The sequence below is a fragment of the Pirellulales bacterium genome, from assembly GCA_036499395.1.
Lineage (GTDB): Bacteria > Planctomycetota > Planctomycetia > Pirellulales > JACPPG01 > JACPPG01.
In genome coordinates this window covers 1-50,534 of the sequence record DASYDW010000051.1, presented here as the reverse complement: position 1 = coordinate 50,534, position 50,534 = coordinate 1, and the positions used below count along the sequence as shown (strand labels likewise).

Below are 50,534 nucleotides of genomic sequence, written 5' to 3'. Positions count from 1 at the left end.
TTATGACTAGGGCTGCACACGTCCTACAATGGCACGCACAAAGGGAAGCAAACTCGCGAGAGCAAGCAAATCCCAAAAAACGTGCCCCAGTTCGGATTGCAGGCTGCAACTCGCCTGCATGAAGCCGGAATCGCTAGTAATCGCAGGTCAGCATACTGCGGTGAATGTGTTCCTGAGCCTTGTACACACCGCCCGTCAAGCCACGAAAGTGGGGGGTATCCGAAGTCGCCGTGCTAACCGCAAGGGAGCAAGCGCCGAAGATAAACTCCGCGATTGGGACTAAGTCGTAACAAGGTAGCCGTAGGGGAACCTGCGGCTGGATCACCTCCTTTCTAAAGGATTCTATCTTCATGACGATCACGTCGTCGCGAAGATCATGAATTGTGGAGACAGTTCTTGTGTTTGGGCTTGAGATCAGTCGGACGTCGTAAGACGAGCCGACAACTACCAAATTGAATGAGTAAGACCCGTCGTAAGCGAGCCAGCTTACGACGGGTTTTTTTTGCGCGCTGACGGAAGTTTCTGCACGCCCCAGTTTATTTTCTTGGTCGCGCTGTCCGGCGGAACCACGCCGATTCCTGCGCTGCATCAGATTGGCCGCCGCCACTGTGCGCCGGTTTAACGAGGCCGGCGACTTTCGTCTCGGCGACCGGTCTGCGGGTGGCAATGGCAAGGGAATCGTCGATTGAGCTGTATCGGGCGAAAACTTTGAATGTCAAGAAAAATATGAATCTCGGGAAAAGCCGAAAAGTGCCACAAATGCGATAGTGAATCGATGAAAAGCTAAAGCACTAAGGTGGTGTTTACAATCGATACTCCTTGCGGGGGGCAAAAGGCCACCAATATGCCAAATGGAATAGTCTATTTTATTGGAATTTCTGTTGAACGATTCCGTTCGCCCGCTAACCTTGTATCTGAGTGCGATTTTCGGAGTGGTACGGATTGTTAGGGCCGTTCGGGGGCTGGGCTCAGAAATCGCCTGCGAGTGCGTGTGGCGTTTGTGCGCCATGCAGGTTGTTTCGCCGAGTTGCGTTCTAACAAGAGGAGCCGCTAATGATCCGGAAAATCAATTTGTTCACCCACCCTGCTGCGCTAGGCGTGGCAGTTGCCGTCGTGCTGGCGGCAGGCCCCGCGTGGGCGACAAGTGTTACCAGCACAATTCTGCTTGGCCCCAGCAATGGCGCCGGGAATCTTGGCACTTTCTCAAGCAGTGTCACAATTGCTACGGGGTCAGATCTGGCCCTGGGCAGCAATGCCATCTCCGGCAACTACAAACAGCACGTTGTCTTCTTCAACACCAACATCGGTTTCTCGGCGCAGAATCAGACCTCTAGTCTGACTCTCTCGCCCAGCCCGGTGACCGTCAACGCGACGGACGGCAGCGGTACGGCCAATCTGACGTACGATGATCTCACCCCGGGCACGCCGCAGATGCTGAACTCCTTCAGCACCAACCTCAGCGGTAGCACAAACACCGGGTTGACGATCAATGCCGGCGGAATTTCGATGAGCACCAGCGTCGGTACCTTGACGCTGACGCCCACCTTCTCGGGTTCGATCAAGAACATCTCGTTCACGTCGTCCGGCTCGGCTGACGCGAGTAATGGTGCAGCGATTGACGGCACGTACTCCGTGACCCTCAACGGTAGCGTCACCGGTTCGCTAAGCGTACTAGGCGTTCCACTGAACATCGGCACGCTGTACACCTTGCCGACGGACACCGTCGTGACGTTCGACGGTACGTTGCCGATTGCGGATCTAACGACAGCAGATACGGGCGTTCCGTTCGGCCCATTCGTCAACACGGCGCAGAAGGATAACATGTTGGCGACGTTTGCTTCGAATCTGGGTGGGCTGCAGATTCCGTTCTCGTTCGTGGCTCCGCTGAGCACCAACGAGAATTTCAGTGTCGGCGGCAGCTCGAGCGGTGTGACGTCGATCAACATCCAGAACACGACGCTGACGGCCAACATCGTGCTCAGCAATTTGCAATTCGACCAGACCGGTCAGGTTAACGGCGTCCTCGTTCCTGAGCCCAATTCGCTGGCCTTGGGCGGCATGGCGCTAGTCGGCCTTGCCGGCATGGTTTATCGTCGCAAGCGTTCTGCTTAGTACGGGTAATCTGGCAACGTCAAACGAGAGCCGATTCGTTCTGGCCCGGTCCGCATCATTGCGGACCGGGCCTCTTTTTCGCGCTTGTCGTGAACTTGTTCGCGCCGTCCGCTTGGCCACGAAGTAGGCGGATAGTACTGTCGATGATGGCTCGACCGCTGAGAATCCTTCCGTAAGTAAAACCATGGTTGCCCGTTCCTCTGCGAGAAGAACTAAGTCGCGACGCCGCGATCGCAACCATCAGGCATCCCGCAAACCTGCATTATGGAACTCTTTCCTGCCGGCCGTGGCGCTTGCCGCGATCGTGGCCGTGACTTATCTGCCGACCTTAAACGCGGGCTTTATTTGGGACGACGGTGAGAACGTTCTCACCAATGAGACGTTACGCACCTGGGACGGCTTGCGGCAGATGTGGTTTGTCCCGCAATCGATCCAGCAATATTACCCGCTCATGTACTCGACCTACTGGGTCGAGTTTCACCTATGGGGGATCAATCCGCTTGGTTATCACATCATTAATGTGATCCTGCACGCCACGGCCTCGATCCTCTTATGGCGGCTCTTGCTTCGACTGTGTGTTCCTGGCGGCTGGCTGGCCGCCGCGATCTTCGCCGTGCATCCGGTGTGTGTCGAATCCGTGGCCTGGGTCACCGAGCGAAAAAATGTGCTCAGCCTGTCGCTGGCACTTGGCTCACTGCTTTGCTACCTGCGCTTCGCTCCGTCTGAGACCGAAGAAAGTGTCGCTGGTCAGATGCCGGAGCCATCAGTCGGGCATTGGCGTTGGTACGTCGCCGCATTTATCCTGTATGCGATGGCCCTCTTCGCGAAGACCGTCGTCGTTTCGCTGCCGGCCGTGATCCTGGTGATCTATTGGTGGAAACGCGGTCGAATTGAGTCGCGCGAAATCATCCGGCTGCTCCCTTTTTTCGTGCTCGGCATTGCGCTCTGCCTGGTAACGATGTGGATGGAAACGCATCATGTCGGTGCCCAGGGCGAGGATTGGTCGCGCACTCCCGTCGAACGCTTATTGCTCGCCGGCCGGGCGCTGTGGTTCTATGCCGGCAAACTCGTCTGGCCACATCCGCTGATCTTCTTGTATCCGCGCTGGCAAATTGACGCGCACGTGTGGTGGCAATATTTGTTTCCCGTCACTGCCGTGGCGCTGCCCATTGCCTTGTGGTGCGCTCGCCATCGCATCGGTCGCGGACCGCTTGCTGCCGTGCTCGTCTTCGGTGGCGTGCTAACGCCGGCGTTGGGATTCTTCAACATTTTCTTCACACGCTATGCGGACGTGGCAGACCATTTTCAATATCATGCCGCCGTGGCGCTCATCGCGCTTGCTGCGGCGGGATGTGCCGTTGTCTCGCATACGATTCGTGCGGATATGCGCGGACTGATGAACGTTGTCGTGGCCGCGGTTCTCATCGCACTGGCCGTGCTTTCGTTTCGGCAGATCTGTATCTATCACGATCTTCCTACGCTGCTGACGGACATCATCGAGCGGAATCCGCAGAATTGGATGCCTTACGCCAATCTGGCGGATTATCGTGACGAGCAAGGGCACTACGACGAGGCGGCCGATTTGCTCGCGACCAGCATCCGAATTTGCGAGGAGGAGGGGGGCGATGGGACTCGCCTGTTCGAGATACGCCGCAAGCGCGGATTCGTTTTTCTCGAGGCAGGCAAGCCCGTTGAGGCCGAGCAGGCATTCGAGGTGGTGCTGGCCGTGCGCCCTGCCGATCCGCGCGCACTGTACGGGCAGGGGATGGCCCTCGCAACGCAGGGGCGTTGGTCCGATGCGCAGGCAAGATTCGCAAAGGCCGTCGATGTCGATGCGAACTACGCGGAAGGCTATTACGGCCTGGCCCTGGCACAGGCCCGGCGAGGACGCCCGGCCGAGGCGCTGACAAACTTCCAGGCGTCGTTGCGTCTCGACTCACAACGACCTGAAGTACACTGCGAGTTCGCGAATTTGCTCGGTACGAGCGGCAACCTGACGGCGGCGGCTGACGAATATCGCGCCGCTTTACGCCTGCAGCCCGAGCATCAAGACTCGCTGCGCAATCTTGGCATCGTGCTGTTGGAAATGGGACAGCCGGATGATGCTCTGGGATTTTTGCGTCGTGCCGTGCAACTTAATCCAGGAGATTCTGAAGCGCAAAGTGCTTTCGAGAAAGCGGAACAGAAGCGCCAGCATCGCTAACATCGACTGTCATCCGTGCGACGGAGCCTACAATCACGAACTTGCACCGTTATCGCACTCGACGCGCCTGTGCGGCCAGGACCTCTTCGGCGTCGCGCATGATTCGGTCAACGATCGAACGGCAGCTTTCGATCTGCGCAATGCCGCCGCACCCCTGGCCGGCGGGAAAGCATGACAATCGCGGGTCGCGATCGGCATCATCGGGATTTAGAAAGCCCATCAGGCCTGCTTGTTGCATCGTGGCCGCCTGCTGCGGGAAGAGTTGGATTTCTTGCGGGTTTTGTTCCCACTGTTCGATCGTCGGGTTCTTCAAAGCTCGCAACGTTTTGCCGGTCCAGCACCGCGAAACGACCGTATCGCTTTCGTTGGCCTGCAAAATCGCTTGCTTGTACGCAACGGAGCCGCGTGCTTCGGTGCAAGCGACGAATCTTGTGCCGATCCAAACTCCCTCGCACCCCAGCGCGAGCGCCGCGGCCAGCCCGCGGCCGTCATAGATACCGCCGGCCGCGATCACCGGCACCTTCAGGCGGTCAACCACCTGAGGCAGCAGCGCCATCGTGCCGACGGCACCGGTATGTCCGCCGGCCTCGGTCCCTTGCGCGATCACGGCATCACAGCCAGCTTCTTCCGCCATCATCGCGTGATGCACGGTACTGCAGACGTTGAACACGAGTATTTTCGCCTCATGACACATTCGGATGACCTTCGATGACATCCCCAATCCGGCGATAAAGCAACTGGCGCCGCCGTCGATGATCCGCCGCGCCTCGTCCTCGGGCTTGTCGGTGATCGGCGTCAGCAAGTCGAGTCCGAAGGGCTGTGAGGTGAGCTTGCGGACCCTGGCCATCTCGGCCGACATTTCGTCGAGCGACATATTGCCGGCCCCGAGCACGCCGTATCCGCCGGACGCGTTCATGGCTGCCACCAACTCGGCGTGCGAAACGCCCGCCATGCCAGCCAGCATGATCGGATGTTTGACGTTCAACATTTCTGTGAGGCGCGTGACAATCACCGGGAATCTCTGGAGTGGGATCTGCTGTTAGAAACGCTGCTCAGCGACTTCGACGATTATAGAAAGCGATTTGACCCTGAACGACTCGCGAGCCAAGGTGGTATGTTCGGGACAATTCCTCTGCGCGACGACGTCTTTTCAGCCTGGAAAATCGGGGCTTCGTTGACGCACGTCGGCCAAGCAGGAATATAACAGACAGGCATCCTCGCCCGATGTCAGGTTCGCCACCAATTACTCGCTGATGTCCGAAACACCGTTCCCCACCAAGCCCACTGTCGATCGCGAGCCCGTTGCCGCAGCGGGGCCGTTGCTGGACCGTTCATCGACCAACCTGTCAGGTGCGGGTTTACCTTCGCCGGTCGCTTTTTTTGTGGCGGCGTTCTTGCTCGGCGCGGCGGTGATTTCGGTTTATGCCGCCGGCCTTCGTGCCCCGTTCATTTTCGATGATATTCCGTGCATCGTGAACAACCCGTCGATCAGGCATGTTTTCCCGCTGTGGGAGGAACGGCCCGGTTCCGGCCCTCTGTGGCCGCCGCAAGATTTTACCACGGCCGGTCGACCGCTTGTAAACCTGTCGCTGGCACTGAATGTTGCCACCGGCGGCTTGAACCCGATCGGGTTTCACATTTTCAACCTTGTAGTTCACTGTCTATCGGCGCTGCTGCTGTGGGCGATCGTACGTCGTACACTGCGATTGGAATACTTCGACGGACGATTCTCGCTGTCTGCTGATTGGTTGGCGCTGTCCACGGCCTTGGTATGGGCCGTCCATCCCTTACACACGGAGGCCGTGGAATACGTATCGCAGCGCACTGAGTTGTTGATGACGCTGTTTTATCTCAGCACGATCTATGGCGCTTTGCGCTACTGGACAGCCACCGCGGGCGGTCATCGCTTCGGCTGGCTTTTGCTGACGACGGCTGTGTGCCTATGCGGAATGGCGTGCAAGGAGGTCATGGTCACGGTCCCCGTGGTCGTACTGCTATTCGAGCGCACATTCGTGACCCGCTCATTCGCGCAGGCACTGCGCCGTTCATGGCCACTGTACATCGGCCTGACAGTCGGTTGGGCGCTATTGGCGACGTTGAATATTCATGGGCCGCGCGCAGCATCGGCCGGTTTTCATCTTGGGGTTTCGCCGATCACCTGGTGGTGTACCGAGGCCAAGGTTCTGTTGCTGTATCTAAGGCTCGCCATCTGGCCTTGGCCGCTCGTGATTCATTACGACGTCCCCTATGTGGACACCGTTTGCGCCGCTTGGCCGTCGGTGATGGTGGCAGGTGCATTCGGAATTCTGACGCTTACGCTGGTTTGGAAAAACCGACCGGCCGGTTTCTTGCTGTCAACCGTTTGGCTTATCCTCTCACCAACATTGGTCGTCCCTGTAATCACCGAGGTCGCGGCCGAGCGAAGGATGTATCTGCCGCTGGCCGCGCTATGCACGCTGGCGATCGTGGGTGGCTTTTCGGTTCTTGGTCAAATTGCTCGTCGATTCACTACCGCCACGCGCGCCAATTCGCAGGCGCCTGCCGTAATTACCGCGATCGCGACGATGGGCGTTGTGATCGCTTTTGTCGTCGTCGGTGCTCGCCGTGTCATGACGTATCAAGACGCGCTTGCGCTCTGGCAGGATGCATTACCACATCAGCCCCACAATTACGTTGTGCACACGAATCTGGGAGTCGAGTTTATCAATGCAGGTCGCTTCGAGGAGGCAATCGACGAACTTCGCGAGGCCGCCCGTCTGGCTACCATAAATCAGCCGAAGATACATACCGAGCTGGCTACGGCGCTGGCCAAGTCCGGCCGCCACGCAGAAGCCGCGGAGGAATTCCGCGAAGTCATGCGATTGGATGCCAACTACTACGAACGAGAGCGCGTTCATCAGAGTCTGGCGATCTCGCTGATCAATGCCGGGCAACTCGAAGAGGGAATCGCCGAGTTCGAACGGATCGTGCTCGAATATCCTGAATGGGCCGATGCACAGAACAATCTGGGCCTTGCCCTGTTGAAGATAGGTGACGCCAGGCAGGCGGTGCCACACTTCCAGCAAACGGTGCGATTGCGGCCGGATTCGGCGCAGGCGCACTACAACCTGGGGTTGGCGCTCGCCAAGAATCATCTATCACGCGAAGCGATCAAGTCATTCGAGCAGGCGCTGCGTTTGCAGCCCCATTATCCGCAGGTCCATGCCGAATTGGGACAAGCGTTACTCGACGCGCATCAACCTAATGCCGCTCTCGATGAACTGCAGAGGGCGCTTGCGGTCGATCCGAAAAACGGAGCGCTACACGCACATATAGGTCGCGCCTTGGCCGGCGCTGGACGGTGGCGTGAAGCGGCTGTTGAGTACCAGCAGGCGCTCGAGCTGGGAGACAAAAGCCCCGGAATTCACCGGCTGTTTGGCGTTGCGCTTATGAACAGCTCGAGGTTGCAGTATGCGTTGGCCCAGTTCGAGCTGGCGCTGTCAGTCGAACCGAACGACGCCGAGTCGCTTTTTGACACGGCCAAAATTTATGCGCAATTGCACCAGGACGAACAGGCGATCGCCGCGGCCGAGCGCGCCCTGGAACGGAGCCGAAAGAATGGCCCAGAGTCACTCACGGAGGAAATCCATGCGTGGTTGGTCGAAATACGCGGTCGCCAAAAGAAATGAAGCGTTACGAAGTTCGCCGTCTATTTCTTCGCATCAGGGGCCAGGATGCTTTGCAGTCGGTTGAGCGCGCGCGTCAGCATGACGCGGATCGCACCGTCGCTTTTGCCGAGTTGCTCGGCAATCTGCTTTGAGGGAAGTCCATCGACGTAACGCAGGCGAAGCGCTTCGCGCTGATCCTCGGGAAGACTCGAGAGGGCCTCGGTTAGCTGTTGGTAACGCACATTGCGGGAAAAAACCTCGCTGGCTGTTGTCATGCTGGCGATCAGCATGTCAATCACAGCCGCGCGGCTGGCGTCGGGCGAGGCTTTGTCGATCGATACCTCGCGCCCTGCATCTCGCTTGGCGGCGCCGAAAAATCGCCGGTGCGCGTCGATGATGCGACGTTCCGCAAGTTGGCAAAGCCAGGCGAAGGGGTCACGATCCCCCAGCTCGATCGTGGGCAGCGAGCGAACCGCCTCGGCGGCAACCTCCTGAAACATGTCGTCAGGCTCGACCTTACGGCGCAGCCCTCCCCCTAACCGTCGCTCGATAAAGGCGAGCAAGGCCCCGCGTCGCAAATCGATGAATTGAGCCAATGCCTGCGCATCGGCCTGGCGGATGCGCCCCACGAGCGCATCGAATTCCTCAGGCATGACAGCACTCCCAACCCCCGCTAAGTTCCACGCCGAGATGTGCCGTTCCCGGCATCCTACTTCGTTTGGGGTGTAAGTAACAGCGCTTTTTCCCGTCGATCTGTTACGCGCGGCAATCAGAGCGCGTCGTTTGAGGCACTTGGCACTTTGATTCGCGCAGCAAGCGGGAATGTGTTACAACACTCTTAGTCGCTAACGGCGAGACCCTGCCGGGTTTCTAGGGGTCGACGGCCGCTGTTTTCGTCGACCCACCTGATCATTGCGTTCGTCTGGCGATTCGGGACCGGGTAACGGGCACGGAAGTTGTCTTATCCGAGAAAGAGCAGTTTTCGTCCCGACGGCCGAGAAATTCCAAGGAGCGCAAAGACGGTCGTGTCTCCGCAGCCCGAAGAGCTATTGGATTCGCATAATCCCACCCTGGCGTGGAACTTGCTTTCCGAGCGCGTCGAGGCATTGGTGACGGCCTGGGAAACGGCCAACGAGCCGCCGCGGCTGGCCGATTTCCTGCCGGCGAATCCACCAAATTTACGCCGACTGGCCCTGGTCGAGTTGATCAAGGTCGATCTCGAGTATCGCTGTCAGCGGCCCGAGCATTCCCGCAGGATTGAGCAGTATTTGGCCGATTTTCCCGAGCTGGCTGACCGAGGCGAGATTCCCTGCGATCTGATTTACGAGGAATACCACCTCCGTAAGCAGTCGGGCCAATCAGTCGCCGCGCAGGAATATTTTGAACGCTTTCCGCGCCAGGCGACCGAACTGGGACGTTTGCTCGGGCTTGAGTCACCGCACCTTAGTACGTCGATCGCCGGGGCCGCGCGGTTTGAAGAAATCGAGGTTGGCGACAGCATTGATGATTTCGACCTGCTTACGCGCCTAGGCCGCGGAGCGTTCGCAACGGTGTTTCTTGCTCGTCAGCAGTCGATGCAAAGGATCGTTGCGTTAAAGGTCTCGGCCGATCGCGGTAACGAGCCGCAAACCATGGCCCTGCTGGACCATCCGCACATCGTACGCGTCTTCGATCAGCGCCAATTGCGCGATCGAAAGCTGCGGCTCTTGTACATGCAGTACATCCCAGGCGGGACGCTGCAGACCGTGATCGACGCCATTCGCCGTTTGCCGCCAGGCATGCGTTCTGGAATTCGCTTGCTGGAGATCATCGACCAGGCGCTGGCTGAAAGGGCCGAGTCGCCGCCGACCGATTCACCGCTTCGGCATCGGCTGGCGTCCGCCACCTGGCCGCAGACGATTTGCTGGCTTGGGTCGCGATTGGCCGCGGCCTTGGCCTATGCGCACCAGCGTGGCGTGTTACATCGCGATATCAAGCCGGCCAATGTGTTGGTCGCTGCCGATGGCACCCCCAAGCTCGCCGACTTCAACATCAGTTATTCATCGAAGGTTGAGGGCGCTTCGGCCGCGGCGTATTTCGGCGGCAGTCTGGCGTACATGTCTCCGGAGCAGATCGAGGCGTGCAACCCCGCCAGCGGTCGCACGGCCGAAGATCTAGATAGTCGCAGCGATATCTATTCGTTGGGCGTAATGCTCTGGGAGCTATTAACGGGTAATCGGCCCTTCGAGGATACGCAGCCAGGCAGCGATTGGACGACGACGCTAGCCACGATGCTCAATACACGGCATCAGGGAGTAAGTGCTGCGATGGTTGCGCAACTGCCGCGCGACTGTCCGCCGGGTCTGAAGCAAATCCTGCTGAGCTGTCTCGCCGTTGAACCCGCGGGCCGGCCCTCCGCGGCACAACTTTCTCGACAATTGGAGTTAGCACTCGAGCCGCAGGTGATGCGGTTGCTACGTCCCCGCCCGGGGGCGTGGCGCAACTGGGTGCGGCGATATCCGCTGACGGCGATGTTCATGGCAGGATTGCTCCCGAATGTGATCTTTACGGCGCTGAATCTGGCGTACAACATCCCGGCGATTTTCGACAGGATGGGTAAGGACGTCATCGACGTTCTTAAGGACCCTGTTGTAACGACGGTCAACGGACTGGCGTTTGCCGTCGGCATTGGCATCCTGTTGCCGCTGACCTGGCCGGTAGCCGGTGCCGTGGCACGCATTTATCGCGATGATGCGCGCCCTACGGACCACGATTCCCGTTGGCGGCGCCGCACCCTGGTGTTAGCCGACTACACGGCCTGCATTAGCGCCTTGGAATGGTTCGTTACAGGCCTGATCTTTCCCACCTGGCTGAAACGCGAAATTCCGCCCGAGAAATTTGATACTGTGCTTGTCTACGCGCACTTCATGTTGTCCCAGACGCTGTGCGGAATGATGGCCGCTACGCTGGCATTTTTCCTGGTCAGTTTTCTGGCAGTACGCGCCTTTTATCCGACGCTATTTCAGGCCGAACATACCGACCTGGCAGCGCTGGGTCTGGTACGCAGCCTGCAAAAGCGCACCTGGTTCTACTTCGGCGTGGCGATGGTCGTACCGCCACTGTCGATCGTGGTAATGGCCATCCTGTCGGTGGCCGCCGAAGACATGCCGCAGGCCACTTTCGGCGTACTGGGCATGGTGGGCCTTATCAATTCGGCCCTGATTTTCGCCCTTTCGCGATCCGTGCAAGGCGCGCTCGTCTCGCTGGCGATCGCGGTCAGCCCGCCGGGTACGGTAACCCTGGGCGGGGGTGACAGTGTTTCGGACTCTATGTGGCGATAAGGGGCCGCGCGGCCCCTTATCGGCCAACTTTGTTCAATGCCAAATCGGCGCTGGCGCTCGGAGATGAAATCGATGCGCCCGGCTCTGCTCTTCGGCATGCAACGCGTCGACGATTTGCGTCGTGCAATCGTCGATTGCCAATCGCGACATGTTCAACACCAAGTCGTAGCTGGACGGATCGTTGGGATCGCGATGGAAATGTTCGGTCACGAATCGTGCTCGTTCGCGGTCGATACGCTCGACCTGTTTCAGCGCGTCGTGGCGATTGGTTTCTTCGGTGGTCCGCATGTGGGCCGTTACGCGATCTTCAAGTGGCGCAACCAACCGAACGCGGAGTGTGGATTCCGCCGGCAGTATATGCGCGGCCCCGCGGCCCACAACGATACACGAACCTTGCGCGGCCAGGGTTTCGAGCGTCTTGACCAGTTGCCGCACGTAAGCAATCTGGCTTACCGCGTGCATGTCCAAAAGCGACTCGATCGATTCCTGGAGCCAACTGACGTGCGTCTCGTCGACGGCGGCCAACTCGCTGGGGCGCGCGTGCATACAGGCTGCGACGGCGACAAGCAATTCATAGTCCCAGACTTTCCAACCCAGACTTTTGCCGACAGCGGTTGCCACGGCCGCGGCGTCGACCCCCGCCTCGCGAGAAATCGCGATGGTGAAGGCCGAGGCAGTCAACTGATGAGCCTCGCTGGATGCTTTGTCATCTAAGCGCGGATAGGAAAGCGCGCGCAGATAGTTCCAGGCGCCCTGCGGCGAGTCATTGTGAGTCCGATACGCCATGCCAAGTCCTCCTTCTGCGTAGGCGAGCGGCAAGCGATTGCAGAACGCAACCCGTTCTTGTCCGCGCCAACTGCGGCGAGCGACTCAAGCTGAACTCGGCAAAGCAACCGACCGGTTGCCGTCCTGATTCGCTTACCGCGCCATGTACAACTCAAGAGCACTGCGAACGATCGAACACTGTTCAGCTAAATGCACTCTATGCGCTACTTGGCCGGATGCCAATTGCAGAGTCACTGACACTTTTGTCATCCAGGCTCGAAGCTGACGTTTCTGTCAGCGTGCGTTTATCCGATGCATCACTGCTCGCATTTTGTGCTGTGCTGTTTACCGGCCGCAAAATGTCGTATCTCGCTCAAAAGTGCAACGATCGCGCGAGGCGTGCGAAGTGGTCCTGCGGATTGTACGGTGATCGCCTGCCGATTTCGTAAGCTACCCTTCCAGCAGGCGGATTGTGCTTCGACGAACGATAGTTGGTTCCTAAACCTTGCGACGGCTGCGGACGCTTTGGCGTCCAGCACATCGCAGTAGGAAGCCCGATGCCATCCGCCTTTCTGATTCTAGCGATCGGTCCCTGGCTGTATCTCGCCGCCGGCGTGTTGTTTCTGGGGGTGCTCGCCGCACTTGTTGCAGGACCACGGAAACAGGCTCGCCATAGGCCTTTTCATTCTCTACTGCAGAGCCGCGATCCCAGTGCGCCGCTGCCGGTTGGTGAAACACCGTCCTTGCTGACTCGCGACGAAGCCGTCGAAGCATTGCGCCGCGCGGAAGCCAAATACCGCGGCATTTTCGAGAACGCGATCGAGGGTATTTACCAGACCTCGCCCGATGGTCGTTATCTCAGCGCGAATCCGGCGCTGGCGCGGATCTACGATTACGATTCGCCTGCGCAATTGATGTCCTCGATCGGAGATATCGAACGACAGCTATACGTCGATCCACATCGACGCGACGATTTTGTTCGTGTTATGGACGAACAGGGGGCCGTCACGAATTTCGAATCGCAAATCTATCGCCGCAATGGCACTGTCATTTGGATTTCGGAAAGCGGACGCGCGGTGCGCGACGCGAACGGCAACATCGAATTCTATGAGGGAACCGTCGAAGACATTACCGAACGCAAACAAGCCGAGGCGCTGCTGTGTGAAAAGGAAGCGGCCGAGGCCGCCAGCCGCGCAAAGAGCGAATTCCTCGCGAACATGAGCCACGAGCTGCGGACGCCGCTCAACGGCGTCATCGGTATGCTTGACTTGCTCTTGGAAGCTGCCGAGTCGCCGCAACAGAAGCGCTACGGCACGATCGCCCGTACCTCGGCCGATCTCCTGCTGGCGGTGATCAACCAGATTCTTGATTTTTCGAAGATCGAAGCAGGCAAGCTGGAAATCGAGCACGTCGATTTCCGGCTGCGGCAAATCATGGAGGAAACGCTCGATATGCTGGCCGCTAAGGCAGCGCATAAGGGGCTGGAGTTAGCGCTCGACATGCCGCCGGACCTGGTCGGCCCGGCACGTGGCGATCCGCACCGTTTGCAGCAAGTCATCGTGAACCTGCTGAGCAATGCCATCAAGTTCACCGAACGCGGGCAAGTGAAAGTCCACGTCGCCATCGAGCGCGAAGATGATCGCCAAATGCTCGCCCGCGTCGCCGTCGAGGATACCGGTATCGGCGTCCCCAAAGAGCGGCTAGACCGGCTGTTTCAGGCTTTCTCGCAGGTTGATGCTTCGACCACGCGCCAATTCGGTGGGACCGGCCTGGGATTGGCCATTTCCAAGCAACTCATCGAGCTAATGGGCGGCGATATCGGCGTCACCAGCCGCGTGGGAAAAGGTAGCACGTTCTGGTTCCGGGTCCCGTTGGCCAAGGCCGCGACGCCAGAAGGCGGACGTCATTTGAGTCCCCAAGAATTGCGTCGGCTACGCGTATTGGTCGTGGACGATAACGCGACGAATCGAGAGATTCTGTTCCGCCAACTTTCGGCGTGGCAGATGCGCGTCCAAACGGCGTCTGATGGCCCCACGGCACTGTGCATTATGCAACGTGCCGCGTCGCAAGGCGAAGCGTTCGATCTGGGAATCATCGATTATCACATGCCCGGCATGGATGGTTGCGAACTAGCCGAGCGTATCGCCTGCGAGGAGGCGCTGCGCACGACGCCGCTGGTGATGTTGACCTCGCTCAGTGCTCCGGACGGGGGCGAATCCCCGTGGGCGACTTCGATCGTCGGCCGGCTCACCAAACCGGTACGCCAATCGCAATTACTCGAGACGATCCTGTCGGTCGCAGCTACTCGCGGTTGTTCAGAACATTTGGCTCATGTCGAAGAAGCGCCGCCCCGGTTGGCGCCTGACGACTTGGAAAGCGGGCCCCGTTCGCGCTGCCGGTTACTGTTGGCGGAGGACAACGAGGTGAATCGTGTTGTTGCGATCGAGATCCTCACGGTAGCAGGCTTTCATTGCGACGTTGCTCGCAATGGTCGCGAGGCCATCGAGCAGTTACTCCTCGCGCCCTACGACGCGGTGTTGATGGATTGCCAGATGCCCGAGTTGGACGGGCTGGCCGCTACCCGCGAGATTCGCCGGCTCGAGGCCGAGGGTGCGCTGCGTGTGCGCGGATATCGCTTACCAATTATTGCGCTAACGGCGAACGCTACCCGTGGCGATCGAGAACTATGCCTGGCCGCGGGGATGGACGACTATCTCACCAAGCCGCTCGACGCCGTGAAGCTGATCGAGATTCTCGACGCCATGGTCGAAACATTGGACGGTATCTACGCCAACGAGGGACCAGTAACTGAACCGTTTCGGATTGCCGCCGCCGAATCGGATCAATTCGAGGCAATCGCGGTTATGTCCGATTCTGTCGGCGAGGCCTTCACACGCGAAGAGCCTAGGAGTTCTGTTGCGGACCGGGATCCACCACTCGATTTGGCGTCGCTTTTGCGTCGCTGTCTGGGGAATCAGGAACTCGTGAACCGCATCATCGGTAATTTCGCGGATCAGTTGCCGCTATCGGCTCAGGAACTGGAAAGCGCGGTGCGTCAGAATCGATTGTCGGACGCCGCGGCGCAGGCCCATGCCCTTAAAGGAATGGCGGCCAACCTGTCCGCCGATCGCTTGCAAAAAGTCGTCGGAGACTTGGAAATGACGTGCGCTGCGGGGGATCGGCTACTCGCTGTCAGCGACATTGCCCGTGTCCGTCGCGAGACGCAGCGCTGTTTGGAGTTTCTGGCCAGCGGCGCTCTGGTCACGGTCGAAGCGACTTGAGCCAACCAGGGCGTTTTGGCCGTCAACGTCGGGGGGATTCGAGACGATGCGTCGACGGCACCGCCCAAAGCGCCTTTAAGAGGTTGAAAAGTCCGGAGACGACGCCGACCAAGAGTCGCTAGGCGGGATTGGGTGACAAGAAAGGAGATGTGAAACGAGCGGAGCAATCGGTCACGGCCGCGGGAGCCGCATTCAACCGATCGCCATTCTTCTACCTTTCCCTTGCGTCTAACGTCGTCTCCGGGATTGAGTCAGGGCCCGACTTCCGCGGCGATACCACGATCGTGATCCGCGGTCCGTCGATGGTTTGTGATCAAATCTGCCACCGGGCGCTGGCGATCGGCTCCGTTTCGCGACTCGGAACCTGCCTCGGGCCGTAGCTGACCTCGCTGTCGATTGGGCCCCCACCGAGGCGGCGGTCCGCCGGCGACCGAGCTTGCTTGCCGTGCGATGCGTCGCGCGGGTTGCCTGTCTCGATGGTGCCGTGGCCGGCGCGATCATGCGGCCTCCTCGCGCGATTCGGGAATTGTGCCGTCGTTCACCGCCACGATCGAAAGCTTATGGCGATCGGCAAAGCGAATCACGTCTGGCTCGTCGATGATGATCGTCCGGCCCGCTTCCACCGCCAGGCAAGAAGCACCGGCCTCGATCATCGTCTGTAAAGTTCCGACGCCGATCGTGGGAACGTCAAAGCGCATATCCTGCTTGGGCTTGGCAACCTTTATCACGGTAAAACCGGGAGCGCAGAGCTTCCCGGCGCGACGAATGCATTCGTCGGTTCCCTCGATCGCTTCAACGGCCAGCGTCGCGCGTCCCTTCACGGTGACGCTCTGCCCGATATCGAGCCGCCCCATTTCTTTGGCCATCGTCCAACCGAATTCGATGTCTTTGGCCTCTAAGCGCGAGGGGCCGCGCTTCGTGAGTTGTCCCAAGTTCACGAGTAGCTCCGGTAAAAAGTCGGTCGCCGGCGCGAAAGTGATTCCGTCGCGGGCGAATTCTTCGATGACCGTGGTTAGCAAAGTGTCGTCGCGACGATCTTTTTTGGTTGTCGCAAAGTGGGGATAGAACGCCCGGACGGCGCGCCAATCCGGCAGGTGCTTGAACCACACCCAGGGCTGGAACAGCAGGAACTTGTGAATCTTGCCGGCCATTGTCACGTGAGTGACGCCGCGCACGCGAAAGAAGCGAACGGCTTGCCCGATCTTGGCCAGCCCGACCCAGCCAAATTCGTGACTCAATTTCGCGAGCGCCGGATCGGCATGTCCCTTCACGCCCAGACAGCAAACTTCATAGCCTTGTTCGACCAGCGCCTCGGCAATGACGACAGGATATCGACCCCATCCGGCCAGGATGCCAACTTTGCGCGTGCCTTGAGGTAAGAGTGAGGCCGTCATGTGATTCCGCGTTCGTGTGATCTTGGTAGTTGTCGTTCGGCGCTTAGTGTTATCGTTATGCCGCCTTCTTGCCCGGCTCTTTGCCACCTTGTATCGCGTCAACAGCGGCTTGCAAGGCTTTGATTTGGCGACGCAACTCGGGCAGTTTGGCGATTGTGCCTTGAATCAATTTCTGATCACGCTCGGGTGTTGCCGGGGCGCCGAGCATCTTGGCCCCCTCGGGCACGTCGGCCGTGATTCCGGCCATGGCGCCCAAGATGGCGCCGCGACCGATATGCACGTGGTCACGCACGCCGACCTGTCCGGCCATCACAACGTAATCACCCGTGGTCGTGCTGCCGGCGATTCCGACTTGCGAGCAAAGCAGGTTATGTTTGCCGATACGGCAGTTGTGAGCCACCTGCACCAGGTTATCGATCTTGGTTCCCTCGCCGATCACGGTCGGACCGTAGGTGCCGCGGTCGATTGTCGATCCTGCGCCGACTTCGACGTCGGGGCCCAATTCGACCCAACCGAATTGACTTGCCAACTGATGCCGCCCTGCGACGAGCTTGTATCCAAACCCATGGGCGCCGATCACGACCCCGGAGTGAATGATCGAGCGTGCGCCGACGATTGTGTCGTCGTACAGCACGACGTTCGGGTAAATCGTCACCGCCGCGCCGATCTTGCAGCCGGCCATGATGTGGACGCCAGGATAGATGGTCGTGTCGTCACCGATCTCGACGTCCTCGCCGATCGTCGCGCCGCTGTGAATGGCAACGTTCTTACCGATGCGAGCTCGCTCGCTAATATAGGCTGTCGCGCTGATGCCACGCGCGGCCGTAGCCCGCGTCGGGCGAAATAGTACGATGAGCCGGGCAAAGGCGGAATGAATGTCGTCGACTTCGATCGTTGGCAGTTTGGTACACGCGACGCCGCGCGGGACGATCGCCGCGGCGGCTTGCACGGTGCCCAGCCTTGCCGCGCGTTCAGCCGTGTCGACGAGAGTGATATCTCCGGCTTGTGCGTCGGCCAGCACTGCGATGCCCGAGACCGGGATCGCGGCGTCACCGACGATCGTGCCGTCCACAAGCCGAGCGATGTCCGCCAAGGTGTAAGCCATGCGTCGGAGTCCTTTCACGCAATAGCGCAGGGCTGGTTGGTCCCTGCTAGCACCATCATGGTGCCTGATTGTGGGGCGCGGGGGGGAATGCTAACTCTTTCGCGCAAACCGAGCAAGAGCGGTGAAATGGCCGATTTCGGCAGTACGTTTCACGGGGTTATTGTGAGGAACCGAAAGGCTTGATTTCCCTCTATTGCCCATTGCCTGCACCGCTAGAATGCCACGGCATCCTTATCGTTTTTCTGGTGTACGGAAGGTCTCTGGAACCGCATGGCTGAACGCATCGTCTATTTCAACGGTTCCTACGTCCCCGAGTCACAGGCCCGCGTTTCGATCTATGACTCGGCCTTGGCGATGGGCGACATGGCGTTCGAGGTCACACGGACGGTTCATGGCCGCCCGTTTCGGCTGGACGATCATCTGGCCCGATTGTTCCACACGCTCGATGCGCTTCGCGTCGACCCTGGTTTGTCGAAGGTCGAGTTGCGGACGATCACCGAAGAAACCTTGGCGCGAAACGTGCCGCTCGAATCGGCCGAGGTTGATTGGAATATCATCCACAATCTGTCGCGCGGACCGGTGACAGCGAACCTCTCGGCCTTTGCCCCGCACGAAATACGTCCGACCGTCATCGTCAGTTGTTTTCCGCTGGTCGAAAAGCTTGGTTCGCTTGCCTATGCGTATGACGAGGGCATCGACGCAGTGGTACCTTCGCAACGCTCAATTCCGGGCGATTTGCTGGATGACTCCCTGAAGACCCGCAGCCGACTCCATTACCAAATTGCCAACCTGCAGGCCGAAGAAATGCGGCGTGGCGCTTGGGCCGTGCTGACCGACCCAGCAGGCAACCTCACCGAAGGCACCAGCGGCAACGTATTCATCGTGCGCCACGATACGCTGATTACACCGCGAGCTGAGAACCTGCTGCCGGGCATAACGCGTCAAATGGTCTTTGAGCTGGCGGTCAAAGCGAAAATCCGCGTTCTGGAAACTGATATAACGCCGTTGCAGGCGGCCGATTCGGACGAGATGTTCATGACGTCGACCAGCATCGGCATCTTGCACGTTCGCAACTTTCAACAGAAGTTGATTGGCGCCGGCGGAATTGGGCCGGTTACAGCCCGGTTGCGTGCCGCTTTGGAGGACGCAGTGGGGTTGGACTTTGCAGCGCAAGCCGCACGTTACGCGGAATTGCGTGCCATCCGCCGCCACGCGTGATCAAGGTCGCGGATTCTGTGTGGCCAAGCCCAGCAGGGCTAATCGCCATTTCCCTTCGACCTCCCAATGTTGGCGGGCGAGTGTCGAATACCGTTGGGAGGGGAGGCCTCGAACCGCTCTGATCTGGCACGGTATGGGCCGAAGACTACAATAACCCGGTTCTGAGAGGCGAAACCTTGGTCCATCCAGCGCCGCCGGCGCCCGAGGAGCACAAAAGCACGTGGCAAAACCCCAACTGACCCGAGATGCCAACGCGCCGAGCGGGACTTTCACGCCCGAGGGGGTGCCGCTGCGCGATCCGTTCGTGGCGGCGGGCCTGGCCTGGCTGATTCCCGGCGCGGGGCATTGGTATCAGGGACGCCGCTCGAAATCGGTGCTGTTCTTTGTTTGCATCCTTGGGACGTTCCTTTACGGGCTGTATTTGGGAGAGGGACGCGTCGTGTACGCGTCGATGCGGCCTGAAGATCGGCGCTTCCCGTACTTTTGCCAGGTAGCCACCGGGGCCGTTGCGCTGCCAGCACTCGTGCAGGCCTATCGGGTCAATCACGGCAACAACCCAATTCCGTTCCCCGGCTGGGACGATTTCATGGTCCCGCCGAGCCTGGTAAAGAATCGTGACGACCTGCCGAACGAACTTGATTTGCTGCACAAACGATTGAATCGCTTTTTCGAACTCGGCACTGTTTACACAATGGTGGCCGGATTACTCAATGTGCTCGTGATCTATGATGCTTGGGCAGGCCCGGCCGAACCCGACATGCCGGCCAAGAAAGAAGAAGAGGAGGAGGCGAAACCGGTAGCGACCGGCCCTCCGCCAGGCTCGTAAGTGGAAGCTCGCGCTTCGAATTGGTGTGCGACAGGAATCGGTCCAGACGACAAAGTAAAACATGACTACCGACACTTTCTCGCTAATGGCCGTTGGCAATGACCTGTGGTACGCTTTGCCGCTGGTGATTGTCATCAGCCTGGTTTACGCGGCCACGCGTCACGAGCAAAACGACAACATCATGGTCGCGGCTGGCCGCATTGGCACCTGGATCTGCGGATTCATGTTCGCCATTTTCGTCGTGTTGGCGCTGATGTCGTGGCACGTCTCTTCGTGACCGCTTCGTTCTTCGCGTGCCTGGCAGGGCATTTTGCGGATGCCGTTACCAGGCCCGGATAAAGCCTCGTTGACTCTTCATTTGGCGGCTATTAGTCTCTAACGCGTGGCCACCTCTCACTTTCCCCGCTTCATATTCGCTGTTCTGGTTTGCTGCGCGCTCATGAGCGCCACGTGTCTGGCCCTGCGCGCGGATGACGAGAAGCCCTCGACCAACTCGGATTCCAAACGCCCTGCCCCGCGCAAACTGGTGGCACCAAACACCTGGCCTGCTGGCCATCCGCTGCCGACTGTGGCGTCGAATTGTGCCGCCTGTCATTTGACCGCCGGCCGTGAGTTGACCGACGCCGTGGTGCATTTCGTGCGCAGCGTTCACGACCTGAACGATCTCACCTGCTACGACTGTCACGGCGGCAACCGTGAAGAGGACGGGCGGGCCCACGAAGAGGCGTTCGGCTTCATCGGCACGAAGCTGAGTGCGCATCTCAAGGTGTGCAGTGAGTGTCACGACGACGAGGCCGAGCAATTGGCCGCCGGTCCGCACCATTGGGACTTTTCGAAGCGGATCAATACGAAGTACCCGACCTGCGTGGACTGCCACGGCAATCACGACATTGGCAATCCGCCGGCGGATTTCAAACTGACGGATATGTGCCTGGATTGCCATCACAAGCTGCAGAAGGATTACCCGAACATCGCCTCGGTCGTGGCCGGTGGCGACCAGTTGGCAGCGGTACTTCGCGACGTTCGCAAAAAGACAATTAGCGAACCGGATCCTGTGCCAGAACCATTTCGCAAAGAGCTGGCCAGCCTGCGGACCGAGACGATGCAACTAGTCCACTCTTCGAAGGAAATCACGGCCGATCAGGCAAAACAGTTGAACGACCGGAACGAGAAAATTCGCCAAGGACTACAGGAGTGGTTAAAATCGGCGAAGTGAATCAACGGCTTGGCGGTCTATGATTCTCTGGCGTCATCACAATCGCACATCTTTTCGATTTTCGAGAAATCGCGAGGCCCACGATGCTCGACCGCAAGCATTTCCCGAACCGTCGTCACTTCTTGCAATCCGCCGGCGGCGCCGCCTTGGCTGCTAGTACCGCTGGTCGACTACTTACTCCTTGCGTGGTGCGAGCTGCGGAAAAGGCCGCTGCCGGCCCGGCAGACGTGGGCATCGCCCGCGGTTCGAACATGGAAGAGGCGGTGAAGAATGCCGTCGAGCTCGCAGGCGGATTGGGATTCATCAAGCCCGACCAGACCGTGCTGATAAAGCCGAACGTCACGGGCGCGGTGCCGAATCCGACGACGACCAGTCCGGAAGTTCTGTATGCCGTGATTAAGTTGGTCGCTGCCCAGGGCCCTAAGCGGATCATCGTGGCCGACCGTAGCTTTTCGCCATTGTTCAATACGACCACGCCGAAAACGATCGACGTGATGAAAAGCGTCGGCCAACTCGACGCCGTGAACGAAGCGATTACCGACGTGAAAGCACCTGTCGTGGCCGTGGGGCTTGAGGACGCAGCGTCGGAATTCGAGAAGCTTGGTCTACCGGCCAACACCGAACATTGGCGCAAGATCAATCACCCGCTGGCCACGAACTGGCCCAACGGATTCGAACTGGCCGAGTTGTTGTTCGCGGTCGATCATGTCATCAATGTCCCGGTGATCAAGACACACTTCCAGGCTTGGTTTACGATGTCGATGAAGGCATTCGTCGGTATGAGCCACCATCGCAGCCGCCGCGAGTTTCACACGGCGTTCAAAGGGGGCAGCAACCTGGCCGATCAGAAGAGTTCAGGCAGCCGTCGCCGCGTCGGGCCCGAGGGACGTAAGCTGGATATCGACGAAGTCGAGCCGCTGGTGAATCGCGTGGCGGAATTGAACCTGGGCATCAAGCCGGCCCTGAACATCATGGACGGCACAAAGAGCTTCGTCTTCGGCGGTCCTTCGCATGGTGACGTTGAAGAGCCAAAGTTGATCGTCGCCAGCCGCGACCGCATCGCGGCTGACGCCACTGGCATCGCCGTGCTCAAGCGTTACGGCACCGAACGCAGGTTGCAGAATTACTCGGTGTGGGAAAACCCCTTCATCAAGCACGGCATCGAAATCGGTCTAGGGATCGATGGTCTCGACAAGCTCAACCTCAAACACTCAGGTATTGACGAGGAAGAGCTGGCCACGATCAAAGAGATGCTGGTGTAGGGCTGTGAGCGGGCGGCTGGGCTTGAAGAGCTTTTTTCGCCCTGCGTCTGACGGGAAATGGCCTGTTTGACCGCGCGCCGGTTTCTTGCTGCGTTTCCCAGCGCGAATTAGACTAGCGAGACGTGTTGACGTTTGGGTCAATTGAGACCACGACGCGAATTCTCGTATTCTTGGATCTGCTACTGCAACTCTTCTGAGCCGACGTCGCCCGCATTCTAAATGGAATGCCGGCGCATTCTTCTTGCTCGGCTTACCCAGTGTCTTTTCTCAGCAAAGCGGCACGCGCATTGCCGTGTGTAGCACTTCGAGCGCTGATCGCGAGAAGAAGTCTTTTACGTCAACGATGGGGGTAATATGAGATCACCAATCACAAGCATTTCTGCCGCCTGCCTCGCGAGCGCGCTGCTCGCATGCGGCATTTTATTATCGTCGGCTTCTCTCGCTCGCGCGGTCCCAATCGTCCTGACATTCGAGGGAATTCCCGCCACATCAGCATTTGCCGCAGGAACAAGTATCCCGCTCGCGGCGCAGCTGTCCACGCTCTATCAGTCGAGTTACGGAGTTACCTTTAGCTCGATGCAGCCCTACGTGCCCGTAGTGCCGCTTAATGACACGGCGCCGAGCGGCGTGAACGGCATTGGTATGAGCGACGCGAACGGCCTGGTGAGCTACAGCACGTTCATCAACGCCATCTTCACGGTGCCGGGCAATCCGTTCGCGCCGGCGACAACCAATTTCGTGTCCGTGCAGGCGGATTTGTTTTCGACGAACCCCGACGGCATTCTGACACTGACCGCCTACGACCAGTTCGGAAGCGTCATCGGGACGGATCAGCAGCATGAGGCTCCGGGCGTCGTTTTGTCTCTTTCGATCCCCGGCATTCATGGTGTCCAAATTACCGGGGACGGCTCGACGGCCTTCGATAACTTCACCTTCAACTCGACGCAACTGATCCCGGAGCCGGCGGGCCTGGTCCTCATGACGCTGGGGGGAATCGCCGCAATGATCCGCCGCCTGACCCGATAGTGCGAGGCTTCTCGGGCCGCGAACCCTAAAGTCCCCGCCCATGTCCCATCGGTTTAACGGCTTGCGCCCCATTCCTGGGTCATTTGGCGGTTGAAACAGGCCCTAATCCGGCGTATTTTACAGTATTCGCGCGGCCGTGGACCTTCGGGACCAGTGGCCGTGCCGTCCACACGCACTAGGGAGGCCCCGCGTGGCTACTATCGCTCGACCTAACACCGCTGCCGCTGGCATCACCAACGGGGCGGATATTCTTGTACAGTCGCTCGTGAATCACGGTGTCGAGGTAATTTTCGCCTACCCCGGCGGCGCCAGCATGCCGCTGCACCAGTCGCTGACCAAGTTCAAGGATCAAATCCGCACGATCCTGCCCCGCCACGAACAGGGCGGAGGCTTCGCCGCGCAAGGCTACGCCCGCAGCACCGGCAAGCCCGGCGTCTGTATGGCCACCAGCGGCCCAGGCGCCACGAACCTGGTGACCTGTATCGCCGACGCCAAGCTCGACAGCATTCCGCTGATTGCCATCACCGGGCAAGTCGGCACGTCCGTGATCGGCACCGATGCGTTCCAAGAGACACCGATCGTTGAGGTATGCCGCGGCATCACGAAACATCACTATCTGGTGACCGACGTCGCGGACCTGGCACGCGTCGTCCGCGAGGCGTTCCACCTGGCCACGACCGGCCGCCCTGGCCCCGTTTTGATCGACCTGCCAAAGGACGTCCAGCAGGCGCAGACGGTTCCCGACTACGACGCCCCGCTAAACCTGCCCGGCTACCATGTTGCCGATCGCCGCTCGCACCCCGAGCAGATTGCGCAAGTTGCCGCAGCCATTAAGCGTTCGCGCCGCCCGGTGATTTACGCCGGTGGTGGCATCATCGCCAGTGGCGCGAGTGCCGAATTACGCGAACTGGCACGCAAGACCAGGATTCCGGTCACCATGACCCTGATGGGTTTGGGTTCATATCCCTCGGGCGATACTCAATCGTTGGATATGCTGGGCATGCACGGCAGCGTGTACGCCAACTATGCGGTAAACGAAGCAGATTTGCTGTTGGCATTTGGCGTGCGTTTCGACGACCGCGTTACGGGCAAGGTTTCGGAATTCGCCAAGCACGGCAAGATCGTGCATATCGATATCGATCCCTCGGAAATCAACAAGAACAAAGAAGCCCACATTCCGATTATCAGCGACATCAAGTACGCGCTTGCCGAACTGAACAAGATCGTCGAGCCGCCGGAATCCGGCCTCGACGAGTGGAATGCCAAGATCGCAGCCTGGAAAAAATCCGATCCGTTCTCGTACGACAAGTCGTTTCCGGGCATTCAGGCGCAGTATGCGATCGCCGAGCTGTCGAAATTGATTTCGGACAAGAATCCGATCATCGCCGTCGGGGTCGGTCAGCATCAGATGTGGACGGCTCAGTACTTCAAGTTCAGCGAGCCGCGCTCCTGGTTGTCGAGTTCCGGACTGGGGACGATGGGCTTTGGCCTGCCCGCGGCGATGGGGGCGAAAGCCGCCCACCCGGACCGGATCGTCATCGATATCGACGGTGACGGCAGTTTCCTGATGAACGTTCAGGAACTGGCCACGTGCGTTTGCGAGAAGCTCCCGGTCAAGGTGCTGCTGTTGAACAATCAGCACTTGGGCATGGTGATGCAGTGGGAAGACCGTTTCCACGCCAGCAACCGCGCCCACACGTATCTCGGTCCGATCGACAATCCCGAGGCCATCGGCAAGGGGGACGGTTTAGGCCCCAAGGTGCGCTATCCCGATTTTGTCACGATCGCACGCGGCTTCGGCTGCGGCGCCGCGACGGTAAAAGATCGGGCCAAGCTCGGGGACGCGCTGCGCGAAATGATCGAATACGATGGCCCGTACGTTTTGGACGTCGAGGTTCCGTATCAAGAGCACGTGCTGCCGATGATTCCGTCAGGCAAGACGGTCAAGGATTTGATCAAGGCCTAAGCACGGACATAATCGCGCGTGCGTCGGATTTAAAGTCGACGAACCGCCTGTGCGACCTTGTGAGCCGGAAGCAACAAAGGCTTAAACCGATGGGACTCATGATCTACTATCGCTCGGCGCGTCCCGTTTCGCCTATCGAACCTGCTGCCATATGCGATGCAGCCCGAACGGCCAGTGAAGGACGGACGTGGTTGAGTTGCGAGCGCATAAGCTTTTTTGCCGCCGAAGGCGATTGCCATCTAGTTGGCGGCAGCAAGCCAAACTTTAATCCTCACGAGTCCGATGTCGCGGCGGCATCCCGTGAGTCGTTGCCTGATGGCACCGCACGCGACATGCTGGATTTGTTATGTAGACTCAGCAGCGAATTCGCCGTCGACTGGGAACTAAGCCACGATTTTGAACCATCCCTCGGCTCTATTCGTGCAGGGCGTTGTGACGAAGCTGCGCTTAGTCAAATCGAGGCTTTAGGAAGTCTCAAAGACATATTGGGCGAGTTGGGTCTCGAATGACGAGGCGCATTGCTGACGCCAACCTCCCACGATTGGTCCACTATCGGACGTCCCCGCCTGATTCTGTTGCCGCGACGGTCACTGCTTCGTCGCGCAGCGTGTAGACAAATCCATCTAGCTCGTTCTTGCCCGGCTCGGCGGTCACCTCGAAAACCGGCAGCTTGAGTGGTGTCTTGTCGTCCGGGCTGGCGAACGCCGCGACGACTAGTTCGTACCGGCAATTGGCTTCCGCGACGAAAGGGGCAAATCGTAGCGGCGCGAACATCGGGTCTGGCATGTCCGCCAGCGAGCAGTCGCCGGCCGCCCGAACGACGATGTTGTCGGCGGCGCTATGCTCAACGATCTTCCAGGCCAACGCCGCTGGCAATGGTGCACGGTGCAATTTGTTGCGCACCCGCAGGTCGACGCGAAAGACTTGCTGGCCGGGTGCAAGACCCAGGAATTGGGTCCACGGTTCGCCTGGCGTAATCACCGCGCTCGCACGTCGCGCCACGGCTGGATCTTGCCGCGAAAGCCGCGCTACCGTGGCGTCGACTTCGGATAAATCCTTGGGCACGTCACGATAGGGCCCAATTCCTGCCGCCTGCATTTGCGTTAAGTGCCGTGCGAGCGAGGACTCCTCGTCCTGCATGTCCCAGCTCGTCCGCGTCGCGATCGCCGCGGGCGAAATGCCATCGGCCACGAGCAATTCCATGCGCGCCACGCGGGCGCGAATTTCTTGCGACTGGTGCAAACCGCTCGAGACGTAGGCCACGCCAATTACAACGGACACGACAGCCATCGTCGCATCTGCAAACCGCCAGCGCGGCGGCCGACCGTACAGCAAGAACACGCCGTACAGGGCGACTACCAATGGGCAGGAGAGGGTCGTGTAACGCGCGGTTAGGCAATACGTCGGATCGAGCGTTCCCCGTGACCAGCCGACCCCCGAGGCGACCGTCGCCACGGCCGCGATCGAACAGGCAAGCCCCACGACTCGTAGCCGCTCGTCGGGCCGACGCCGCCACACGATGGCCAGCCGGCCCAGTGCAATAAATCCTACGAGGGCAACGATGGCACCGGAAACGGGCCATAAGTCGCGTCCCAGACGACCGGCCGAAATACTCAGCACTTGCAGGGTGCCCCGTGCTGTGGCAAAGAGGCGCAAAGCAGTGCCATCCGCAATCGGGGCATCCGGCAAGCCTTCGGTCGGCCGATTGCCGGAAAAATAGAAGAACACGGCCAATAAACCACTGCCGGCCAAGGCCACGAGCGTCCCGCCCGTCAAATACCGCCGGGGTTGATCGCTTCGCATTAACGCGAGACCGGCATACGCCAGCCACAACGCGATGGCCGGTAAAAAGCAAACGCCCGGCCCACCGCAGCCGATCAAGACCGCGCCGGCCAGGGCGACCAGCAGTCCATTGCGAAATGCCGTTTTCGGTCCCTGAATATTGAGCATGATGCCAATCACAGCGCACATCGCGGCGACCGCGATGGCAAAGAAAAGCTGATGTCCCCAAATCAAGTTGTACCAATGCCCGAGATGCAAAAGAGTCACGGGAAGAATGGCATCGCTCAGCCGCGTCACGCCGCGTGCTCGCCGCACAGTCCACAGTAGTTCCAGGCTGGCCACCGAGAGGATCACGACATTCGCCACGGCCCCGGCGCGAAAATCGTAGTTCGTAATCCGCCCGAAACCGATGTAGAGCAGCTTAGCGAGTGGAACCCGGTGATGATTCTCCGGTTCCATCAACCATGCCGCGTCAAACGCCCGATCGCCGACCACGACGTCCAGCCACGGCCATTCGTCAGCGTATGGAGAATTCGACGAGTAGTTGCACACAAGCGCAAGTGCCGCCGCCGTGGCCAAGAACCAAACACCGACGACGAAAATCCGTCGGGTGTTTTCCGTGGCATAACGTTCCATGACTGAACCCAGTTCTAATAAAAGCGACCGAACGTGATTTCAGGCCTTAGATGCACGACCGCGACGCCGGACGAGTAAACGGCCGCTAGCAGCGCGGCCAAAATCTAGACCCGACGCGAGATTGGGTCAATGTCAACGGGCGATCAGCACGCGCATTTACCGTACAAACGCCGCGGATTTCTTGGTTCGTCACGATGCTATTGGCGAAACGGTTCGCTGACGCGCCGGCAGACTTTCCCTACGTCGCGCGCTCGTCACGACCCGCGTGCGTGACGATCGTGGCTATCGACTAAGGAATTCGCGCGGGCTGTGCCGATGCTAGATCCTGCCGGTCACGGATGCTGGGCGAACTGCGAAAGCCGTTCGTGTTCGCACGACTGAGCCAGTCCGAGCAACTTGCGTGTCTCACGGCCCGCCCCGCCGTGGCGTCAAGTTGCTCCTGCGACGAGCTCGGAGGGCGAAGACCCCACAAGACACCTGTACACCGTGCGAGCCACCGAGTTCAGCTTTCGAGAAGACACCAACCGCCTTGCGGACCCGCCCCCACACCGCCGCGGATTGTTTGTCGTTCGGCCGAGCTGCTCGCCCGCCGCGCGTGCTTCGCTACAGCACTTGTGGAACTGCGAGGAATCGCAAGACCGGTCCGTTCCCTTCTGATGGGTCGCGGAACATAACGGCGCAGAAGAGCCAAGGCAAAATTGCCATGCATCTGCGACCGTAGGCGACGACTGACGAAGAACTGACGGACCGGCTGGCGATGCGCAGCAAGAATTCCTCTTCCCAGCAAAGCAGGCGCGCCGTGTCACGGTCTACACCGAAGCATCTCAATCTGTTCAATGAGCGGTCGGAAACGGTCGATCAGTCCGGTTTCAACAAAACCGGTGCGATCTATGACCTGTGCAAGGCCTTCCAACATGCGACCGGATGGTCGCTCAGTTTTGTGCCGGGACACCCTCCGCGCAACGATCATGACCTGATGTGGTCCGCCCCGGTCAGCCCGGGCGTTGGAACCTCTCCCGGACATCTCAGGATTGATCTCGGGGGCGCCGAACATCGAGGTGCTGGCACGACCGTTGATCTGGAACGAGCCGGCGAGTTGGCCGGCGCCATCGGTCGACTGCTGGGCGAACTGCACGTGGCTCGCGAGGAACTGCGCAAGCGCGAGGCCGAATTGGCCGCGGCTGTGCCCGTGATCGAGCGCTCACCCGATCCCGTACATCTTGCCGAGCGCTTGGAAGGGGTGTTGCGCGGCGGAGCGCAGGCTCTGAATTGCCACGCCGCGGCAGTGTATCTGCTCGACTCGGCGACAACGGAACTCAAGCTACGCGCAGCGTACGGCCTGCCCCGCGAACGGCTGACTCTGGCGCCACGCGCTCTGCGATCGGCCGCGGCCGATCTCGAAGCGCTATCGGGCCACGCCGTGGTGATGAAAAACCGCGCCGTGCGTGCCGAATGGCAGGCCCCCGAAGCGGCCGCCGCCGCCGTGTGCGTTCCGATCTCGACCGCGGCCATCCCGCTGGGCACGCTTTGGATTTACTCGGCTCGCGAGCGCGACTTCACCGACGAAGAAGTGAATCTGGTGGAAATTGTTGCTGGTCGGCTGGCCAGTGACCTGGAACGCGAAGTTCTCATGCAGGAAGGTCTGCACGCCGCCGCGCTCAAACGCCAAATGGGCGAGGCCGAGCGATTGCAGGAACTGCAACTCCCGCGCTATTTGCCCAGTTCGCCAAGCTGGGATGTCGATGCCTGGACTCTACGCGGGGATACCCTCGGTGGCGATTTCTACGACTGGTTTGCACGCGGCGACGAAAGTTTGGGCGTTGCCGTCGGGTCGGCCACGGGATCAGGAATTGCTTCCGCGATGTTGGCAGGCATGTTGCGCACCGCCGTGCGTGCTCATGCCGATGGTTCACGCGAACCGCAACAACTGCTCGACTTGGTAAATCGCGATATGTGGCAGGCCGCGGCTGGCCTGCAATCGGCGGCATTGCTATATGCTCTGCTTGATCCCACGGGACGCATCCGCCTGGCCACGGCCGGTGATGTCACGGCCCTGCTCGCGCGGCCAGGGGGCTGGCAGTTGTTGTCACGCGTAGCTTTGCCGCTGGCCCGCGATCCGAAGACGACCTATCAACCGATCATGCATGCTCTGCGCCCTGAGGAGACACTGCTGATCTTGGCCGGCGAGGATCCTCAGCTCATGCAGCCGTCCAAGGGGCGCGCCCACCGGCTGGGGCTGTCCTCGATCGCCCGCATGGTGACGGAAAAATCGGATCGCAGTGCCAAAGAGCTGGCGGCCGCCCTCCGATTTCAATTCTCGGCCGGACAGATGCAGACATCCCGCGATCGGACAATGCTGGTCATCAAGCGACGATGGCCTGGCCGGTCCTAGCAAGTCGGAAAAGGTGACCTCGAAACGTGCGAATTCGCGGCGCTTTTTTGGCCCACGGCGTCGGTCGCTTGACGTTGGGACTAAAAGACTTAGACTTCCCAGATGGCCGTGGGCGGCGCTTCGCATTCCGTGCGGAGTGAGTGGGCCCCGGAAGGACGTCCGATATGCCATCGGACGCCCGAGTTTCGAAGCGCTCGCTGCAGAGCGGCGCCTCTGACACGGCCAGGAATTTACGACTGCGGGAATGGCGGAATTGGCAGACGCGCTAGGTTGAGGGCCTAGTGGTGGCAACACCGTGCAGGTTCAAGTCCTGTTTCCCGCATTTTGCTTCTCTGCAAGGACTTCCGAAGAATTCTTCTTGGTCCCAACGCAGAGAAAAACGACCGTTACCAATGCCGTTGGTAACGGTTTGGTAACAGCATTGCGATGGCGTTGGGATGGCATGGGAGAATCCTATGGCAGCCCTCCAGCTTCGTAGCGGCGCATACCGTGTCCTCTTCCGATACCTTGGCCAGCAGCACCAACTGTCCATCGGGGAAGTCCCCGAATCGGAAGCTTTGCTGTGGAAAGCCCGCGTCGAATTCCTGCTGACCAGGCTCAAGCAGCGCCTCGTTGAAGTGCCGCCCGGCTGCACGATCGTGCAGTTCATTCAGTATGACGGCAAGCCGCCCGCCGACCTGACAACGGATGTCCGCAAGGACACCACGTTCAGCGAACTCCGCGACAGCTACGTCACGACCTTCTCCAACGGCGCTATTGAGGCGAATACGCTCTACACCGCGAAAATTCACCTAAACCATGTCGAGACCACTCTTGGCGGCAGGTTCCTGCTCAACGGCCTATCAATGGCCAGCCTGCAAAAGCACATCGAGCGTCGGCAGGCCGATGTTTTGCCGGTCACCATCCGCAAGGAGATCAACTCTTTCCGTGCGACCTGGAATTGGGGTGAGCGGATGAAGCTGGTACAGGGCGGCTTTCCTTCGCGGGGACTGGTCTATCCCAAGATTGACGAGAAACCTCCCTACATGACCTTCCAGGAGATCGAACGCCGAATCAAGGCAGGCGGTGATCCTGACACTCTTTGGGAGACCTTGTATTTGGACGCCGACCAAATCACCCGGCTGCTCGAACACGTCAAGGCAACCGCCTGGAACGAGTGGGTCAATCCGATGTTCGTCATGGCCGCCCATACCGGAGCAAGGCGGTCAGAACTTCTCCGCGTTCAATCGGCGGACGTTGACCTTGCCGGGCGCGTTGTCACCTTTCGCGAGAAAAAAAGGTCACGCGGTACACGAACAACGAGACGCGTTCCCATCAGCGACTTGCTTGCCAAGGCGTTGAAGTCGCTGATGAGGCAGAACCGGCTCTACCTGTTCGGCGACGGCATCGAGCCGCTGACTGGCGATGCGGCTCACCAAGCCTTCGAACGAGCAGTCAAGGGCTCGAAGTGGGACAAAAAAATGAAGGGGTGGCACGTCTTGCGCCACTCCTTCATCAGCGTGCTCGCTAGTGCAGGCACCGATCAGCGGATCATAGATGAGTTTGCAGGGCACTCGACCGAACAGCAGCGACGGCGCTACCGCCATCTGCTGCCTAATGTGACTCAACAGGCAATTCAAGCCGCCTTTGGGTAGGCGGAGCCTTTGGCGGCTTCTTTGGCCGTACTAGACAGCCAGCCGCGCCAGGGCCGCGTGTGTCCCGGTTCGGGGGATGGGGAGGCCGCCGTGCGGGTAACAGGCCTTCTCTCTTGTAGCGCAAATATTCTGTCCACGGGATGGACCATTGCGCGTGCGGTCCGCATCGTGTATTCACCTTGACCCCATACAATCGGCATGTACCGAGCCAGGACCTCACCGTGTAGGGAGCTCTGGGGACCACTTCGGCAAATTCTTCGACAGTGAGGTATTCCTTCTCAGACGCTCGAATTTGAAGAACTTGGCTTGTCTCAGTTGCCAGTGTTTCGAGGCACTTTAGCTTCTGCTCGTGGTTGCGAAGAATTGAGCGAAGTTCTTCAAGCCGCTCAAGTATTTCGTACATGGGGCCTCCCTTCTCGACTGTCGGCTGCCCCGCTTCGCCCAATTCCGTCGCGACCGTCGAACTCAAGATCGAGCCTCTCGCGTTCATATTGCTCGTTAAGCTCTTCCAGCCGGCGAAGGTACTCATCTGGCGTCATCGCTGAACCTCCCGCTCCCAGGTTGGTAGACTGAAACCGCCATATTCTGCGGGCAGAAATGCTGTGAGCTAGACCCATTCACAACGGATTGCAGAAATGGAACAGATGCGAGATCGTTCCAGAGCTGAAACGATTGCGTTGCAAGGACTTGAGGTGCAGCATCGCAAAGAACTGGAACACGCCGATCAGGTGTTCCAAGGAGCAATATGCCCCTTTTTGTGTCCTGTAGAGTATCTCGTACCTCGGACCATCACGAGTCCGCGACGGGTTCAAGGCGTTCGTCGGTTTGCAAGCTCGGCCGCCTGCCGCTCAAAGTCGCGAATTAACTGCACGGCATGTTTCGGGCCACTGGCGATGCCCAGGCTAATATATTGCTCTGCGAGTTCGCGCTTAAAAGCCGATGTTCGGATGCCTGTCACATTAGAATCATTGCCGCAGGCTTTGTTATAGGCAAAGCTCGCAATGAGGCGCTCGCAGTTCAGCATTTCTCCTAAAATGTCCTCAGCACGGTTATGGCCATCTTCGAGAAAGAAGATGGGTTGGCGGGTCTCGTCACCCTTATCAAAAAGCTCAGGAAACCGCTGGCGCAGGCCGCCGATCGAAATGCGGTCGCTCGGGAATCGTACCCGGCTAAGGTCTCGCTCCGCAGACTTGTCATTGCCGTCACCCGAAACATCTTCCTTGCCCATATGTCCCAAATTGCGCTCCGTTCGGCACAACTATGGAACCAGATTGAATCCGATGTCAACTAGTATTCGAGCGCAATCCGAGTCAGGTCCAGCGCCTTTTTGCCGATCGGGGTCAAACCTGCGACAGCACGCCTGTTGCCTTTCCGGCAAAAGAGCAACGAGTTTGTCATGTCATTGAGGTTAAATGGTCGTACGTCGAAATGTTCCGCGAACAACTCGTCTGCGGCGACCCGCTGTCGCTGCACCGTCGTGAGTTTTCGTGGAAGCTTTGACAGTTTCGACGCTTTATTGAACCGTTGGATCAAGCCAGATTCGATCTCTCGAAGAGATCTAGCGCCATTCTCAATTTCCATAGCCATTTCGTAGAACAATCGAAGCGTCCTAATATCTCTGTCACTCAGCTTCGAAAGATCCGGCCATTGCCCTCGCGTGCGGACATTCTTGAAGATTTCGTCGGCGCAATTTGAGCCCAGGGCCCTCCCGTCAATTATGTCCGCTGATCCTGCAAGATTTACGTACCGTAGAACCGGCACGTACCCTAATTCGGATGCAAGGGCAAGTGCGCGCAAGTCGCCCATGATAATGGCAGTGTGTGATAGGTCTAGAGCGGCAAGCGTCCTCAGTTGTCCGGCCAACGCCGGATGATTCATCGAGTGAATGCCATGCTTCGTGATTCTCGTTCCTGAAAGATTCAGACATTCTAGACGTGGTAGTCGTCGCCGCAGAATTACAAAAGCGAGCGCTTCTATACCTCCATCGCCAACCTGCGTGTCCGAGATGTTCAGCATCTGCAAACCGTCGAAGTGGCCTTCTCCGATCGCTTTGCAAAACGACTGAAAACCGACGTCAGTAATCCGCGTGTTGGAAAGATAAATGCCCTTCAGTGAATCGAGAGCGCCGGTTGTCGCGGCGCCGATAAGAGCATTCAGTCCAGGATCGTCGAAGTCTGAATTTCGAAATCCAATCCAATTGAGACTTCGGAATCCTTGACATAGTCGGTCAACGATCTCAGCCCAGCAGGTATCCAACTCAGCGGCGTGAATGCGATCAAGACAGAGCTCGGCGCCACCGTTGTCTTTGCAGCTCCTGAAACGACCATCCAAGGACACTGCCTGCACTCCAAGTTGCAGAATTGCCAGATACACTTGTGAATCTGATTATCACGTTCACTCGAATGAATGCAATGCCGAACCTCAATCGCCTTGGCCAACGCGCAACAGGGAGGCTAGAAGAGTACGATCGGCCACGCTGGTAATCCTACTAGAAACCGGCTAGTTCAGAGGACAAGGTGTCCGCGATTCCACGTCCCACACCATGCACATGCGATTGCAACACGAAAGCCATTCCGAACTTCTCCCGCTCTTGTTTTGTGCCCGTCGCCGCCTATCGTTTTTCAGTTCTTCCATCTTCGGAGACGAGAAACGATGCAACCGTATCGCAAGATTTCGATTCTTGAAATCGACCGCGACAAGGACCAACCTCGGAAAAACTTCGACGAGGCGGAGCTTCTGGCGCTTGGCCAGAACATTAAGGCGCACGGGCAGCAGGTGCCAGTGATCCTGTACCCGAATGACGGCAGGTTGACATTAGCGGACGGTGAGCGGCGCTGGCGCGCAGCCAAACTCGTCGGCATCGACGAGTTGCTTGTCATTGTTCTACCCCAAAAACCGAGCTTGGCCAGCCTGCGCATTCTCCAGATGAGCCTCGACGCTCACCGAGTCAGCCTGTCCCTGTGGGAACGATCTTGCCTGCTGCGTCGTATCCGCGAAGAAACTAGCTGCTCGGTTTCGGAGTTGGCCGCGCAGGTCCACATGAAGCAGCCGCTGGTCAGCAAGTTGCTGGCCTACCAGCGGCTCGATCCCAGCATTCAGCACATGCTTCATGGCGGCGCGATCGACGGCGAAAAGGCCCTCATCATCAGTCAGGAGCCCGATCTGCAACGCCAACGGGAGCTGGCGATTCTCGCCGCCGAACTGTCGCGGGAGCAACTGCGGCGAACGGCCCGTCCCGTTGACGAGGCCAAGCAGCCAAGGGCAAAACGTGCTGCATTCGTTCTCAATGACGGCCGTACGGTCACGGTCCAAGGACCCGAGGCGACGCTGGCCGACACAATCGACTGCCTGATGGAAGCGGTCAAGAAACTCAAACGATGCCAGGCGGATCAGTTGGACATTACCGCGGCTCAGAGGTTCATGCGTGACAAAGCGAGGGCGAACCGTGTTCTGGCGCAAAAGAACGCATCCACTTGATAAGCCGCTCTTTTGCTGGGACGGGTACAACGCGCTCACCGTGCGCGCGTTGCTGGCGGGGGGACTGCACGCATTCGGCGCCACCGGCTCGGGCAAAACGTCGAGCCTCATTCAGCTGGCAAGGGCGATTCTCGCCTATGGCGACAGCTCAATGCTCGTGCTCTGCGCCAAGCGTGGCGAGTACCAGGATTGGCTGCGCGCAGCCCGCATGACAGGCCGCCAGCGTGACGTGGTCCTCGTCACCCCGAAAGAGCAGTGGCGCTTCAACATGTTCGGATATGAAGCGAGCCGCCAGGGCGAAGGCGCCGGCGTCGCCCAGAACGTAACGCGCTTCATCATGGAGCTGCGCAGCGTCGTCTTTCGCGAAAGCGAGCAGGCCGGGGGCGATTCGCAGCAGTGGAAGCGGCAGGATGAGCAACTCATCAACTACTGCGTCATCGTCCTGCAACTCGCCAGCGAAGAGATAACGCCCGCCAATCTGCACGAACTCATCCTGTCGGCGCCGGTGGCCGGCGAGCAGATGCGGGAAGAAAGCTGGCGTGCCGGATACTGCAATCAGTGCATCTCACGCGCATTCCACCGGCAGAAGACGGAGATTGAAGAGCATGACTTCAAGCATGCCGCCGATTTCCTGACCCGCCTCTGGCCCAAAATGGCGGACAGGACCCGGTCGAGCATCATGGCGGGCACGATGGCCACGCTCGCGGTCTGCAACACCGGCATTATCCGCGAGATGTTTGCCCATCGGACCAACTTCACCCCGGCCGGGGCGATCGAAGAGCGCAAAATCGTGGTCGTCGATATGCCGCCGGACGAATACGGGGTGCTCGGCGCAGTGGCCAATATCGGTCTCAAATATCATTGGCAGCGTGACGTGCTTCGCCGCGAGATCACGCCGCGCTCTCCCCTCGCTTGCATCTGGGGTGATGAATCAAGCCTGTGGGTGACGCCATCGGATACGCATTATTTGAGCCGTTGCCGCAGCTACCACGGTTGCATGGTCTATATCTGCCAGGGACTCAACAACTACCGCGAGGCACTGCCAGGAGATAAGGCGGAGGCGGGCATCGAGGCCATGCTGAGTAATTTCGGTCACAAGCTCTTTTTCTCGCTCGGCGACCATCACACCGCCGCCTGGGTATCGGAGCTTTGCGGCAAGGAGCTGCGGCAGTTTGCCGGCGGCGGCCTACAACACGCACCCCATGAGCCGTTTTCTCCTGTTGGACAGCCATCGCAGTACAGCAGCAGTTTTCACGAGCAGTATGAGTACGTCATTCAGCCCGCCGAATTCATGAACGGCCTGCGCACCGGCTCTCCCGTCAACAACTACATGGTCGATGCCGTTCTTGTGCGATCCGGCGTCCCATTTTCCACCGGCTTGCCGCTGCTCAACGTCAGCTTCGACCAGCGCAAGTCTTGACGCACAAGGCCAGCGAGCGCGTCGCATTTAGTGCAACGCCGTCGAGCATTCCCGCATCCCAAGTGTCCCGTCTGTGGGCACTGCACGCCGGTGCATTTCGGTTGCAACACGGCTGCAATGCCACCCGAAAAGTTTCGGGTCGTCTCACTTGTCCCACCCGTATCGTTGTTTGTCGACAGGAGACAGGCAATGAAAGAACAACCCGAAACCGATAGTCGCACCGCAGCACACCTTGTTTATTTGATCATCAATGTGTGGGCGATGACGTTGTATCTCCCGCTACGTCGGCAGACCGGCAAGGATCATATCGGCATCACCGGCCTGCTGAGCGTTTTCTTCATCCCGTTATACGCGACATTCGCAAACGCACCGGACATCCTCATTCTGCTGCCGGTGTTCATCACGTCGATCGTGATGCACCGTCTCGGCCACTGGCGGCGCCACGCCGCTGGCCGCTTTGAGCATACCTATTACGGCGGCGATCCGTGGGCCGCAAAACTGCTGCTGCGATGCAAGGACGAGCGCAAATGCAAAGTCCTTGGGGAACCGGTTCTCGCATTCTGCGTTGGCGTGCTGCTCCTGCCATACGGCGATGCTGTCGGCGGCTATTTCATGGCGGGCGCACTCGCGCTGGGTGTTTCCCAAGCGATGCTCTTTCAGCAGGACGAACAGCGACTGGACGACATGCGAAACGGCATGATCGAGAACGAGGCATTGATGCGACGATTTCATGAACAACGTAAAGGAAGGAGGTAGGAAATGGAAAAGATCGGTGCGGGCCATCTGGAAGGGATGCTCCGCAAAGGATTCAAGGAGATCGGTCCTGTTTTTCAGGCGTTTCCTGACAGTATTAAATCGCCGGAGGAAACTGGGGTTTTCGGGAATCTGTCACCGCAGGAGATCGTAGATGGCAAGAAAACGGACGCCGTCTATGACGAATGGCTCAATGCACGTGCAAATGAAACGGCGCACGAGCCCCAACCGCCCGACCGAGGCATGGAGAGATGAACCGTAGTTCCGATCGTTGGATTCGTAGTCGTCGATTTCTTGATGATTGGCAGTCCCCGTTTCCCATCAAACTGGAGGTAACTCATGAATCCCATTGTTGTTTTATTTGGAGGCATCTGTGTCATTTCGATCTTGGCCGTAGTAGTGAACGCCTACCTGGCGGCCAACCACCCCGAGACGTGGCAGAAGATACAGGAGCATGATCGCCGCCAAAAGAAAGCGATCGTCGACACGGTGACGAAAGTGGCGACTCCTGTCGCAGGCAAGATCCTGGAGCGGCTCTTCAGGCGGTAAATCATTTCACGGAACAGTTTTGCAGTACCGGGCACGGATTCTCGGTTTAACACAGCGAACCGGCGCGGCATGAAGCCGCTGCTGATTTGCACAAGTGCCCTATGGGCAAAGGATGGTGACCTTTGGGAGCAGATGTAGTAGTTGCCGTCGTCGCTCTATGGTTTCTAACCCGACTTCCCCAGCCCCCGGACTGGGGATGAGAACCGTTTGCGTTTCAAGAGACTCGAAACGTTATTTGCTGCTTCCGGGCGTCGAGCAATTCGGCGCTCGGGAGTAGCTTTTGGCTGAGTCCTATCCCGCTTCGGCAATGTCCGAAATGCGCTCCGGTTCTCCTATCGGAGATACTATCTCGTCAGTCCATTTAAACAGCACCAGATTCGTGCCTTCATGCAATAGGCTGTTGAACGTGATACCGGCTATCCCGATCGACGTCGCGCACTTGGAAATAAACTGCGGAAGGAGATACTCTTTGGCCTGTTCGGAACCGACCCGTTGCTGAACCAGGCCATCGCACCACATCAGACCGGCGAACAGAAGCGGTATGTCGTCCCGGTAAAATGCCGCGGTTCGAGACAGTGGCGCTTGCAATTCAATTACGTTTTCCACACCCGTGATGCGAAACTGCTGTATCCACATCTGGCGGTCAGCCTGCAAGTATTTGCGGGCTTCATTGACGGCAGCCGATTTGTCAGATCCGAGGTAAAACGCGCGTTGATCCGGTCCATGAAGACGTCCGGTCGACCCCGCCGCTGGAGGTGGGCCCATCCTAGCGACCGAAGGCGGGCATTCGGATTCCTTGACGTTCTGAGCACGCCACCAGTTTCCAGTAATGGTGGTCGTTTTCAACGCCTTCAGTTGGTTAAGAAGGTCGACGCCGACCTCATGATCGAGACCTGCATTAGGAAACTGCCGCAGGTGATCGACGAATGCGCCCAATCTGGGGTTGTCCTCGGCAGCCCAGTCGCCGAAACGGTCGGCAGCAATTACATCCGGCTGCGACTCGATCTCGTCCACCACGATTCCAGAATCCAATTCCAGCGAGTGACCGCACCTGCACACTAGTTGCTCGGCTATGGCGTCATGCAGTTCCTCCGGAACTTCATTGTCGTAGAGGAATTCCTCAACGCTCTGTAAACCTCCGTCGTCCTCGTCGCCACTATCTTCAAATGGCTGACAATTGTCGCATCCGATAATCTGCGACTGAATCTGATTTACCCACATCTCGACGTCAGCGTCTTCGGAGCTAGTCATCATTTCGCTCAATTTCGGTAGCGGCATGGGTCAAGGACGAGTCAGAAGGCGCCGATCAATCTAGCCAACGTTCGTAGAATTGGCGATACGAACTGTGTCGCGGCGAGTTTCTAGTTGGCCGGCTCCAGCGCCACGCTCTCCGAGATCGCTATCCCGGTCACGATCGCGTCGCCATCCGCCGCAAAATCCCTTGCCGCCTGCCGCACCCACGCCGAGCGATGTTGGTGGATGTAGTCATAAAGTTCCCACAGGTTCCGCCCGGAAATGACTACATTGACAATCTTAAGCCCCGCAAAGCGCAGCGTGAGGCGATCAGGCGCGTAGCTGCTGTCGCTGTCGAGGTGCATGTACTGAAAGCTGCGCACGCTCCCATGCGGCGTGATGAAGTGGATGGCAAATAGTGGCTTTTGACTTGCCCTGGCGTACGGCCGGTATGTCTTGTCCAGGGACGGAAGTCCGAACTCTTCTGCGTCCGGGGGACGCTTCTCCCCAAGGCGCGAAAGCACGCTTTTCAGATGGGCAGGCGCCTCACCGCTCATATTCCACCTCCCGGTCGCCCACGAGTTCGCGAATCTCATGCGCAGCCCGCTTTGTGGCAAGCATTGCCGCCTTTTGCCAACGGACGCCTAATTCCTTAGCTCGCCGCAAGAAGCGCGGCTTCTGTTTGCCGACAAGTTCGGTCGCCGACAGGCGCGGTGCACTTCGCTCAATCGCTTCCTTCAATTCCCGCTTGTCGTCAGTCCAGATCGTGATCGACGATTTGCCGCGGCTGGCAGCAACGTAAAAGCCTTCCATGCTGGCGGCGGGATAAGACAACGCTGATTGCGCCACGATGACGTGCTTGACCGTGCGACCCTGCGCGGCATAGGCCGTGTTGACGTAGTTGTGAGACAAGTGGCCTGCATCCTTTGCAATCACCCAACCGTTGCCCAGCGCAATATCGCCGGCCAGCGTAAAGCCCGCGACGCGGTAGACCGACCCGTTGTTGAATCTATGCTTGCCGTCCAGCGTCTTGCCGCCGGCCGTCATGCGGATCGCATCGCCGGTGCCAAGGCAAATCGAATCTGGCTCGAAAACGGCAAAGTGCTTGCTTTTGATTTCGTCGAGCTTGTCCAACGCTTCGCTCGCCCAAATCCGGTCGCCCGCCTTGAATGGCCCCGTGTTGTGATAAAACTGCAAAATCTCCTTGCCTGTATATCGCGTCGAATCGGCCTTCTCAGCCTCTGTCCATTGCAGAGGAACAAGCCGGTCAAACTCGCGTTCATCGTTGCCTAGAAGTCCCTTCGCCCTAAGTTCCTTGCGAACGGCATCGTTGATCTTTCTACCTTCGGCATGAGTCGGGGAAACAATCAACACCGCCTGGTCGCGATCGTTCTCAGTCGCCTGCTCCATCCTTTCCGCAAATTCTTTTGCAATCGGCTCGTACGAGTCCCAGACAGGCATCAGCTTCACGCGGCCCATGTCATCGAGTTTGTCGAAACCTTCGGCAATGCGTCCTTTGGACAGCAACGTCACAGCGTCCCGATAGTCGCGGTTCTGCTGCCGCTGAATCTCGGTCACCTCAGCCACCGGGAGGCCGGCGATCGTTTCCAGCACTCGCAGAGCCGCGCCCCGCTCTACACTTGCCATTTGCCGTTTATCACCGGACAGTACCACGCGTGCTTCGAGACGACCGGCGATGTGAAACAACTCGTTCATTGTCCGCGTGCCGACGAGACTGGCTTCGTCCACCCAGATGACGCCGTTCTTTGCCTGCTTCTGCATCGTTTCGTCGAATAGGAACCTCGCGAGAGTGTCTGCCTCTGAAAAACCCTCGCGGCGCAAAACGCCGCGCGACGCTTCCGCTGAAGGAGCCAGCATGACGACTTCCTTGCCGCGCGCGTTGAGCTGATGGACGGCTTCCGTGGTAAGCGTTGTCTTGCCAGTGCCCGCCGCACCACGAAGCAATATCACACGGTCCGATGAGGTAACAATATGTTCGACCGCTTGCGCCTGGCCTGAATTCAAACGCTGGTCCGCAAGCTGGATCTCGCCGGGACGAGCCAGCGGCTTGCACGTCTGCTTGCCGGATACGGCCCATCCGATCATGCTCGTTTCTTCGGCGAGGACGCCTTTCGTTGTCACCCAGGTTTTGTCGGCTTCCGCCCGCTTCAGTAAATCACGGCGATCAACTTCTTTGCGAATGCCTTCGGGCGTAACTTCGCCCATGCCGTGCCGTAGCGCCAACGCCAATAACCGACGTTCGTCGACGACGCTTTGCCGCTCAAACATATGATCAATGGCGAACTGGACGTGCTGGTCATTGCGACTGCGGATTTCTTGCGGCTGCTTGTCCTGGGCTATCACCGCGATTGCAGTGGCCTCGTCCTTCGTCAATTGACTTTCCCAAAGCTCGATCAACTCCGGGTAAGGAATCGAGGAATCCTTGGCTTCTCGCGTCGTCGCCCCGAGTTTCGCCTTAATTCTTGGATCGGTGATACCGAGCTTCTCCGCGACGCGCTCGATGATGCTGGTGCGCAGTGAGAATTTCTTGAGCACCGAGTCAGGCACTCCGTCGATCTCGAATGCGTCCTTTGTCTTGCGGGTCGAGTAGCCAAGTTCTTGCAGGTTATTGGCAAACCGTGCCTGTTGCACGGCCTGCCAATAGTACGCGTCGCTGTTGAGGCGTCCGAATTGCCCGGCCTTCCACTGGTTCTCCGCAGCGTCGTGCGTCGCGTTGAATACGAAATTGTGTGAATGCAATTGCGGGCATGGAATGCCGTTTACCGGCCGACTGGTCAGGTGAATGAATTCCGCGTAGCAGATATTGCCCGTTGTGCGATCAAAGTCACGACCGTCCTTGCGGACGCGGGACTGCATCTCGGATTCCATTTCCGACAGCGTATCTCGGATGGACCTGCGAAAGGCATCGACGATTGTGTCATCTCCAGTCAGCGCATGAACGACGGATATCGATTTGGGCGCCGACCAGGTGAAGTCATATCCGACGCGACGCCCATCACGAGTGATCTTCGTCAGCGGGCGACCTGTCTGCGGATGGATGTTGTCGCAGAGGCTATTGAAGGCGACCTTATCGACTTTCCCGGAAAGTCCAAGCAGCGAGGCGCCTTTGCCGCCCCATTCGCCGACAAGTTCCTGGCCTTCGTTGTAATAATCTGACCGCGCAAAATACGACTTTGCACCTTCGGCACTTGACTGGACCGTCACGTTGAGCATGCAGGATGCTATGCATCCGGTTGCATATCTTCAACAGTTTTTCGCGTCTGCAATACAATCGAAATACGAATGCTACACCGCTGTTGTTTCGCGGTCACAGGACACATCAGTCCCATTTGTTTCATTGCTGGACACGGTGCTTGGCCACCGTGAGTTGCAGATCATGATGCATCTCAAAGGACTTCGACATGTCGAGCCGGTCAGTTAGATGATGCACTGACCCTGCTGCCATCCTCGTCAGCGGGCGAATTCCCAAAACTCTGTTCCAGAATGCGACACTCAAATACCGGTCGCACTAGATGCACGACGGCAGCGGAGGGTTTCATCGGCACGTCTGTGTTCGCGAAAGTCGAAGAGTCATAGCACTTCTTCGTCTTCTCATCTTGATCCCGTCCGCAACCGCGGGCCTGACGATGGCAAGCTAAAGCCGTCGCCGGTCCGGGCAAGCAGAAAATCGGCACCTCCTTAAGGCACCTCACGATTTTCAGCTTGCCCGGTTCGCTTCGCCCCGGCTTCTCCGGCTTTATTCGCGTGCCATCAGGCCGCGGTGGTTCGCGGCCGGTAACTCAAAGAGACGAAGGAGAAAGACAATGACCGACATCGCCACAAACGAAAAGCCTGCCTCGAAAACGCCAAGCCATATCGCCTACCAGGTGCGTGACCGCGAGGGACGCAAAGCTTTCTGGACCCGAATTGGTTCAGCCTGGGCACACACCGACCGCAGTGGCTTCAACGTGCAGCTGGAATGCTTGCCGCTCGACGGACGGATCACGCTGCGCACGGCCTTGGAAAACAAAGATTAACTCAACCGACCGGGGCGGGCACGGACGTCCGCTCCGGCGTCTTTAATCCAACAATGAAAGGAATCCGTTTATGACGCGACGTATCCAAATGACCGAAGACGAATTCGAGGCAAGCTACCCGCTGCTGCACAATCCCTTGAACATCTATGCGGCGTGGAGCTTTGGCACCGGAAGCGGCTGTCTATTTGAAACCTACGGCAAGGAGCTTGAGTTCGTGCGCAGCCAGGACCGAGCCACCGTCTGGACGCTGATCGACGGTGCCGACGGCAATCAATACATCAACAACGGCCATCATCCGGTAAATCGTATCGGCTATTTCATCAGCACCGTGCCGGTGCCTGAAGGGACCTGCATCGAGGTCCGCATTCCCTTTGGGAAAAGGGAGTAGGAGGCGGCCGATGATCCCGACCACCACCATCAACCCGTTCTACGCCGAGCGCAGAACGCGGCGTGCGGCCCTGCCCAAATGCGGCTATCTCGACGACGGTATACGAAGAGTCACGATCGGTAACGCTACGCTTTACCGCGCAGATTGTTTCGACGTGCTGCCGCAGCTCTCAAGCGTCGGAGCGGTAATCACTGATCCGCCCTACGGCATCGGCTTCAGCTACCGAAGCTATGACGACGCACCGGAAAAATACGATGCTATGATGACTTGGCTCGTCCCCGAACTGATACGGGTCACTAACAACGGGCCGTGCTTCGTTTGGCAAAGCCCGTTAAAAGCGTCACAGTGGCACCGGTACTTTCCGGACGGCTATCGCATCGTCGCCGCCTGCAAGATTTATCCCAGCCGCGGTCGCTCCGTCTGCCTGGCCTGGGATCCCGTGATCTTCTGGAGCGGCCGGTCGCTGCTGCGCGACGAACTGCCCCGCGATTGGCACGTTGTCGATCTGCGGCTATGGAACGGCTACCACGGCGACAACCCCGTACCGTGTCCGCGCCCGCTTGCGCAGATTCGCTATTTCTGCGACTCGGTGTCCGCCGACACGATTCTTGACCCTTTCATGGGAAGCGGAACCACGGGTGTCGCCGCGATCATGGCCGGCAAGCGGTTCATCGGCATCGAGCAGGACCCGGTCTATTTTCACTACGCATGCAAACGCATTGCGGAGGCTGCGATCAAATCGGGGTATTGTCCACCGTGACAATGAAAAAACATTTACTTTCCCGCTGGATTCAGGCACTCTGGCTCTATGACTTGGAACGGAGGCCGTATGGTGTCGCACAAGGATGTTGACTTCTCGCAGCTAACGCCGGACGAACGTATCCTGCTTGCACAGGACCTGTGGGACAGCGTGCTCACCGCCAATCGAGCTCCCGCTACGACGCTTGCGCAGCGTGCCGAAGTCGAGCGGCGCATCGCTCTGGCCGACAGTGGCCAAATGCCGGCCCGTACCTGGGCTGCCATCAAAGCGGCAAAGCCTCCCAGGGAATGAGACTTCCACTTGCCCTTCTTAAGTGCGCCGAGGCTGATATCGATCACGCGGTGGCCTGGTACGGACTCCAGCAACCCGGCCTAGGTCAGGCGTTTTATTCCCAGGTCGCACATACGCTCGATGCCATCGAGCACTTTCCCGAGAGCTACCAGGTCGACTTCGGAGCGGTCCGCCGCGCGATTACGCACCGTTTCCCATTCGCCATCTACTACCGAGTTCTCCCGGACGCCATTCAGGTCGTCGCCATTCTCGATTGCAGGCTCGATCCGACCACGGCCCGCGCTCGCGTCGATACCGAGCGTCACCACTGAGCCCAATTCCGTTCCAGTCCGAGAAAAACGCTGATGTATCCTTGCCTCAGCGAAGTAGCTGACTGAATGTGCAGGCGAGCATCCTCGCCCGCCTGCCAGTTTCCGATTCGGAAGCCCATTCTCAGAGAATAGAAGCTACAGACACCTCCCCGCTGCTTCGCAGCGGATTATATTCTCTGCGAATGACTTCCCTTCATAATTCCATCGTTCAGAAACAAATGTTGAGCGCTTTCAGGCGGGAAGCGGCAAGTTTCGTGGGTATGTGATTTGGCCTTCTGCCGCCTTTGCAAGCAGAGACGCCCATCGATTGCAAAACTCATCCGAATTCTCGTCATCGATTGGCTTTGGTCCCCACGCGAACTGGTACAAGCCCACGACTTGCGCGGCTGCCTCGTCCGCGTGATGTATGTCATGTGTGAGCGCGAAGGGTGCGAATTCGGGCCGTGGATGGGAAGTTCCGCCAATTAGATTCGAAAAGTACGATACCTCGTACCAGCGATATTCATCGGCAGGTTTCATGCGAGCATACCAAAGAGATGCGCTCCATTCGTACGCCGGGTTTGCCTGCTGAATCAAGATAGTGGCTCCGGCTACGACGTCCCATTGGGATCGCGCGAATTCACCGAGCGCAATTGCGTCGCCAAGGAAGGATACGCGCAGTGCCGCCTCTCCAAGACGTACGCGTAACGGGATTACCGTTTGAATTGCTGTTGGCGCGGCTCGAATGATCCGTGCGAAAAGATCGTCGATGAGATCGCGCAACACCAGTTTCGCATCATCAGCCAATCGGTCCCGACGTTGTTTACCCGACACATCGACACTTTGTCGCGCATCAACCTCGGACTCCCGTTGTGCCACCGATGCTCCTACTGAGGCTAAGGCCACAAAGCCGGCCCCGGTGTCAGCAGGCACGGTGGCTTCGGAAAGGAGGCGAATTGTGCGCGACAGAACTGGGCGCGCGGCGGGCGACTTACGAAGCATCATGCCAACAGCGGAGCACAACCGACGATCGACTCTGTCGAGTGGGGGCGGCTGATCGTGCTGGTGCTGGCGACCGAACTCTTCAGTGCTTGGTCCGGCGAACGGCGGTTTCCCAGTAAGTAGGGCGTACGCGATGCAGCCTAGCGCATAAATGTCTGTGGCACCCGACGACTGCTCGAATCGCCATTGTTCGGGCGCCGCATATGGCGCGCTAAGGCAATCCTTCAGCGTGTTCAAGGACGTTGATTCCTCAATGAAGCGCGCAATTCCAAAGTCGGCGATCTTCCAATTTCCTTCGTGCAGCAGCACGTTGCCAGGCTTTAAATCGCGGTGAACGAGTTGTCCCACTTCCGACAAGCCATTGGCTATTTGGAGCAGCACGCCGGCAGCTTCGGTGTCAGAGAGGTTTCCGCGACTGCTGATTTCGTCCTGAAGGCTACGATCCGCGCGGGCCATGACGACAAAATAAGATCCGGATTCAGAGTCTTCGCCGGCATCATACATCGGGATGACCTGCGACAGTTGTTTTCCAGCAATTTCAGAAGCGATCCGCAGCTCCCGATGGGCGGCATCCCCCGCCGAAAGCTTCAGTCGCTTAACGGCTACCGGGCGACCGTCTTTATCGGTGCCAGCATACACCGTACCGAATCCGCCGGCTGGACCGAGTTGCAATTGTGGATCAAATGACCATGATCCTCGCGGCAAATGAATGGAGATCAAGAGCTACCTCTTCACGACGAATCCTGCGCTGTGAATTCGAAAGCACACGTTGCCCCTAATAATCTGGCTCATTATATCGCCTTCGTGCCAATTTCCGCATCTGGCCAGCGACGACGAAGGCTATCACCGAAGCCCATTCGCCTAAGATTGGATTGTACCGGAACAAAATCCCGCGACTCGGCCTGATCCAGGTGCCGCGGCGTACGAAGATGTAGGCAGATTCGCTGCCAGAGCAATGCAATCCAGATCAACTGTTTTCCAGGCCCATCGACCCAAAGCGGTGAGCCCAGTGGTCCCTGGCATGCACGTCCGAAGGATTTAGATGCCGTTCGGTGCGACGGCGGATTCCCCCCTTGCCCCAGTAGCTGACTGAACGACAGGCAGGATTCCGTCGCTGCCTATCGGTCACCCGACCCAAAATCCCATTCTCAGCGAATAGAAGCTACAAACACCTCCCGCTGCTGCGCAGCGGATCTTGGCGCCGTGCGAAACGAGCTAGCCTTTGATAAAATGCGCTCCGCGCGGCAGGATCCAGTCTCTCTTTCTCCCGGAAATGTACTTGGCAAAGCCAGTCATGCCAACGACGTGCTTTTATATCTATTTGGCGAAATCGCCTGCGTCACTGCCTGCTCCATCGACCGTCTTTTACTGCATTGACGATGCAGCTTTGGCAGAGCAATTATGCGAACTCTTCAACCAAGAGTATGGCACCGATACATGTTTATCGCTCTGTGCATCCTCCGAGTCGGTTTCGCCTCAAGATCAGCTGCTTTTTGATGAAGCTCTTGACGAGTTGAGACTCTATGACGATCCCGATCCGGGCATCTACGATATAACTCCAACGCAGCAAACGCTGGATTGCGCCCAATTCGCAATTCGATTGCAGCGATGGGAAGACCTGCTAAGAGCCCGCTTGCCCGCACCTCAACAAGAACCTCGTCCCGAGAATCGGGATATTGATGAGCCGGCCCAGCAACTTGAGGAGGCATTGTTGGCGTTGCACAAAGCCGTCGATCACCATCGTCTCACCTTCCTTTTTTTTGCCAATCCGCGACGTTTTAATCCACTGAATCTTGGGACTTCGTGGGAAACTTTATACCGTGACGAGCATCCACAGACGCGCATTCCCGTGGAAGCGGTGGATGACGACGGTGAATTCTTATTCAAGTACCGATGGACCCTCGACTGTTTTGCTCAAACAGCTATCAGCCGATTCGGCCCCGGCGATGGTGACAGAGCAGTGGTTATTGGCCCGGAAGGGGAATTTGTTCCCGTCGAAGGGGGATCCCAGCCGCATTGGTCTCTAGACGAAATTGCTTGTCAACATTTGGAGCAGTCGTCCGATCGAATTCTGAATGCCTGTAAACAACTGCTCCGAATGGATGCACGGCGTCAATTCCATGAGCTTATACAGCATTCCCCGGCGCGTCATACACGATGAAGGGCAAACTAGATGGTATGCGCCCGTCCTGGTGCGCTGGGGGTACCTTTCGCGATTGGACGAAATAATTTCGCGGCTGAAAGCTGCTGAGATCGATTACGGCGATTTTGGAATTACTATAGGCGCGCAGGATAATCTACATGTGGCTGAGCGACACTTGTCGGATCTTGGGAAGACCGCGAAGAAATTCCAAATTGCATTATCCTTCGCCGGCGAACATCGTGCCTTTGTAGATCAAGTCGCCGCCTGTCTTGCTACTGTCGCTGGGCGAGAACGGGTTCTTTACGACAAATATCACGAAGCTAATTTCGCACGTATTGATCTAGATACTTATCTACAAGACCTCTATCACAATCACGCCGACCTAATCGTCGTGTTCCTCTCCACTGAATATGAGAGCAAGGAGTGGTGCGGCCTCGAATGGCGTGCAATCCGTGACCTCATAAAGCAACGCAAATCCGAGACCATGATGTTATTTCGGTTCGACAGCGCAGCGCCCCTTCCAGGCTTGTTCTCGATCGATGGTTACATTTGGATTGGTAGTCGCGATCCAATCGATGTCGCAAGATTAATTCTCCAACGCTCGGCGAATATGGATTAACGGCGACACACTGCGGAAGCGACGACAGCTCGGCAGTAATTTTGAAGAACTTAGCTCGACGCGAGGAACTTATAGATCACGTATGATAATTCTGGGAGCGCACGATTAGTTGATCGGTTCGAACAGAAGGCCGCAGCCCTGAAGAAGCCCTTGCTCAATGCTTCTCGCCACGATAGACATGGGTCAGTGAAGCCACCGGCACATTGATGATGGAGCTATCCGCTGTGTATAGCCTGCTTGTTTCGCATCAGTTTCAGGACTGGGATGAGGGAACTGTGCGATTCGACAGAAGTCGCTTCCTAGAATACACGTCCGAGTCCATCGGACAACAACTCCAGTTGCTATCGGTGGAGGCCATCGATTGCATTAAGTCGTGGCCGTGCGTGCTGATGAATGAGGGGCGCGGCGAAGGGTTGGTGCGTATAGCCCGTATCTTGGACCTTAACCCAGGCAGGGACATTCAGGTTAAATTCAGCCTATGTCCAAGCACGGCCCCGATCCTGAACGATGACATATGGCGATCGCGGGACGAGCTGGATATCGAACAGTTTGAGTTCAGTCGAAGCCACTGGGCAATAAAGGAAAGAGATCTATTCTCAGTTCTTGGCGAAGCCGGCCACGAGTTTAAAACCTCCGATATCAGCCTTTTCGAAAAAAAGCCTCTTCCCGCCCCCACCCGAGCATCGCTTCTTGCAGCCAAAGACGTGATCTCAGAATGGAGCCATGCTCAGATTGATAACATGTTACTGGAAGCGGGTGTGCCAGGACTTTCTGCTGGACGGGATTTAGGCGGGCGACGCGATCGAGCAAACGCTATCGTTCGCTTTGCGATCGATAATCCAGCGGCGATGACAGCAGAAAGGTCGCTGTTCTCTGCATATCTTATGAAGCGGGTCTCCGCGACAAGAAGTGACGTCGCAATAAAGACCTGGCCGACTTTGAATGAAGGCGCGGAGGCAGGCAGCTCAGCCAGCGATACCAACTCTTCCGGTCGCTCGCCGAATCGCGTCTTTGTAGTTCACGGTCAGAACGAGACCGCCCGCACCGCAGTTGTCTCTTTTCTGAAAGGCCTAGGGTTGGTGGGGATTGTTCTTCATGACCAACCCAACATGGGGCGCCATCTTCTCACCAAGTTTATCGAAGAAGCAGAGTTGGTGACTTTCGCAGTAATACTGATGACCGATGACGACGTGGGAAGCGCGAAGGGAGGAGGTCTCCGGCCACGCGCTCGGCAAAACGTGATTTTGGAATTAGGCTATTTCTTGGCGCATCTCGGTCAGGCGAAGGTGTGCGCGCTGATTACGCCTGGCCTCGAAACGCCGTCAGATTTCGACGGCATAGTTTACATCCGCATGGACGATGAGGGGGGATGGAAAAAAGAGCTTAAACGTGAACTCGTGGCCGCTCAAATGCCCGTAATCTAGAGGCGATGGCGTTCTCCGATACGTTCCACGCCCGCGCGAATGGCGATAGAATTTGTGCAGCCTTGAAGTGCTAGCAGTGCCGCCACTCCGAGCTAATCATCACGTAGTCGCCTCGAAGGAAAGACGTTTTGCCATTTCGCCGATAACTGATCGAGGCCCAGTCCAGGGCACGTTGGTCGCAAGAGCAATCTACAAGACTTCAGGGTTCTTCCGAATTATGGGTAATTGCCTTTCGGCGATTTCGACGCTTGACGACCTACGGAGTTTAGTCCAGCGGACGATTTGCGACCGGCATCAACTGCTGCCGGGAGCCTTTCATTTTCACGAAAAGGTCCTCGCGAAACACGGAAAGAGGTGCGGTCT

The 50,534-nt window shown here is 58.3% G+C and carries 41 protein-coding genes, 1 tRNA gene and 1 rRNA gene; 31 read left to right on the top strand and 12 right to left on the bottom strand.

The window, feature by feature from the left end; genetic code table 11:
• The 3 genes from VGN12_07840 to VGN12_07830 all read left to right on the top strand — a co-directional run.
• Positions 1 to 332: ribosomal RNA gene (locus VGN12_07840) — 16S ribosomal RNA — on the top strand; the annotation flags it as partial.
• A gap of 721 nt (positions 333 to 1,053) precedes the next feature.
• The gene (locus tag VGN12_07835) at positions 1,054 to 2,112 is read left to right on the top strand and encodes a PEP-CTERM sorting domain-containing protein (protein ID HEY4309347.1); all 1,059 of its coding nucleotides are present in this window, start codon (positions 1,054 to 1,056) and stop codon (positions 2,110 to 2,112) included.
• Between the two features lie 184 nt (positions 2,113 to 2,296).
• Entirely contained in the window at positions 2,297 to 4,315 is a 2,019-nt protein-coding gene (locus tag VGN12_07830; GenBank protein ID HEY4309346.1) for a tetratricopeptide repeat protein, read from the top strand.
• A gap of 49 nt (positions 4,316 to 4,364) precedes the next feature.
• Here VGN12_07830 and VGN12_07825 read toward each other — a convergent pair whose 3' ends face one another.
• Positions 4,365 to 5,303 (bottom strand): nitronate monooxygenase, encoded by a 939-nt coding sequence (locus VGN12_07825; protein ID HEY4309345.1) that lies wholly within the window; start codon positions 5,301 to 5,303, stop codon positions 4,365 to 4,367.
• Here VGN12_07825 and VGN12_07820 point away from each other — a divergent pair.
• Positions 5,286 to 5,519 carry a hypothetical protein gene (locus tag VGN12_07820; protein HEY4309344.1) on the top strand — a complete coding sequence of 78 codons (234 nt, stop codon included), beginning with the start codon at positions 5,286 to 5,288 and terminating at the stop codon, positions 5,517 to 5,519. The two genes, VGN12_07825 and VGN12_07820, sit on opposite strands and share 18 nt — an antisense overlap.
• A 49-nt stretch (positions 5,520 to 5,568) precedes the next feature.
• Entirely contained in the window at positions 5,569 to 7,983 is a 2,415-nt protein-coding gene (locus tag VGN12_07815; GenBank protein ID HEY4309343.1) for a tetratricopeptide repeat protein, read from the top strand.
• 20 nt (positions 7,984 to 8,003) lie between these two features.
• Here VGN12_07815 and VGN12_07810 read toward each other — a convergent pair whose 3' ends face one another.
• On the bottom strand, positions 8,004 to 8,615 hold the full coding sequence (locus VGN12_07810; protein ID HEY4309342.1) for a sigma-70 family RNA polymerase sigma factor: 612 nt from the start codon (positions 8,613 to 8,615) through the stop codon (positions 8,004 to 8,006).
• A 372-nt stretch (positions 8,616 to 8,987) separates the two neighbouring features.
• On the opposite strand from VGN12_07810, the gene VGN12_07805 reads away from it, so the two are divergent.
• Entirely contained in the window at positions 8,988 to 11,282 is a 2,295-nt protein-coding gene (locus VGN12_07805) for a protein kinase (GenBank protein HEY4309341.1), read from the top strand.
• A 33-nt stretch (positions 11,283 to 11,315) separates the two neighbouring features.
• Here VGN12_07805 and VGN12_07800 read toward each other — a convergent pair whose 3' ends face one another.
• On the bottom strand, positions 11,316 to 12,068 hold the full coding sequence (locus tag VGN12_07800; GenBank protein ID HEY4309340.1) for a cytidylate kinase-like family protein: 753 nt from the start codon (positions 12,066 to 12,068) through the stop codon (positions 11,316 to 11,318).
• Positions 12,069 to 12,604: 536 nt separating this feature from the next.
• Here VGN12_07800 and VGN12_07795 point away from each other — a divergent pair.
• A complete protein-coding gene (locus VGN12_07795) occupies positions 12,605 to 15,328 on the top strand; it encodes a response regulator (protein HEY4309339.1) in 2,724 nt (907 codons plus the stop codon).
• 497 nt (positions 15,329 to 15,825) lie between these two features.
• On the opposite strand, the gene lpxI is transcribed toward VGN12_07795, so the two are convergent.
• Positions 15,826 to 16,722, bottom strand: coding sequence for a UDP-2,3-diacylglucosamine diphosphatase LpxI (gene lpxI / locus VGN12_07790; GenBank protein HEY4309338.1), 897 nt, complete (start codon positions 16,720 to 16,722; stop codon positions 15,826 to 15,828).
• A gap of 55 nt (positions 16,723 to 16,777) precedes the next feature.
• Positions 16,778 to 17,827 (bottom strand): UDP-3-O-(3-hydroxymyristoyl)glucosamine N-acyltransferase, encoded by a 1,050-nt coding sequence (lpxD, locus tag VGN12_07785; protein ID HEY4309337.1) that lies wholly within the window; start codon positions 17,825 to 17,827, stop codon positions 16,778 to 16,780.
• A 270-nt stretch (positions 17,828 to 18,097) separates the two neighbouring features.
• Between lpxD and VGN12_07780 the strand changes: the two genes are divergently transcribed.
• The 8 genes from VGN12_07780 (at position 18,098) to VGN12_07745 (ending at position 25,850) form a co-directional block, all read left to right on the top strand.
• Positions 18,098 to 19,045 (top strand): aminotransferase class IV, encoded by a 948-nt coding sequence (locus tag VGN12_07780; GenBank protein HEY4309336.1) that lies wholly within the window; start codon positions 18,098 to 18,100, stop codon positions 19,043 to 19,045.
• A 220-nt stretch (positions 19,046 to 19,265) separates the two neighbouring features.
• Positions 19,266 to 19,871, top strand: coding sequence for a DUF6677 family protein (locus tag VGN12_07775; protein HEY4309335.1), 606 nt, complete (start codon positions 19,266 to 19,268; stop codon positions 19,869 to 19,871).
• A 61-nt stretch (positions 19,872 to 19,932) separates the two neighbouring features.
• Entirely contained in the window at positions 19,933 to 20,148 is a 216-nt protein-coding gene (locus tag VGN12_07770; protein ID HEY4309334.1) for a hypothetical protein, read from the top strand.
• Positions 20,149 to 20,310: 162 nt separating this feature from the next.
• A complete protein-coding gene (locus tag VGN12_07765; GenBank protein ID HEY4309333.1) occupies positions 20,311 to 21,087 on the top strand; it encodes a cytochrome c3 family protein in 777 nt (258 codons plus the stop codon).
• A gap of 83 nt (positions 21,088 to 21,170) precedes the next feature.
• Positions 21,171 to 22,349 carry a DUF362 domain-containing protein gene (locus VGN12_07760; protein HEY4309332.1) on the top strand — a complete coding sequence of 393 codons (1,179 nt, stop codon included), beginning with the start codon at positions 21,171 to 21,173 and terminating at the stop codon, positions 22,347 to 22,349.
• A gap of 354 nt (positions 22,350 to 22,703) precedes the next feature.
• A complete protein-coding gene (locus VGN12_07755) occupies positions 22,704 to 23,375 on the top strand; it encodes a PEP-CTERM sorting domain-containing protein (protein HEY4309331.1) in 672 nt (223 codons plus the stop codon).
• A 190-nt stretch (positions 23,376 to 23,565) separates the two neighbouring features.
• A complete protein-coding gene (gene ilvB, locus VGN12_07750) occupies positions 23,566 to 25,341 on the top strand; it encodes a biosynthetic-type acetolactate synthase large subunit (protein HEY4309330.1) in 1,776 nt (591 codons plus the stop codon).
• A 98-nt stretch (positions 25,342 to 25,439) separates the two neighbouring features.
• Complete coding sequence (locus VGN12_07745) at positions 25,440 to 25,850, top strand: hypothetical protein (protein ID HEY4309329.1); 411 nt, start codon at positions 25,440 to 25,442, stop codon at positions 25,848 to 25,850.
• 40 nt (positions 25,851 to 25,890) lie between these two features.
• Here the strand turns inward: VGN12_07745 and VGN12_07740 are convergent, their stop codons facing one another.
• The gene (locus tag VGN12_07740) at positions 25,891 to 27,759 is read right to left on the bottom strand and encodes a hypothetical protein (protein HEY4309328.1); all 1,869 of its coding nucleotides are present in this window, start codon (positions 27,757 to 27,759) and stop codon (positions 25,891 to 25,893) included.
• A 799-nt stretch (positions 27,760 to 28,558) separates the two neighbouring features.
• Here VGN12_07740 and VGN12_07735 point away from each other — a divergent pair.
• The 3 genes from VGN12_07735 (at position 28,559) to VGN12_07725 (ending at position 31,785) form a co-directional block, all read left to right on the top strand.
• Complete coding sequence (locus VGN12_07735) at positions 28,559 to 30,151, top strand: SpoIIE family protein phosphatase (protein ID HEY4309327.1); 1,593 nt, start codon at positions 28,559 to 28,561, stop codon at positions 30,149 to 30,151.
• 238 nt (positions 30,152 to 30,389) lie between these two features.
• Positions 30,390 to 30,473 (top strand) — tRNA-Leu (locus tag VGN12_07730).
• Between the two features lie 133 nt (positions 30,474 to 30,606).
• Positions 30,607 to 31,785 carry a tyrosine-type recombinase/integrase gene (locus VGN12_07725; GenBank protein HEY4309326.1) on the top strand — a complete coding sequence of 393 codons (1,179 nt, stop codon included), beginning with the start codon at positions 30,607 to 30,609 and terminating at the stop codon, positions 31,783 to 31,785.
• Between the two features lie 808 nt (positions 31,786 to 32,593).
• On the opposite strand, the gene VGN12_07720 is transcribed toward VGN12_07725, so the two are convergent.
• Positions 32,594 to 33,013, bottom strand: coding sequence for a hypothetical protein (locus VGN12_07720; GenBank protein HEY4309325.1), 420 nt, complete (start codon positions 33,011 to 33,013; stop codon positions 32,594 to 32,596).
• A 59-nt stretch (positions 33,014 to 33,072) separates the two neighbouring features.
• A complete protein-coding gene (locus tag VGN12_07715) occupies positions 33,073 to 34,158 on the bottom strand; it encodes a hypothetical protein (GenBank protein HEY4309324.1) in 1,086 nt (361 codons plus the stop codon).
• A gap of 279 nt (positions 34,159 to 34,437) precedes the next feature.
• Here VGN12_07715 and VGN12_07710 point away from each other — a divergent pair, with 279 nt between their 5' ends.
• The 5 genes from VGN12_07710 to VGN12_07690 all read left to right on the top strand — a co-directional run bounded on the left by VGN12_07710 (position 34,438) and on the right by VGN12_07690 (position 37,984).
• On the top strand, positions 34,438 to 35,262 hold the full coding sequence (locus VGN12_07710; GenBank protein ID HEY4309323.1) for a ParB/RepB/Spo0J family partition protein: 825 nt from the start codon (positions 34,438 to 34,440) through the stop codon (positions 35,260 to 35,262).
• Positions 35,231 to 36,682 carry a TraM recognition domain-containing protein gene (locus VGN12_07705; GenBank protein HEY4309322.1) on the top strand — a complete coding sequence of 484 codons (1,452 nt, stop codon included), beginning with the start codon at positions 35,231 to 35,233 and terminating at the stop codon, positions 36,680 to 36,682. Before VGN12_07710 ends, VGN12_07705 begins: the two co-directional genes overlap by 32 nt.
• A gap of 189 nt (positions 36,683 to 36,871) precedes the next feature.
• Positions 36,872 to 37,438 (top strand): hypothetical protein, encoded by a 567-nt coding sequence (locus tag VGN12_07700; protein ID HEY4309321.1) that lies wholly within the window; start codon positions 36,872 to 36,874, stop codon positions 37,436 to 37,438.
• A 3-nt stretch (positions 37,439 to 37,441) separates the two neighbouring features.
• Entirely contained in the window at positions 37,442 to 37,690 is a 249-nt protein-coding gene (locus tag VGN12_07695) for a hypothetical protein (protein HEY4309320.1), read from the top strand.
• 84 nt (positions 37,691 to 37,774) lie between these two features.
• Positions 37,775 to 37,984 carry a hypothetical protein gene (locus VGN12_07690; protein ID HEY4309319.1) on the top strand — a complete coding sequence of 70 codons (210 nt, stop codon included), beginning with the start codon at positions 37,775 to 37,777 and terminating at the stop codon, positions 37,982 to 37,984.
• Between the two features lie 291 nt (positions 37,985 to 38,275).
• On the opposite strand, the gene VGN12_07685 is transcribed toward VGN12_07690, so the two are convergent.
• From VGN12_07685 to mobF, 3 genes are all read right to left on the bottom strand, one after another.
• The gene (locus VGN12_07685) at positions 38,276 to 39,238 is read right to left on the bottom strand and encodes an RES family NAD+ phosphorylase (GenBank protein HEY4309318.1); all 963 of its coding nucleotides are present in this window, start codon (positions 39,236 to 39,238) and stop codon (positions 38,276 to 38,278) included.
• A 107-nt stretch (positions 39,239 to 39,345) separates the two neighbouring features.
• On the bottom strand, positions 39,346 to 39,774 hold the full coding sequence (locus tag VGN12_07680; protein ID HEY4309317.1) for a hypothetical protein: 429 nt from the start codon (positions 39,772 to 39,774) through the stop codon (positions 39,346 to 39,348).
• The gene (mobF, locus tag VGN12_07675) at positions 39,764 to 42,451 is read right to left on the bottom strand and encodes a MobF family relaxase (protein HEY4309316.1); all 2,688 of its coding nucleotides are present in this window, start codon (positions 42,449 to 42,451) and stop codon (positions 39,764 to 39,766) included. Before mobF ends, VGN12_07680 begins: the two co-directional genes overlap by 11 nt.
• A gap of 590 nt (positions 42,452 to 43,041) precedes the next feature.
• Here mobF and VGN12_07670 point away from each other — a divergent pair.
• The 5 genes from VGN12_07670 to VGN12_07650 all read left to right on the top strand — a co-directional run bounded on the left by VGN12_07670 (position 43,042) and on the right by VGN12_07650 (position 45,004).
• Positions 43,042 to 43,254 (top strand): hypothetical protein, encoded by a 213-nt coding sequence (locus VGN12_07670; protein HEY4309315.1) that lies wholly within the window; start codon positions 43,042 to 43,044, stop codon positions 43,252 to 43,254.
• 70 nt (positions 43,255 to 43,324) lie between these two features.
• Complete coding sequence (locus VGN12_07665) at positions 43,325 to 43,642, top strand: hypothetical protein (GenBank protein HEY4309314.1); 318 nt, start codon at positions 43,325 to 43,327, stop codon at positions 43,640 to 43,642.
• A gap of 10 nt (positions 43,643 to 43,652) precedes the next feature.
• Positions 43,653 to 44,402 carry a site-specific DNA-methyltransferase gene (locus tag VGN12_07660; GenBank protein HEY4309313.1) on the top strand — a complete coding sequence of 250 codons (750 nt, stop codon included), beginning with the start codon at positions 43,653 to 43,655 and terminating at the stop codon, positions 44,400 to 44,402.
• Between the two features lie 48 nt (positions 44,403 to 44,450).
• On the top strand, positions 44,451 to 44,693 hold the full coding sequence (locus tag VGN12_07655) for an addiction module protein (GenBank protein HEY4309312.1): 243 nt from the start codon (positions 44,451 to 44,453) through the stop codon (positions 44,691 to 44,693).
• Positions 44,690 to 45,004 carry a hypothetical protein gene (locus VGN12_07650; protein HEY4309311.1) on the top strand — a complete coding sequence of 105 codons (315 nt, stop codon included), beginning with the start codon at positions 44,690 to 44,692 and terminating at the stop codon, positions 45,002 to 45,004. Before VGN12_07655 ends, VGN12_07650 begins: the two co-directional genes overlap by 4 nt.
• 231 nt (positions 45,005 to 45,235) lie before the next feature.
• Here VGN12_07650 and VGN12_07645 read toward each other — a convergent pair whose 3' ends face one another.
• The gene (locus tag VGN12_07645; protein HEY4309310.1) at positions 45,236 to 46,657 is read right to left on the bottom strand and encodes a serine/threonine-protein kinase; all 1,422 of its coding nucleotides are present in this window, start codon (positions 46,655 to 46,657) and stop codon (positions 45,236 to 45,238) included.
• 607 nt (positions 46,658 to 47,264) lie between these two features.
• Between VGN12_07645 and VGN12_07640 the strand changes: the two genes are divergently transcribed.
• From VGN12_07640 to VGN12_07630, 3 genes are all read left to right on the top strand, one after another.
• Positions 47,265 to 48,146 (top strand): hypothetical protein, encoded by an 882-nt coding sequence (locus VGN12_07640; GenBank protein ID HEY4309309.1) that lies wholly within the window; start codon positions 47,265 to 47,267, stop codon positions 48,144 to 48,146.
• Positions 48,106 to 48,747 (top strand): TIR domain-containing protein, encoded by a 642-nt coding sequence (locus tag VGN12_07635; protein HEY4309308.1) that lies wholly within the window; start codon positions 48,106 to 48,108, stop codon positions 48,745 to 48,747. Before VGN12_07640 ends, VGN12_07635 begins: the two co-directional genes overlap by 41 nt.
• Before the next feature lie 224 nt (positions 48,748 to 48,971).
• Positions 48,972 to 50,171: a nucleotide-binding protein gene (locus tag VGN12_07630; protein ID HEY4309307.1), complete on the top strand. Its 1,200-nt coding sequence runs from the start codon at positions 48,972 to 48,974 to the stop codon at positions 50,169 to 50,171.
• Positions 50,172 to 50,534: the final 363 nt, after the last annotated feature.

What these genes read in the sequence shown, in the direction of transcription:
- VGN12_07835 (HEY4309347.1), top strand. Translation starts at nt 1,054, where the DNA reads ATGATCCGGAAAATCAATTTGTTCACCCACCCTGCTGCGCTAGGCGTG.
- VGN12_07830 (HEY4309346.1), top strand. Translation starts at nt 2,297, where the DNA reads ATGGTTGCCCGTTCCTCTGCGAGAAGAACTAAGTCGCGACGCCGCGAT.
- VGN12_07820 (HEY4309344.1), top strand. Translation starts at nt 5,286, where the DNA reads ATGTTTGACGTTCAACATTTCTGTGAGGCGCGTGACAATCACCGGGAA.
- VGN12_07825 (HEY4309345.1), bottom strand. Translation starts at nt 5,303, where the DNA reads ATGTTGAACGTCAAACATCCGATCATGCTGGCTGGCATGGCGGGCGTT.
- VGN12_07815 (HEY4309343.1), top strand. Translation starts at nt 5,569, where the DNA reads ATGTCCGAAACACCGTTCCCCACCAAGCCCACTGTCGATCGCGAGCCC.
- VGN12_07810 (HEY4309342.1), bottom strand. Translation starts at nt 8,615, where the DNA reads ATGCCTGAGGAATTCGATGCGCTCGTGGGGCGCATCCGCCAGGCCGAT.
- VGN12_07800 (HEY4309340.1), bottom strand. Translation starts at nt 12,068, where the DNA reads ATGGCGTATCGGACTCACAATGACTCGCCGCAGGGCGCCTGGAACTAT.
- VGN12_07795 (HEY4309339.1), top strand. Translation starts at nt 12,605, where the DNA reads ATGCCATCCGCCTTTCTGATTCTAGCGATCGGTCCCTGGCTGTATCTC.
- lpxI (HEY4309338.1), bottom strand. Translation starts at nt 16,722, where the DNA reads ATGACGGCCTCACTCTTACCTCAAGGCACGCGCAAAGTTGGCATCCTG.
- lpxD (HEY4309337.1), bottom strand. Translation starts at nt 17,827, where the DNA reads ATGGCTTACACCTTGGCGGACATCGCTCGGCTTGTGGACGGCACGATC.
- VGN12_07780 (HEY4309336.1), top strand. Translation starts at nt 18,098, where the DNA reads ATGGCTGAACGCATCGTCTATTTCAACGGTTCCTACGTCCCCGAGTCA.
- VGN12_07770 (HEY4309334.1), top strand. Translation starts at nt 19,933, where the DNA reads ATGACTACCGACACTTTCTCGCTAATGGCCGTTGGCAATGACCTGTGG.
- VGN12_07765 (HEY4309333.1), top strand. Translation starts at nt 20,311, where the DNA reads ATGAGCGCCACGTGTCTGGCCCTGCGCGCGGATGACGAGAAGCCCTCG.
- VGN12_07760 (HEY4309332.1), top strand. Translation starts at nt 21,171, where the DNA reads ATGCTCGACCGCAAGCATTTCCCGAACCGTCGTCACTTCTTGCAATCC.
- VGN12_07755 (HEY4309331.1), top strand. Translation starts at nt 22,704, where the DNA reads ATGAGATCACCAATCACAAGCATTTCTGCCGCCTGCCTCGCGAGCGCG.
- VGN12_07745 (HEY4309329.1), top strand. Translation starts at nt 25,440, where the DNA reads ATGATCTACTATCGCTCGGCGCGTCCCGTTTCGCCTATCGAACCTGCT.
- VGN12_07740 (HEY4309328.1), bottom strand. Translation starts at nt 27,759, where the DNA reads ATGGAACGTTATGCCACGGAAAACACCCGACGGATTTTCGTCGTCGGT.
- VGN12_07725 (HEY4309326.1), top strand. Translation starts at nt 30,607, where the DNA reads ATGGCAGCCCTCCAGCTTCGTAGCGGCGCATACCGTGTCCTCTTCCGA.
- VGN12_07720 (HEY4309325.1), bottom strand. Translation starts at nt 33,013, where the DNA reads ATGGGCAAGGAAGATGTTTCGGGTGACGGCAATGACAAGTCTGCGGAG.
- VGN12_07710 (HEY4309323.1), top strand. Translation starts at nt 34,438, where the DNA reads ATGCAACCGTATCGCAAGATTTCGATTCTTGAAATCGACCGCGACAAG.
- VGN12_07700 (HEY4309321.1), top strand. Translation starts at nt 36,872, where the DNA reads ATGAAAGAACAACCCGAAACCGATAGTCGCACCGCAGCACACCTTGTT.
- VGN12_07695 (HEY4309320.1), top strand. Translation starts at nt 37,442, where the DNA reads ATGGAAAAGATCGGTGCGGGCCATCTGGAAGGGATGCTCCGCAAAGGA.
- VGN12_07690 (HEY4309319.1), top strand. Translation starts at nt 37,775, where the DNA reads ATGAATCCCATTGTTGTTTTATTTGGAGGCATCTGTGTCATTTCGATC.
- VGN12_07685 (HEY4309318.1), bottom strand. Translation starts at nt 39,238, where the DNA reads ATGATGACTAGCTCCGAAGACGCTGACGTCGAGATGTGGGTAAATCAG.
- VGN12_07680 (HEY4309317.1), bottom strand. Translation starts at nt 39,774, where the DNA reads ATGAGCGGTGAGGCGCCTGCCCATCTGAAAAGCGTGCTTTCGCGCCTT.
- mobF (HEY4309316.1), bottom strand. Translation starts at nt 42,451, where the DNA reads ATGCTCAACGTGACGGTCCAGTCAAGTGCCGAAGGTGCAAAGTCGTAT.
- VGN12_07670 (HEY4309315.1), top strand. Translation starts at nt 43,042, where the DNA reads ATGACCGACATCGCCACAAACGAAAAGCCTGCCTCGAAAACGCCAAGC.
- VGN12_07665 (HEY4309314.1), top strand. Translation starts at nt 43,325, where the DNA reads ATGACGCGACGTATCCAAATGACCGAAGACGAATTCGAGGCAAGCTAC.
- VGN12_07660 (HEY4309313.1), top strand. Translation starts at nt 43,653, where the DNA reads ATGATCCCGACCACCACCATCAACCCGTTCTACGCCGAGCGCAGAACG.
- VGN12_07655 (HEY4309312.1), top strand. Translation starts at nt 44,451, where the DNA reads ATGACTTGGAACGGAGGCCGTATGGTGTCGCACAAGGATGTTGACTTC.
- VGN12_07650 (HEY4309311.1), top strand. Translation starts at nt 44,690, where the DNA reads ATGAGACTTCCACTTGCCCTTCTTAAGTGCGCCGAGGCTGATATCGAT.
- VGN12_07635 (HEY4309308.1), top strand. Translation starts at nt 48,106, where the DNA reads ATGAGCTTATACAGCATTCCCCGGCGCGTCATACACGATGAAGGGCAA.